The following is a 56,574-nucleotide window of genomic DNA, read 5'->3' as shown; positions in this document are numbered from 1 at the left end:
TCCGCAGTCGGGTGCCCACGTTGCCCGTGCGGCCATGAGCTACCTGCACAGCCAGGCCGAAGCCGGCAGTGGCTGCCCGCTGACCATGACCTTCGCCAGTGTCCCGGCATTGCGCCTGCAACCGGACATCGCCAAACAGTGGCTGCCGAAAATTCTCGCCACCGAGTATGACCCGCGCAATGTCGGCATGGCCCACAAGGCCGGCGTCACCATCGGCATGGCAATGACCGAGAAACAGGGCGGCACCGACGTTCGGGCCAACACCACCAAGGCTTACCCGGTTGGCGCTGCGGGGCCCGGCCGGGCGTATGAGCTGGTGGGACACAAATGGTTCTGCTCGGCGCCAATGTGCGACGCCTTCCTGACCCTGGCGCAAACCGACAAGGGCCTGACCTGTTTCCTGCTGCCACGCCATCGCCCGGATGACACGCGCAACCAGTTCTACATCCAGCGGCTGAAAAACAAACTTGGCAATTGCTCCAATGCCTCCAGCGAAGTCGAGTTTCGCGGGGCGCTGGCGTGGATGATTGGTGAAGAGGGCCGCGGCGTGCCGACCATCATCGAGATGGTGGCCATGACCCGCTTCGATTGCATGGTCGGCTCCAGCGCCCTGATGCGCCAGGCATTGACCCAGGCCAGTCATCACTGCGCGCACCGGATGGTTGGCGGCAAATTGCTCAGTGAACAACCGTTGATGCAAAACGTGCTCGCCGACCTGGCGCTGGAAAGCGAAGCCGCGCTGGCGTTGAGCCTGCGCATGGGGCGGGCGCTGGATCACCTTGATGACACTCAGGAAGCCAAATTCGCCCGACTGGTAACGGCAGTGGGCAAATACTGGATCTGCAAACGTGCGCCGGCCATGATCAACGAAGCCGCCGAATGCATGGGCGGTGCGGGTTATGTCGAAGACAGCATTCTGCCGCGCCTGTACCGTGAGGCACCGGTGAACTCGACGTGGGAAGGTTCTGGCAACGTTCAATGCCTTGACGTGTTGCGAGCGCTGTCGAAAGAGCCGGGTGTGCTCGATGCGCTGTTCAGCGAACTCGGTGACGGTTATGGCGACAAGCGCCTGGCCGCACACATCAGCCAGTTGCAGGCGGCGTTCAAGGACACCGATGACATTCAATACCGCGCCCGACAACTGACCGAAGACATCGCCCTGGGCCTGCAAGCCAAGCTGTTGCTCGAAGCAGGCAACGCCGCCGTCAGCGATGCCTTCATCGCCAGCCGGTTGGGAACGGCCGGCCGGGTTTACGGCACCTTGCCGCGTGGTCTGGATGTGGAAGCGATTGTGGCGCGTTCGACCCCTCAAGGTTTTTAAGCTTTTGTAGGAGCACGGCTTGCCGGCGATGGCGTCCTTGAGGGCGCCATCGCGAGCAAGCTTTGCTCCTACGGATATTCCGGTGTTTCCGTGAGGCGGCGATACAGGCAAGATGAAGGTCTGCAAGTCAGAACACAGGAAGCTGATCGTGACCGAAGCCTTTATTGTCGTTCAAACCGCCGAACAAGCCGTCGATCGGCTTGCCGCTCTGCACGAGCGGGCCACCACGGCGTTGAGTCAGGCGCTCAAGCGTTATCTGAAGGACCGCATCGAACCCGACGCCGAGCAGCGTGCGATGTTTCGTTATCCGGAATTACGCCTGACCTACCTTTGTCAGGGCGAAGTCCCACAGACCACGCGGGCTTACGCCAAAGTCCAGTTGCCGGGGACCTACAGTGTCACCGTCACCCATCCGGCGGCATTCCGTAAGTATTTGCTGGAACAGCTGGTGCCGCTGATGCACGACTTCACCGTGACGGTGGAGGTCGGCGTCAGTGAGCAGAACATCCCGTATCCGTACGTGGTCGAGCAGGGCGATGAACTGGCGGGCTCCGGCGTCACTGCGGCGGTACTGGCGCGAGTGTTCCCGAGCACCGATTTGTCGGCCGCCACCGATGGCATTGCCGATGGTTTGTACGACTGGGAAAACACCGACCCGCTGCCATTGGCATTGTTTGATGCCGCGCGAGTGGATTTCTCTCTGCGCCGTCTGGTGCACTACACCGGCAGCGACTGGCGCCATGTGCAGCCGTGGATCCTGCTGACCAACTACCACCGTTATGTCGACCAGTTCATCACCCATGGCCTGGAGCAACTGCGCACCGATCCGCGTTTCGTGCGCATGGTCTTGCCAGGCAACGTGATCATCGAAAAGAGCATGGATCACGGCGAAGCGTCTTCCATTGCCGCAGGCGTGGTCTGGCACCGTTATCAGATGCCGGCCTATCACCTGCAAGCCTCTGACGGCCACGGCGTAACCCTGGTGAACATTGGTGTGGGCCCGTCCAACGCCAAGAACATCACCGACCATTTGGCTGTATTGCGCCCGCATTGCTGGCTGATGATCGGTCACTGCGGCGGCCTGCGGCAGTCGCAGACCATCGGTGATTACGTGCTGGCCCACGCTTATATGCGTCGTGACGGGATTCTCGACCGGGTGGTGCCGCCGAACATTCCGATTCCGGCCCTGGCCGAAGTGCAGATGGCCTTGCAGCAAGCGGCAGCCAACGTCACCGGCGAAAAGGGCGATGACCTGAAAAAACGCCTGCGCACTGGCACCGTGCTGACCTACGACGACCGTAACTGGGAACTACGCTGGGCTCAGGAGCGACCGTTGATCAACCTGTCGCGCGCGGTTGCAGTGGACATGGAAAGCGGCACCATTGCCGCGCAAGGCTACCGTTTGCGCGTGCCTTACGGCACCTTGCTGTGTGTTTCGGACAAACCGCTGCACAGCGAAATCAAGTTGCCCGGTTCGGCCAACGCCTTCTATGAGCGTGCGGTCAGTCAGCACTTGAAGATCGGCATCGCGGCGGTGGATCTGCTGCGCACCGAGCTCAACTCGTTGCACTCGCGCAAACTGCGCAGCTTCGACGAACCGCCGTTCCGCTGATTGTTGTCATGGTCATTTAGCGGTCGGGGCACTAGCATTGGCAGCCCTGACCGTTAGATGTTGTTTTTGCCATGCCGCGTCCTCCTCGTCCCGCTTCCCGCCGCCCCGGCGTGAAACCTGCGCAATCCTCTTCAGCCCCGCGACGTGTTGCCAAAGCACCGCCGGCCGAGCCGAAGCTGATTTTGTTCAACAAACCCTTCGATGTGCTGACGCAGTTCAGCGACGGTGAAGGGCGGGCGACGCTCAAGGACTATATCGAGATTCCCGGGATCTACCCGGCAGGACGGCTGGACCGTGACAGCGAAGGCTTGCTGCTGCTGACCAACGATGGCCAGCTTCAGGCGCGCATCGCTGATCCGAAACACAAGTTGGCCAAGACCTATTGGGTACAAGTGGAAGGCGAGCCGAGCGCCGAGCAATTGCAGCGCTTGCGCGAGGGCGTCGAGTTGAATGACGGCATGACCTTGCCGGCGCAGGCGCGGCAACTGGAAGAACCTGAGCTATGGCCGCGTAACCCGCCGGTGCGCTTTCGCAAAAGCGTGCCGACCAGTTGGCTGGAATTGGTGATTCGTGAAGGGCGTAACCGTCAGGTGCGGCGCATGACCGCTGCGGTTGGCTTGCCGACTCTGCGTCTGGTGCGGGTGCGAATCGGCGACTGGACCATCGAAGGCCTCGATCAGGGCCAGTGGAAAGAAGTGCCGGCGCGCTTATAAAGCGCCGGATTCGATCAGGCCGATCACCACACTCTTGATGACGAACGCAGCCACGCCCAGACCCAGCACGAAGAACAGGATGAACGAGCCGAAGCGTCCGGCCTTGGATTTTTTCGCCAGATCCCAGACGATGAAACCCATGAAAATAATCAGGATGCTTACCAGGCCGGTCATCATCCACTCTTCAAATACTGCAGGGTCCATCGATTATCTCCAGCGCGGGCGGGGCAAAAAAGGCCGGGGAAGTATACGCCAATGGATATTGGCGGCGCATTGACGTGCGTCGGTCTGCCGCAGGTTTATGTGGCGAGGGGGCTTGCCCCCGTTGGGCTGCAAAGCAGTCCTGAATACTGCAATCGAGTTGTTTCAGGCACAACATATGGACCGCTATACGACCGCTGCGCGGCCGAACGGGGGCAAGCCCCCTCGCCACAAAAGCGGGATTAGCTGCGCAGGTGAGTCAGTGGCAACTCGGTGCTGTTGAGCACCTGGTTCAGTACAAAGCTTGAGCGCACGCTGGTCACGCCTTCGATGCGGGTCAGGTGGCCGAGCAGCAGTTTCTGATAGTGGTCCATGTCTGGCACCACCACCTTGAGTTGATAGTCGGCGTCCATTCCGGTCACCAGGCTGCATTCGAGCACTTGTGGCAAGGTGCGGATGGCGGCTTCGAAGTTTTCGAAGCGCTCGGGCGTGTGCCGATCCATGCCGATCAACACGTAGGCGGTCAGGCTCAGGCCGAGCATCTTGCGGTCGAGCAGGGCGACCTGGCGGGTGATGTAGCCGTCGTCTTCAAGCTGCTTTACCCGTCGCGAACAAGGCGATGGCGACAGGCCGATGCGTTCGGCGAGCTCCTGATTGGAGATGCGCGCGTCGCGTTGCAATTCCGCCAAAATGCTCAAGTCGTATCGGTCGAGTTTGCTCATGAATCAGGCCTTTGTCTTAACTATTGCGGTGGATTATCTATCCGTGATGAAAAATTGCGCAAGTCATGTTTATTTGAGCAATCTTCGCAATCCTCTGTCGCCACCTCAAGCCTATTCTTATCACCAGAATCACTGCCCGGACAAACAGTCCACAGCGGCCCGCCGAATCAGGCCAGCCGCGGCCACCACTCCCACAGGGGTTGAGTTGGCCCCCGGGCTACACACTGTCCAGAAGACGGAGTGAGGTGAGCCGACGTCAAAAGCGTCGAGCACGGACGAAGTTCTCAAGGGGAGGCCGACGGGTCTCCCTTTTTTATTGCCCGCGAAACACCTTTTATGGCCTGCAAAATAAGTCTCGTGACTGATAACCTGTTGCTGAACCGGCCTGTGCTTTACCAGTCTTATGTATAGGTCACCACCGTAGTGAGGAATAGCATGAAGTCGCGCATCTGGCGTATGGCAGGTGTTGGTGTGTTGTGTGCAAGTGTCAGCGCACCATTGCTGGCAGAAGGTCAGGGTGGGGAGGAACTCCTTCGTAGGCAGCAACAGCAGCAACAGCAGCAGCAACACAATAACGGTGGTGGTCAGCACGAGCGTGGCGGTGAAGGTCATCAGGGAGGTAATCAACCGCGTCCCGAAAACAACCCGCCTCGCGTGGAAAACATCCAGCAGCACCCGCAAAACAATCAACCTCGCATCGAGCCCAACCAGCCACGTCCCCAATTCAATCAGCCACGTCCACAGCCTGAAATCATTCGCGGCAACAACAGCCGTCAGTTCGAACACAACGATCAGAATCCGGGAGGCGACTGGCAGAACCGTCAGCGACACGAGCCCAATGGCCAGGTTCAAGTTCGACCCGCGCCTGCGCCGGCGAACAACCTGCCGATCCAGGGCCGTCCGGACACTGTTCGCCAAACCCAGGAGCCACAGCGCGGCTACTATCAGGACGTTCCACGGCGCAACGATTACAACCAGCGTTGGCAGGCCGGTGGTCGCGATGAGCATCGGGATGAGCGTCGCTGGCCGGGACGTCCGGAAGGACATGGCAACGGCTGGGGTGATGGTCCGCGGTATCGGCCAGGTCAAATAATCGACCGCTTCCCTGAGCGCCACGACCGTGTGCCGTACCGTGGGCAGGATTACTTCTACTCCGGTGGCTATTGGTATCGCCCGAACGGGCCGCGTTATGTGGTGGTCCAACCGCCTCGCGGGATCCGTGTGAGGTATCTGCCCGATTACGCTCAGGAGGTGTGGATCGGTGGCGCGCTGATGTTTCTGGCAGCAGGCGCGTACTACGCCTACGAGGAAAGCACTCAAGACTACGTTGTGGTTGAGCCACCGGTAGGCAACCCGGAACCACAACCGGTCAGCAATGGTTATGACGTGGTGGCATACCCGATCAATGGGCAGTCACCCGAGCAGGTTACTCAGGACGGTTACGATTGTTATCGTTGGGCGGTCCAGCAGAGCGGCTTCGATCCACGGACCGTGACCTATCAGCCAGCGCCACAGGTGGTACAGACTTACCGCCAGGCCGAAGGCAATTGCCTTGTCTCACGCGGTTATCAGGTCACTTTCTGATTCCGGACGGCTGTCACCATTTCCTGCGGGTCGGCGTGCACCAACACTTCGGCTCGCGGGTAAACGGCGTGAATGGCGTCCGCTGCTTGATCGCTGATGCCGTGAGCGACTGACAGCGTCAGCTCCCCCGGCAACTCCAGGTGCAATTGCACGAACCAGTGACTGCCGGAGATCCGCGTTCGCAAGTCGTGTGCGCCAAGTACACCGGGCACGCTGCACGCCAGTTCGAGCATGTGCTGGCTGACGTCCGGTGGCAGTTCTTCATCCATCAGCACAGCAAAACTTTCCCGGGCGATTTGTATTGCGCTCCACAAAATGTAGACGGCGATCCCCAGGCCGAACCAGGCATCGACTTGATGCCAGCCAAAACCGGCCAGTACCAACGCGACCAGGATGCTGCCGTTGAGCATCATGTCGGAACGGTAATGCAGTGAGTCGGCACGCACCGCGCTGGAGCCGGTTTCGCGGATCACCCGGTGTTGCAGCATCAGCAGCGCCAGGGTCAGGACCAGGGAAAAGATGATCACGCCAATGCTGATCCACGGCGCGCCCACCGGTTCCGGGTGTTTCAGGCGCTCGAATGCCTGATACGCGATCAATACCGCGCTGCCGCCGATGAACAGTGCCTGAGCCATGCCCGACAAGGATTCCGCCTTGCCGTGCCCGTAGCGGTGATCGTCATCGGCCGGGCGCAACGCGTAATGCACCGCCAACAGATTGAGCAGCGACGTCACGCCGTCGAGTGCCGAGTCCGTCAGCCCGGCGAGCATGCTCACCGATCCGCTCAGCCACCAGGCAATGGCCTTGGCGACAATGAGTGTGCTCGCCACCGCTACAGAGGCGCGGGTGGCGAGGCGTAACAGGCGCGCGTGTTCCGGGCTGCTGGTCATAGGTGGAGCGTTTCCTCGGTGTTGTGTATCAAGCAGCGGGTTGCAGGCCGAGCAAGGCCAGTTGCTGAACGCTGCCCTTGTGCTGGATCAGGCGCGGATCATCCAGCGGGAAGCTGCGGCCCAGTTCGCTTTCGAGAATGGCCTGCAACTTGTGGTTATCGACCTTGCCGTCGGCATCAATGGCCTGCTGGAGTTTCTCCGGCGCCACTTGTGCGGTCTTGCCGGGTTCGAAGTAAATCGCGCCGGTGGTGAAGTCTATGGCAAACGCGACGAGTCCGGGGATGATATAGAACAGCAGGCCCACGGCGTCGAGCGCCGCAATCGCCGGGTCGATCTTGCCATCGATCTGGCCCCGGCGATCCGGGTAGAAAATCGAACCGCATGCGGTCACTTGGGTCAGCAGGGTTGCAACCAATAGACCGCCAATCAGGCGAAATGGAGCACGCATAATAAATCTCCTGAGCAAACTTGAAACGAAACGTCGTCGGTATGAATTAGGACCGTGATTAACGCCAGGCAGTTCGCCGTTATACTCGCCGCGGCAGGGCGTGCCCACAGTAAATTACGGTCGCGCCTCACCCCGGTAAGATTACGTGAGGATTGATGTTTGGTGTTCCCAGATCGACAACGCATGACGGCGGTTAACGTTTTTCGGGGTTCAGCCCTGCGGGTTGAAACTGTGGCCGCGCCATGCTGCGTTGCGGGACTTGGTAAGGAAACGACCCTTACCGGCGTCCCGCGCCTTGCCTGGCACGCCCACAGCTTCAACGCGACTCGCAATTTACTGTGGGCACGCCCTGTGGAGCCAGCATGAACTCTTTGCCAATTGATGAAGTTTTACCCGCGCTGCGTGAAGCCTTGGCGACACGCCACGAAGCCGTGCTCGAAGCACCGCCCGGCGCCGGTAAAACCACCCGCGTACCATTGGCGATGTTGGATGAGCCATGGCTGGCCGGGCAAACCATCCTCATGCTTGAACCGCGTCGGCTGGCCGCGCGGGCGGCGGCCGAACGGCTGGCCAGCGAGCTCGGCGAGAAAGTCGGCGAAACCGTCGGATACCGGATTCGCCTGGACAGCAAGGTTGGGCCGAACACGCGCATCGAAGTGGTCACCGAAGGCATCCTCACGCGTCGCTTGCAGGAGGACCCGGCGCTGGACGGTGTGGGTCTGCTGATTTTCGACGAATACCACGAGCGTAGCCTCGATGCCGACCTCGCGCTGGCCTTGAGCCTGAATGGCCGCGAGTTGTTTCGGGATGAGCAGCCGCTGAAGATCCTGCTGATGTCGGCGACGCTTGAAGGCGAGCGCCTCGCCGGACTGCTGAATGACGCACCAATCCTGCGCAGCGAAGGTCGCATGTACCCGGTGACGATGCGCTGGGGCCGGCCGTTTCAGCCAGGTGAATTCATCGAGCCACGAGTGGTGCAAACCATTCTCGACGCGCTGAACGATGAAGCGGGCAGCTTGTTGGTGTTCCTACCCGGGCAAGCGGAAATCCGTCGCGTGCATCAGCAGTTGGCGGATGCCTTGGGCGAGCGTTCCGAGGTGTTGCTCTGCCCGTTGCATGGCGAGCTCGATCTGGCGGCGCAACGTGCAGCCATCGATCCGGCGCCACCTGGCCAACGCAAAGTGGTGCTGGCCACCAACATCGCCGAAACCAGTTTGACCATTAATGGCGTGCGCGTAGTCATCGACGCCGGGCTGGCGCGAGTGCCGCGTTTCGACCCCGGCAGCGGCATGACCCGCCTCGACACCCAGCGCATCTCCCGCGCCAGCGCCACCCAGCGTGCCGGCCGCGCAGGACGGTTGGAACCGGGCGTGTGTTATCGGCTGTGGTCGCAGGATCAACACGAACAACTGGCAGCCTACGCCAGCCCGGAAATTCTCTCTGCCGACCTTGCCGGGCTGGCCCTGCAGCTCGGGCGTTGGGGCGTGACGCCTGGACAGTTGATCTGGCTCGATGTACCTCCGGCGGCGGCTTATGCACAGGCGCAGGACTTGCTCGAACGCCTTGGCGCGTTGCAGGGTTCGTCCGCTGAAGACTGGAAACTCACTCGCCACGGGCAGGCCATGGCCGAACTGCCGGCGCATCCGCGTATCGCGCATCTGTTACTGCGTGGGCAAGCGTTGGGGCTGGCGAGCATGGCTTGCGACGTCGCTGCATTGCTCGGCGAGCGGGACATTTTGCGCGGTGTCGGTGCGGATCTGCACAGTCGTCTGGTGCTGTTGTCCGGCGAAGAACGGGCGGCGCGTGGTGCTCAGGGTGGTGTGCAGCGGGCGCGGCAATTGGCTCGGCAATATCGTGGTTATCTGCGTGGCAAAGCCGAGTCGCCGGTCAGCGATCCGGAGCATCCGCGCTGGCTCGGTGCCTTGCTGGCGCTGGCCTATCCGGACCGCGTCGCCCAACAGCGCCGCGCCGGTGGTGCGGAATATCGGCTGGCCAACGGTCGTGCGGCGTTGTTCGCCGAGGCCGACAGCTTGATGAAACAACCTTGGCTGGTGATCGCCGACCTGGGGAGCCGTCAGGGGCAGCGCGAAGAACGGATTTATCTGGCGGCGGATTTTGATCCGGCGCTGTTCGATTCGGTGTTGGCGGAGCAGGTGCGTTGCGTCGATCAACTCGATTGGGACGAGCGTGAAGGCGTGCTGCGGGCCGAGCGTCAGCGCAAGGTGGGCGAGTTGGTGCTCAGTCGCGAACCGTTGACCGGTCTTGATGAAACCGCGCGCAGCCAGGCGTTGGTCAATCTGGTGCGCCGTAAGGGGTTGGAGCTATTGCCGTGGACCCCGGAGTTGCGTCAGTGGCAGGCGCGAGTGGCATTGCTGCGTCAGCTGGACTTGAACAAGCAGGGCGAGAGTGAGTGGCCGGACGTCAGTGATGCGGCGTTGCTGGCCAGTCTGGAACACTGGTTGATGCCGTACCTGGGACGGGTTTCACGGCTCAGCCATTTCGCCAGCCTGGATGTGTCGAGCTTTGTGCATAACCTGCTGCCGTGGCCATTGCCGCAACGCCTCGATGAGCAGGCGCCGCATCATCTGAGCGTGCCCTCCGGTTCATCGATTCGTCTGGATTACAGCGAGCAGCCACCGATTCTCGCGGTGCGTTTGCAGGAGCTGTTCGGCCTTGCCGAAACCCCGCGCATTGCCGGTGGCCGGCAGGTGGTCAAGCTGCATTTGCTGTCACCGGCACGGCGGCCGGTGCAGGTCACCCAGGACCTGGCGAACTTCTGGCGCAGCACTTATGCCGAGGTGAAGAAGGACCTCAAGGGCCGTTATCCGAAACATTACTGGCCGGATGACCCGTTGGTGGCCGAGGCCACGGCGCGGGCCAAGCCGCGTAAGTAGACGGGCTTTGTAGTGCGCAGTGGCGGACACTAATCCTGTGGCGAGGGGGCTTGCCCCCGTAGGGTCGCGAAGCGGCCCTGAACCTGTCACTACGTTTTATCAGGTACACCGCATTTGCCGATTTACGACTGCTACGCAGCCAAACGGGGGCAAGCCCCCTCGCCACAGGTTATTTATTTGCTCTAGGGGGCGACGGGGAGTAGAAACCGTGCAATCACCGGCAGGTGATCGGAGATGCGCAGCGTATCGTCCTGCCGTACTTGCGCTTCAATCCGTTTGATCCGCGGGCTGTAGAACAGGTAGTCGACAGTGCGGTCCGGGCCGTTGAGGTCGGGGTCGTTAGGGTAATGGGTCAGCCACTGGTCCCGATCGACACCGCTGGCCTCGTTGTTGGTCGGGATCATCGGGTACTTGTCCCACAACACATGCAGCGCGCTGTCGGCGGAATAGGGCGAGCGCTGTTCGGGCGCGAGGCGTTGATACTGGCCCAGCGGCAACAGGTTGAAGTCGCCACCGATCAGCCATGGCGTGCCGCGACCTTCATACGTGTCGAGTACCTTGGCAACCGCTGTCACCTTCGCCTGCTGGGTCTCATCAGGCTGCACTGCCCGATCGAGGTGAGTGTTGAGCACCGCCATTTGCCCGCCATCGCGCAGCGGCAGGTAACTCACCAACAGGGCGTTTTTCGGCTGGAACTGACGGCTGATGAAATTGATTGGCGCTTCAGGCAACTGCAGGCGTTCGGCGTGTTCGATCTGGTAGCGGCTCAAGGTCGCCAATTGCCGGCCAACGCTGCCGAAAATATGCGGATCGGGAACGAAGTCGGCCTTCCAGTCGAAGGCGTGCGTGCTGCAAGGATAGAGGTCGGCCAGGCGTTCCTGGAGCAACTTGAGCTGGTTCTGATAGCCGCTGGCCTTGGCGTCATCATCCAGTTCCTGCAACAGGACCAGGTCCGGCTGCTCATCGCGGATGACCCGTGCCACTTCATCAAGGCTGAAGGCCATGTCTTCCGGAGTCGGACTTTCGTCAGGGCCGTGAGCCAGGTCATTCCAGAACACATAGCGTTTGCCTGCCAGGTACTGGACGTTCCAGGTCATCACCTTCAACGCCTGCCCCGGCACCAGCACAGGTGCGCTGGTGCTGCAACTGACGGGGAGCGTTTCCTTGGCGTCGGGGCGCCAGGTCAGGCTGTAGAGAAAGGAAAACAGCAGGCTGACGAGTATCAGCAGGCCCAGCAGGGTGTAGCGCAGTAGGCGGGTCATGGCTCGGCTTATGGCGTTACAAAGTTGAGCCCGAGCATAACCGAGGCCGGCCCAGACCCCAAGGGTAGAGCTGTCAGGCGCTGCCTTCGGTTTTGTCGGGGGCCTCGCTGATCAACATGAACAGACGAAACAGCACCACGCTGGTGAACAGTTGCAGAAAGCTGTGGACGCTTTCGATGATCAGCGACAGTGCCGGGTTCTGCGGCTCCGGATAGATGGCCATGCTCGCGCCTTTGAGCATCCACAACGGGCCCATCACGCAGAGAATGCACAGCAGGATGCGCAGGAAATTGCCGCGGGCCAGGCGCATGCTTTCCCGGATGGCCTCCAGTGGCTGCATGTTGCGCAGCACCAGCAGGTATTCGGCAAAGGCGAGCATCACCATCAGCCAGATGCCTGGCAGGAAATACAGCGACAACCCCACCAGAATCAGCAAGGTGTTGACCGCCGTCAGCAGCGCAAAGCGTGGCCACAGGCTGAGCGACGCCGACAACAGGGCCAGGGTGCGCGGCGATTCGCCACGGCTGCGGGCATCGAGAAACAGGATCAGCGCAGCGGTGTACAGCGGATACACCAGCAACCCGACAATCACGCTATAGCCGGGAAAGGCATCTGGCCCCTGGGAGTGGTCGACCAGTTGCTGAAGCAAGGCTTCAAGCACGACCAACGGCAGACACAGCGGCACGATGCGGCCCAGGTTGCGCTGGAAGAAATACAGGGAGTCGCGGAGTACGTCTAACGGATTCATCGGTCGCTTTCGCTGATTACAAAGTATGTCGACACTGTAACCGATGCGACCGGTAGTCGAGCAAACGTAAACGTTCGGTAAAGGCCATTGAAACAATCAGCAACAGCCCCATAACTAGGGGGCACCTTATCCATAAGGGAAAAGGGCAACGATTTTCCGGCAATCTATGAGGTCGCCATGAACAGCGAAGAACAAACCCTGATCGATGGACTGTTTTCACGGCTGCAACAGGCCGAAACGGATTCAGCCCCACGCGATGCTCTGGCCGAGGCGCGGATCAAGGAGCACCTGAGCCGCCAGCCAGCAGCGGGCTATTTCATGACTCAGGCGATTCTGGTGCAAGAGGCGGCGATCAAGAGCCTCGACGAGCAAAACAAACAGCTCACCCAGCAAATTCAGCAACTGCAAGCCGAACTGCAACAAGCCAGGGCCCAGGCCTCCGCACCGGCACCGAGCAGCAGCGGCGGTGGTTTCCTGTCGAGCATCTTCGGCGGCTCCCGTGATCCACAGCCTGCACCGGCCCAGAGCGCTCCAGCGTCGAGCGGCGGCTGGCGTGAACCGGCGCGGCCTTCTGCGCCACTGCCACAAAACTATGGCGCGCCACAGCAGGGTTTTGGTGCCCCACAACAGAACTACGCGGCACCTCCGCAACAGGCGCCGGCAGCTGGCAGCAGCTTTCTCGGCGGGGCCTTGAAAACCGCAGCCGGCGTGGCCGGTGGTGTGATGCTGGCGCAGGGCATCAGCAGCCTGTTCCACAGCAATCAGCAGCAGCCGCAGGAAATCGTTGAAGTCATCAAGGAAGAGCCGGCTCAAGTGAATGACAACGAGCGCCTGGCCAACAATGACTCCTGGAACAACAACGATCAGGGCGGGTTTGCAGACGCCGACGACAGCGACGACAGCTCATTCTTCGGTGGTGATGACGACGATTCCTTCGTCTGATACGCCATTCGTCCGGGGCCTTGTTGCGCCCCGGACTGATTATTCGCGGAACATTCCTTCTGACTGGCATACTGGGCGACTTTTCGGACCTTGAGTCCGATCAATCGCCTGCGCTTGTGTGCGCCATGAGGATTTGCGGTGAAGAAGATCGCGGTGTTCGCCGATGTCCAAAACCTCTATTACACCGTGCGCCAGGCCTACGGTTGTCATTTCAACTACGCCGCCCTCTGGGCTGACGTCAGTCAGCGCGGGCAGATCGTCGAGGCCTATGCCTACGCCATCGATCGCGGCGACAGCAAGCAGCAGCAATTCCAGCAAATCCTGCGCAACCTCGGCTTCATCGTGAAGCTCAAGCCCTATATCCAGCGCAGCGACGGCTCGGCCAAGGGCGACTGGGATGTGGGCATCACCCTCGACATCATGGATGCCGCCGATCACGTCGACGAAGTGGTGCTGGCCTCGGGGGACGGTGATTTCGACATGTTGCTGGAGCGGATCATCGCCAAGCACGGTGTCGAAGCGGTGGCCTATGGCGTGCCGGGGCTCACCGCCAATTCGCTGATTCGCGCGGCCAGCCGTTACGTGCCGATCGAAGGCGCGTTGCTGCTTAAAAACTGATTATTGAACCCAAGGAACAGGTTTGGAACGCATAGCTGTCATCGACTTTGAAACCACCGGAATCTCCCCGAGCAGCAGCTGCCGGGCCACGGAAATTGCCGTGGTGATTCTTGAACAGGGGCGCATTGTCGACCGTTACCAAAGCCTGATGAACGCCGGTGTGCGCATCCCGGCCTTCATCGAGCAACTGACCGGTATCAGCAACGCCATGTTGCGTACTGCACCCTCGGCCGAGCAGGTAATGAATGAGGTCAACGAATTCGTCGGTATCACGCCGCTGCTGGCCCACAACGCCGCCTTCGACCAGAAGTTCTGGGACTTTGAGCTTGGGCGAATCAAACGCACACGCTTGCAGAATTTTGCCTGTTCGCTGTTACTCGCCCGGCGCCTGATGCCGGCCGCGCCGAACCACAAACTCGGCACCCTCACCACCTTCGCCCAATTGCCCCACACCGGTCAGGCTCACCGGGCGATGGCCGACGCCGAAATGGCTGCCAACCTCACCGCGCATCTGGCACAAGAACTGCGGCAGAAACACGGTTTGCGCGAGCTGTCCCATGATCTGCTGTGCAGCTTGCAGAAAGTGCCGGCGGCGAAGATCAACGAACACCTCAAGCACCATCGCGGTTTCTAAGGTTGATCGTTCCCACTCGGAGTGAATGATCGTTCCCACGCTCCTGCGTGGGAACGCCTCACCGAACGCTCCGCGTCCGCTCTTGATGTGACGCGATGATGCTTTGAAAAGTGTACCGGCCTTATAAACAGGTTTTGTAACTTAAGTTCCGTCTGTCGGCTTTCTAAAATAACGCTCTCCTCTGTCCTGCCTTCGAGCATCCCATGCCTGGTCTACGCCGTTTCCCGTTACCGTTGATAGGTGCCTTTTTCGCGCTGTACGTGATCTGGGGATCGACCTATCTGGTGATCCGCATCGGCGTGCAGTACTGGCCGCCGCTGATGCTGGGCGGCATTCGTTTTATTGTTGGCGGGACGCTGATGTACGCCTTCCTGCGCTGGCGCGGTGTGCCAGCACCGACCTGGCCGCAGTGGAAGGCGGCGGGGCTGATCGGGATTTTGTTGCTCAGTTTTGGCAACGGCGCGGTCAGCATGGCCGAGCACACGGGCGTGGCCTCTGGCGTTGCGGCCTTGGCGGTGGCGACAGTGCCGTTGTTTACCTTGCTCTGCGGGTATTTCTGGGGCACGCGTAATACCCGTCTGGAATGGGCTGGGATTGTGCTGGGGCTGATCGGTATCGCCATGCTCAATCTGGGCTCCAATCTGCAATCGAGCCCTTTGGGGGCTGTACTGCTGATTGGTGCGGCGGCAGCCTGGGCGTTTGGTTCGGTGTGGAGCAAACATTTGCCAATGCCTCAGGGGGCGATGTCCAGTGCGGCGCAAATGCTGGTCGGCGGCGTGGTGTTGTTGATCGGCAGCGCGCTGACGGGCGAACACCTGGAAAGCCTGCCGCCGCTTGAGGGGTGGGTCGCAATGATGTACCTGGTGGTGTTCGGCTCGATCGTCGCCTTCAACGCTTATATGTACCTGCTGAAAAACGTCCGCCCGGCGGCGGCCACCAGTTATGCCTACGTCAACCCGGCAGTGGCGGTGTTGCTGGGGATCGTTTTTGCCGGAGAAAGCATCGGTATTGAAGAAACTGTGGCGATGGCAGTGATCATCAGTGCCGTGCTGCTGATCAGTCTGCCGCAGTGGCGACGTGCTCCTGAGCGGCCTGCGGTCCTGGTGCCGACAGAATCCCGTGTGAATTAGGGTAAACTGCGCGCCATTGCACACTCGCGCTGATTTTTCCTACGGTATTCCCATGACTTTCGCCACTCTTGGCCTGATCGAACCCTTGCTGCGCGCCCTTGAGACGCTCGGTTACCAGACCCCGACCCCGGTGCAGACGCAAGCCATTCCAGCGGTGCTGGCCGGTCGCGACCTGATGGCTGCGGCCCAGACCGGCACCGGCAAGACCGCCGGTTTCGCCGTGCCGCTGTTGCAGTTGCTGGCCATGGAAGGGCCGAAAGTCACCAGTAACTCGGTACGTGCGCTGATCCTGGTACCAACCCGCGAGCTGGCCGAGCAGGTTCATGAAAGCGTGCGCCAGTATGCCGAGAACCTGCCGCTGAGCACCTACGCGGTGTACGGCGGCGTCAGCATCAACCCGCAAATGATGAAGCTGCGCAAAGGTGTCGACCTGTTGGTCGCCACGCCTGGTCGCCTGCTGGACCTGTTCCGCCAGAACGCGCTGAAGTTCAACCAGTTGCAAACCCTGGTGCTGGACGAAGCCGACCGCATGCTGGATCTGGGTTTCTCCGAAGAACTGGCAAACATTTACAAGGCGCTGCCGAAAAAGCGGCAGACGCTGCTGTTCTCGGCGACCTTCTCCGATGCGATTCGCGAGTTGGCCGGGAAAATGCTCAATGATCCGCTGAGCATCGAAGTCAGCCCGCGTAACGTTGCCGCCAATACGGTCAAGCAATGGGTGGTCACGGTCGACAAGAAGCGCAAGGCCGAGCTGTTCATCCACTTGCTGCGCAAGAATCGCTGGAAGCAGGTGCTGGTGTTTGCCAAGACCCGTAACGGCGTAGACGCGTTGGTGGAAAAACTCCAGGGCCTGAGCGTGAATGCCGACGGTATCCACGGCGATAAACCACAAGCCACCCGCCAGCGCGCACTGGACCGTTTCAAGGCCAGTGAAGTGCAGATTCTGGTGGCCACCGACGTTGCGGCCCGTGGTCTGGATATCGAAGACTTGCCGCTGGTGGTGAACTTCGACCTGCCGATCGTTGCCGAGGACTACATCCACCGTATCGGTCGTACCGGTCGTGCAGGCGCGACGGGTGAAGCGATTTCACTGGTGTGTGCCGATGAAGTGAATCAGCTGTCGGCCATCGAGATGCTGACGCGTCAGACCTTGACCCGCCATATGGAGCAGGACTTCGAGCCTGAGCACCGTGTGCCGGACACTGACGCCAGCGGCCAGGTGGTCAAGAAACCGAAAAAGCCGAAGAAGCCCAAAGTCTCCGGTGGCGGCAAACGCAACCTCGGCAAGTGGGTGGAAAGCGGTGATGCTTCGGCGCCGGAGCCTTCGGTCAAGCCTGTGCGAAAAGTGCCGGTGTTCAATACCGGGCCGCGTAAGCGTAAGCCTTAAGCCCCCCGACAATGATCGTTCCCACGCGTGGGAACGATCAGCTTCTGTGTTTCAGCCACTCCACCATCCCCAACCCCGCTACTCGCCCACTGGCGAAACACGCGGTCAGTAGATAGCCACCCGTTGGCGCTTCCCAATCGAGCATTTCCCCCGCGCAGAACACGCCAGGCAGCTGCTTGAGCATCAGGTTTTCATTCATTGCCTCGAACATCACGCCACCGGCGCTGCTGATGGCTTCGTCCAATGGGCGGGTGTTGACCAGCGTCAAGGGCAAGGCCTTGATCGCATTGGCCAGTAAAAGTGGGTCAGTGAAGCATTCGGCCGGTGTCAGTTCGCGTAGCAGTGCAGCCTTGACCCCGTCGAGACCGAGCTGGCTGTGCAAGTGTTTGGCCATGGAGCGCGAACCGCGGGGCTTACTGAGCGCCGACTGGATTTTATCCACAGGCCTGCCGGGCAGCAGGTCGAGATGAAGGGTGGCCGAGCCGGTTTGATTGATGGTCTCGCGGATCGGCGCCGACAACGCGTAAATCAAACTGCCTTCGATGCCGGTCGCAGTGATCACGCATTCGCCGAGTCGCGGTACATCATCGTTTAAGCCGATGGCGATATTTTTCAGCGGGGCTCCGGCGAATTTGCTGACCATCAGCTCGCTCCAGGCCTTCACCTCGAAACCACAATTGCTTGGTTGCAGTGGCGCCAGGGCAACTCCGCATTGTTCCAGCGGCAGCATCCAGGCGCCATCCGAACCCAAACGCGACCAACTGCCGCCACCCAGCGCCAATAACAGTGCATCGGCGCTGATCGCCTTTTCACCGTCAGGGCTATCGATACGCAGGCTGCCATCGGCGTTCCAGCCCAGCCAGCGGTGGCGGGTGTGGATAACGACGCCGGCATCACGCAGGCGTTTGAGCCAGGCACGCAGTAGCGGGGCGGCTTTCATATCGGTCGGAAACACACGGCCAGAGCTGCCGATGAAGGTTTCGATACCCAACCCATGAATCCACTGGCACAAGGCTTCAGCGCCGAATTCGCGTAGCAATGGGGCGATGTGCGGAGCGCGCTCGGCATAACGCGCCAGAAATGCCGGGTAGGCTTCGGAATGGGTAATGTTCATGCCGCCGACGCCGGCCAGCAGGAATTTTCGACCTACCGAGGGCATGCCGTCGTACAGATCGACCTTGACCCCGGCCTGGCTCAGTACCTCGGCGGCCATCAGGCCGGCGGGGCCGCCGCCGATGATGGCGACGTGGTGAGGGAGGTTGGCGGAGGGCTGGGTCATGGCGTGAGCTGCGGTTCGGCGGAATAAGCGGCGCATTCTAGCAGGACAACCGAGGTGTACCCATCGCGGGCAAGCCTTGCTCCTACGGAGTGGTGTGTTGCTGGTTAAAAAGTGCTCAACGGCTTGCAGGCTATACGCACTAGGGCCTGTAGGTCCTTTCGCTCAGGTTATCCACAGGCCGTTCCACAGGCATTGTGGGTAAAGCATCCACACCTCAGTGACAACCTGATGACTGCCAGACCCGTTGCGCGCTGTGATGGAGGATGCCGTGGCGTCGCGCCAGGGCCTGGCGGTCCTTGCTGTAGCCGCCGCCGATCACCCCGACCACCGGAATATCGCGCCCCAGGCAATGGCGCAGTACGCTTTCGTCGCGGGCGGCGACGCCTTCATCGGTCAGTTTCAGGTAGCCCAGCGCGTCATCTTTATGCACATCGACACCGGCGTCATACAGCACCAGGTCGGGCTGATAGAGCGGCAGCAGGTAATTCAGCGCGTCATCGACGACTTTCAGGTAATCCTCGTCGCCCATGCCCATGGGCAGCGCAATGTCCCAATCGCTTTTGGCCTTGCGTGCAGGAAAGTTCTTTTCGCAGTGCAGGGAAACCGTCACCGCGTCCGGGGTATGTTCCAGTATGCGTGCGGTCCCATCGCCTTGATGCACGTCGCAATCGAAGATCAGTACCCGACCGACGCGACCGCTTTCCAGCAGGTAATGGCTGATTACTGCCAGGTCATTGAAGATGCAGAAGCCCGCCGGGTGATCGTAATGGGCGTGATGCGTGCCGCCGGCCAGATGGCAGGCCATGCCGTGTTCCAGCGCCTGCTCGGCGGCCAGCAATGAACCGCCGACCGCGCGCACGGTGCGTCGGGCCAGCGCTTCGTTCCACGGCAGGCCGAGCCGCCGCTGGTCCTCGCGGGACAACTCGCCGCTCATATAGCGTTCGATATACACAGGGTCATGGGCGAGGGCGAGAATCTCGGCGGGGCAGATTTCCGGGCGCAATAACTGGTGATCAGCGGTCAGGCCACAGTCCACCAGGTGATCGCGCAGCAGTCGGAACTTGTCCATGGGAAAGCGATGTTCCGCCGGGAACTCGGGGCTGTAGTCTTCGTGGTAAATCAGCGGCAGCGACATGGCGATTTCATGGAGTGAATGAGTGAAGGATCCTACCAGCGATGTAGACTTGTTTGCAGGGGAACGGAGGGGGAACGATGGAGCCGATACTGCAACTCGAGAGCGCGCGGCTGCTGATGCGCCAATGGCGCGATGAGGATTTGCCGGCGTTTGCGGCGATGTGCGCCGACCCACAGGTCATGCGCTACTTTCCGGCGCCCTTGAGCCGCCTGGAAAGTGCGGCATTGATCGGGCGAATCCGTGGGCATTTCGCTGAACATGGTTTCGGTTTGTGGGCGCTGGAGCGCAAGGACACCGGCGCGTTTATAGGTTTTACCGGATTGGCGGTGGTCGGGTTCGAGGCTGCTTTCACCCCGGCGACCGAAATCGGCTGGCGTCTGGCCCGTGAGCATTGGGGGCTGGGTTACGCCAGTGAAGCGGCCTGGACCGCTCTGCGTTGCGGCTTTGACCGTTTGGCGCTGGACGAAATCGTGGCGTTTACCACCGAAGCCAACTTGCCTTCGCAGAAAGTCATGCAAGCCATTGGCATGCATCACGACCCTGCGGCGGATTTCGAGCATCCCAAACTGGCGGTCGATCATCCGCTACGCCGCCATGTGCTGTACCGCATTACCCGCGAACAATGGTTGGAAACCTTGCATGGATAAGCTGGCGGGGATGTTTACAATGGGCTCATGGTTGGCCCTGGCCACTATCTGAATCGACCGCCGCAGCCAAGACTGCGCGGCATTGCTCTGTGTGAGGAGAGTCTGAATGAGCCATGTGTTGGATGATCTGGTCGACTTGCTGACCCTGGAACCGATCGAAGAAAACCTGTTTCGCGGTCGCAGCCAGGACCTGGGTTTTCGTCAGCTGTTCGGCGGACAGGTATTGGGCCAGTCCCTTTCCGCGGCCAGCCAGACGGTCGAAGACGCGCGCCATGTGCATTCGATGCACGGTTATTTCCTGCGTCCGGGCGATGCGGGTATGCCGGTGGTCTATCAGGTGGATCGGGTGCGCGATGGCGGCAGCTTCAGCACTCGCCGCGTGACGGCGATCCAGAAGGGCAACCCGATCTTCACCTGCAGCGCATCGTTCCAGTACGACGAAGAAGGCTTCGAACACCAGACCGCAATGCCGCAAGTGGTCGGCCCGGAAAACCTGCCGTCGGAGCTGGAAATCACCCAGCAACGCGCGCATTTGATTCCCGAGCACATGCGCGAAAAGCTGTTGTGCCCCAAGCCGATCGAAGTCCGCCCGGTCACGGAGAAAGACCCGTACAACCCGCAACCGGCCGACCCGATCAAGTACGTCTGGTTTCGCGCCGACGGTGCGTTGGCCGACTCGCCGGCGCTGCATAAATACCTGTTGGCCTATGCCTCCGATTTCGGTTTGCTGACCACCTCGATGTTGCCGCACGGCAAGTCGGTCTGGCAGAAAGACATGCAAGTCGCCAGTCTCGATCACGCCTTGTGGTTCCACGCCGACCTGCGCGCCGATGACTGGTTGCTGTACGCCATGGACAGCCCATGGGCCGGCAATTCTCGCGGCTTCTCACGCGGCAGTGTGTTCAACCGCGCCGGCAAACTGGTGGCATCGGTGACGCAGGAAGGACTGATTCGTCATCGCAAGGATTGGGCATGAGTCTCTCCGAGGTGCGGCATTGGGTGTTCGACATGGACGGCACGCTGACTGTGGCCGTGCACGATTTCGTGGCGATTCGCCAGGCGCTGGCGATTCCCGCTGAACACGACATCCTCACCCACCTCGCGGCGCTACCGGCTGATGAAGCCGCGACAAAACACGCCTGGTTGCTGGAACATGAACGCGACCTGGCCCTGGGCTCCAAACCGGCACCCGGTGCGGTGGAACTGGTGCGTGAACTGGCAGGGCGCGGCTATCGACTCGGCATTCTCACCCGCAATGCGCGCGAGCTGGCCCATGTCACGCTTGAGGCGATTGGCCTGGCTGACTGCTTTGCGGTGGAGGATGTATTGGGTCGTGATGAAGCACCGCCCAAACCGCATCCGGGTGGCCTGTTGAAACTGGCCAAAGCCTGGGACGTAGCGCCGAGCGAGCTGGTGATGGTCGGCGATTATCGCTTCGACCTGGATTGCGGGCGCGCGGCGGGGGCACGGACGGTGCTGGTAAATATGCCGGAGAATCCATGGCCGGAATTGGCCGACTGGCATGCGCAGGATTGTGTGGCGTTGCGGCAGATGTTGTCGGTTTGAGAGTGCCGTTGTGGCGAGGGAGCTTGCTCCCGTCGTAAACCGGCGAATGGGTTGTACCTGATAATCCGCGGCGACCAGTTTCGGGGTCGCTTTGCCCGAGCGCAGACCGACCCGCGGGAGCAAGCTCCCTTGCCACAGTTGTTCGGCGCTACTGAAACAGGGCCTTCTGCCCCTCGGGCGAAGTGAACATCTTGTCCCCGTTATGCCCGACGCCGGGCACTTCGATCAGATGCTGATTCAACCCTTCGGGATGACGCTGCTGCAGGTAGTCAAAGTAGCGATGTCCACGAACCAGCCGAGACGCGCCCTGCGTCTCGGCAGCGCAGCTTCTGTCGAGTGCCGGATGATGCGGGTTGGTGTCTCGCTGACCGAGCAAATAGGTGATGTTGCGCTGGACGTAGCCTTGCTCCAGTTGCTGCGGCGTTTGCCCGTTGGCGTAGTCCGGCAGTTTCAGCAGCCCGTACTTCCAGTCGTTGAAACCGGGGCAACGCGCGGCATTGAACGGCACCGGCCGCTGCTCATCGAAATACGCATACGAAGACGGGTTGGCGATCACGTAGCGCACGCTGACGCCCGCCGCTTGCAGTGCCGGCTGATCGTGGCCGAGCAGTGCATAACGTTGCACCACTTGTGCGCCACCGGAATGGCCGGCGATGACGACTTCTTTCAGGGTTGGAAACTGCTGGCGATCGCTCAGGCGTTGCAGAATCTTGTCGAGCACCGCATAAGAACTCAGCGGATTCGCTCCGATGGACGGCTCGCCGGCCATCCAGTCATCACCGCGCCAATGCAGCAGACTGTCGGGCAGTTGATGGCGTGCGATGTCGCTTTCATTAAGAAATTGCGGCGCTATCACCAGGGTGGTTGCGCTTTGTCCGGCCTGCTCGGCGGCTCTTTCCGCGCTCTGGCGGTAGGTTTCGGCATTGCGCAAGCGCCCGTGAATCACGATCAGTACACGCTGGATTTGCGGTGACGACTGGCTTATGCCAACCGCCAGTTCGGAGTCGCCCATGTTCAGCCGACCAGGGCTGATGAGCTTGACCGCATGCTCGCTAGCCAGCAGGTTGGCGCTGCCGAATAACAGAGCGAATACCAGCAGCCAGCGCGTGCGCATTTAGAGGCTCTTCGTCGAGAAGGTGTCGCATTGACTGACTTGGCCCTGGGCAAAGCCGGTCTTGAACCAGCGAACCCGTTGCGCCGAGGTACCGTGGGTGAAGGAGTCCGGGACCACGCGGCCCTGACCCTGTTGCTGCAAACGGTCGTCGCCGATGGCATTGGCGGCGTTCAGGGCTTCTTCGACGTCACCCGGCTCCAGCCAGTTCAGGCGTTTTTGCGCGTTGTTGGCCCAGACACCCGCCAGGCAATCGGCTTGCAATTCCTGACGCACCAGCAGACCGCCGTCACCTTCCATGCGCAGACCTTTTTGACGTGCGGCCTGGATCTTGGCGGATACACCGAGCAAGGTTTGCACGTGATGGCCGACTTCGTGAGCAATCACGTAAGCCTGGGCGAAATCGCCGGCGGCACCGAAGCGTTGAGACATTTCCTTGAAGAAACTCATGTCCAGATACACCCGTTGATCTGCCGGGCAGTAGAACGGACCGGTCGCCGAGGAGGCACCACCACAGCCGGAATTCACTCGGCCACTGAACAGCAGCAGCTTCGGCGCCGTGTATTGGCGACCGGCTTGCTGGAAAATCTGGCCCCAGGTGTCTTCGGTGTCGCCGAGGATCCGCGCGACAAACTCGGCCTGTTGATCATTGGCTGGCGGCGCCTTGCGGGTTTGCACGGTTTGCGTGGTAGCCGGGGCTGACTGTTGGTTCATCTGTCCGGCCAACTGCCCGAGAATCTGCATCGGGTCCTGGCCCGTGATCCAGCCGATGCCGACGATCAGCACGATGGCCGTCAGGCTCAGTCCCTTGCCACCGCCAAAGCGCATCCCGCCGCCGTCACCAGCACCGCCAGCATCCTCACCGCGTGCATCGACCACGTTGTCGCTGCGGCGGCCTTTTTTCCATAGCATGTGGGAATCCTCTGTTTACGCGTGGTGATGAGTGTTGCTGGTGGCTGGGATGGGCGCCAGGTTGATGGTCAGACTATGCCGAATAAAAGGCAGTATGGCATTCACCTGCAAAAACGCTGGCGGCAGACCAGCTTCGGCGAACGTCTCAGGCATCACGCTGGCTGTTTGGTTCCCTCGCCGGTAGTCGTTGAGCGCGGCAGCGTGCTCTCCCGTTCGTACGCGGTTACGCCAGCGATATGTCGCGCGGCTATGTAGCCGAAGGTCAAGGCCGGACCAAGATTGATCCCGCCGGCAGGGTAGTGGCCGCCCATGATGCTGGCCATATCGGTGCCCGCGGCGTAGAGCCCGTGGATGGCTTGCCCATCGCCGTCGAGTACTTGCGCGTGTTGATTGACCTTCAGCCCGGCGAATGTGCCGAAGCAGCCAGGCTGAACCTTGACGGCGTAGAAGGGGCCTTTGTCGATCGGCGCGACGCAGGGGTTGGGTTGCTGGAGTGGATCGCCTTGCTTGCGGTTGTAAGGTGTGGAGCCACGACCGAACAGCGGGTCTTCACCTTTTCGCGCATGCTGGTTGTAGTGCGACACGGTGGTTTCCAGCGCGCTGGCGTCGATGCCACAGGCCAGGGCCAGTTCTTCAATCGTGTTGCCGGTTTTCAAGTAGCCGCTGCGAATGAACGGTGTGACGGGTAACGGGAAGGGTCGGGAAATTCCCAGGCCGTAACGACGTTGAAAGTGATGGCTGCAAATCAGCCAGGAGGCGACTTCTTCATCGGCCGGGGCGGCGGCGACCATTGCCGTGACGTAATCGTAGTAGCCGTTGGCTTCGTTGACGAAGCGCTGGCCGTTACGCAGTACGCCGATGATTCCCGGTTTGCCACGCTCGATGATGTGCGGGAAGTGACCGACGCTGCCGTCCTTGTAGGGCACCTGAGAAACCGGTGCCCAGGCCACCGGTGATTCGAGGTCGGTCTTTATCTGGCCGCCGACGCTTTCGCCCAGCCGCAGGCCGTCGCCCGAGGCACCGAGCGGTGGCAGCGCCAGATGCTCAACGCCAGTGGGCGTGCGTGGGAACAGTGTCTTGCGCCGTTCGATGTCGTTGGGAAAACCACCGGCCGCCAGCACCACGGCTTGGCGTGCGCGGATCTGGATAACGCCTTTGGCGCTGTGGATAACCGCGCCGCTGACCCGGTTGCCGTCACGCAGCAGCCCGGTGACAGGCGCTGACTCCCAGAGCAGAACGCCGAGGTCTTCAGCCGATTTTGCCAAACGCGCCACCAGCGCCACGCCATTCACCAGTTGCATCGCGCGACCGTGTAGCGCGAGGTCGAGCAGGTGTCGGCTGAAACGCCGGGTCACGTGCCAGAACGCGGACCAAGAACGGGTCAGATTGAGGAACGCCGACAGATCGGTGCCGGCCATGATCGGCATGCCCATGAACGAGGTTTCACGCATCGTTGTTCGCAGCCGCTTGAGCAACGTGCCGACCTTGCGTGCGTCGTAAGGCGCGGCGATCACCGAGCGTCCGCCGGTTCCGGCGCCCGGTGTGTCGCCGTGAATATCGGCGATGCCGTTGCCGTCGGCAAATTGCAGCGAGGTGTGCTCCTCAAAGAACGCGACCATGCGCGGGCCGGCTTCGAGGAAAGCGTCGATCAGCGCCGGTTGGTAGCGTTCGCCAAGTTCGTGTTTGAGGTAGGTGCGCGGCAGGTCGACGTCTTCAATGATGCCGGCGCGCCGGGCCAGCGGATTGCACGGCACCCACGCCCAGCCACCGGACCAGGCCGTGGCGCCGCCGAACACCGGTTCTTTTTCCACGACGATCACCTTGAGCCCGTGCCAGGCCGCGGTGACGGCGGCGGACAAACCCGCCGCACCGGAGCCGACAATCAGCACATCGCAGTCGACTGCAGGGGGAAAAGTGGATTTGGCAGGCATGCTGGCTGACTCCGACGATCTTGTTATTTTGGAATTTAATTCCAAAAAATATACGGAGCCGGTTTGAAAACGACAAGACCGTCCCGGCGCAAAGCGCTATTTTCGGGCGGTTATCGGACACTGCAGTTCCACATTTCGCATTCACCCGGTTGTCTTCTAGAATCGGCCAAATTTCGTCTGGAATCGCACCATGGCCGGCAGTCAAATCGAACGTGTCTTCAGTGTTCTGGAAAGTCTTACCAGTGATCCGCGAGGCCTGCCGATGCAGGTGCTGGCCGAGCAACTGGAGATCCCGAAAAGTGCGACGCACCGCTTGCTCGCCGAGCTGGTCCGCCTGGGTTACGTGCGGCAGAATCCGGACAACTTGCGTTATCACCTGTCGACCAAACTGGTTGCCATGGGCTTTCGTTACCTGTCGAGCAGCGGCGCGGATATCGTCCAGCCGGTGCTTGATCGGTTGGCCCAGGAAACCGGCGAGCTGGTGCGATTGGGCGTGATCGAGGGCGAGCGTCAGACCTGGATCGCCAAGTCTCAGGGCGCGCGTTCCGGTTTGCGCTATGACCCGGACATGGGCCGCGATGCACCGTTGTTCTACACCGCGTCAGGGCACGCGTGGCTGGCCAGCCTCAGTGATGCCGAGGCTTTGTCACTGGTGGAACGGCAAGCGGCGGATATGCCGCTGGAGTTGGGACCGAATGCACCGCGCTCCAACATCGAACTGCTCGAGCGCCTGCGCCTGGCCCGCGAACATGGCTATGCCTGGGTTCAGGAGAGCTCGGCGGTCGGCACCTCGGCAATCGCCGCAGTGGTGCGCCATCCGGTGGATGGGCGGGTGGTAGGCGTGCTCAGTGTCGCCGGGCCGAGTGCGCGGTTACCCGAGTCACGACTGCATGAACTGGCGCCGTTGTTGCTGCAGTTTGCCCAGGAGCTGTCGGCGGCGAGTCAGGCCTCGGAGCTGTTCAACTGATCGCCATATCCCCATATCCCCCTGTAGGAGCAAAGCTTGCTCGCGATGCAGACACTGCGGTGTTTCAGGAAGACCGCGTCATCGTTTATCGCGAGCAAACGGAACGCCGCCCGGCTGCTCCTACAGAAGCTGTGCGCTGTTCGAACACTATTGGCGTTTCCTTGTGTGAGAAATTGGAATTGAGTTCTAGATTATTGGAATTCGATGTCCTGACAATAATCACAAGAGGATTGCACTGTGAGTTCGCCACTTCGCATTGCGCTGATTGGCGCCGGCAATATGGGCCAGCAGCATTACCAGCATCTCAAGACCCTGAATGAGGCGACCTTGTGCGCAGTGGCCGATCCTGGTCCGCAAGCCGCCGGGATCGCGGCCGAGTGGGGCGTGCCGTATTTCGCCGATCACCGGGCACTGCTGGAACAGCTCAAGCCTGACGCTGTTATCGTTGCCAACCCGAACAACCTGCACGTGAGTACGGCGCTCGATTGCCTGGCCGCAGGCGTGCCGGTGCTGCTGGAGAAACCGGTGGGCGTCCACCTGGATGAAGTGCGCGAACTGGTGGCCGCGTCGACAGCCACTGGCGTGCCGGTTCTGGTCGGTCATCATCGTCGGCATAATCCGCTGATCGCCCGCGCCCATGAGCTGGTGCGCAGCGGGGCACTGGGGCAGCTGACAATAGTCACCGCGCTCTGGCAGGTGCGCAAACCCGACTGTTATTTCGAGATTCCCTGGCGCCGCGAGACCGGTGCCGGGATGTTGCTGACCAACCTGATTCACGACCTCGATCTGCTACGCCACTTGTGCGGTGAAGTGCGCCAGGTACAGGCCATCACCAGCAATGCGGTGCGCAGGTTTGCCAATGAAGATTGCGCGGCGGTACTGCTGCAATTCGACAACGGTGCGCTGGGCAGTCTGACCGGCTCCGACGCGGTGGCGGCGCCCTGGAGCTGGGAGCTGGACTCGGGAGAAAACCCGGTTTACCCACGCCAGTTCGACCAACCGTGCTACCTGCTGGCCGGGACCGCTGGCGCACTGAGTATTCCGCAACTCAAGCGCTGGCATTACGCCGAAGCGGACGCCGGTTGGCATCAACCCTTGCAGGCCGTTCAAGAATGTTTCAACGCGGATGAAGCACTGCGCCTGCAATTGCAGCATTTCGTGAAGGTGGCCCGAGGTGAGGCGAAGCCGCTGGTGAGCGTCGCTGACGCGGCCCGAACGCTGGCGCTGATCGAAGCCATACGCGAGGCCGCTGCCAGCGGTCGCGCCTGTGTTCCGGCACGGATCGAGGAATGAACATGAGCGAGCGTATTTTCTCCCTGGCCAGCCTGACCGTTCTTGAATTGTCGCCGCCGGAGATGGTCGAGGTGGCGGCGCGTGCAGGGTATAGCCATGTCGGGCTGCGACTGGTCCCGGCCACCCCCGAGGAGCATCATTTCCCGCTGATGGCCGATGCACAGTTGTGGCAACAGACGCGGGCGCGGCTGCGTGACACCGGCATTCAAGTGCTGGATGTCGAAATTCTGCGACTGAAAGCCGAAACCCGGGTGGCGGATTTCGAGGCGGTCCTGGCGGCCGGCGCAGAGCTCGGTGCCAGTGAATTACTGGTAGCCGGTAATGATCCTGACGAGCAGCGGCTCACCGAGAATTTTGCCGCACTCTGCGATCTGGCGGCGGGTTACGGTTTGCACACTCATCTGGAGTTCATGCCCTGGACCGATGCGCGCAACCTTGAGCAGGCCGTGCGTATTGTTGAAAACGCTGATCACCAATACGGTGGCGTGCTGGTGGATGCATTCCATTTCGACCGCTCGGCTTCACGTCTGGAAGATCTGGCCAGGGTCGCGCCGTCACGCCTGCGTTATGCACAGCTGTGCGATGTGGCAGGACCCAGGCCTGCAGACATGCAGGAGATTTTGCGTCAGGCACGCAACGAGCGGCGTTTCCCTGGCGAAGGGGATTGCGACCTGCTTGGGTTATTGAGGTGTTTGCCGGTTAATCTGCCATTGAGCCTGGAGGTGCCGGCCGTGCAGTTGCAACGGCAGGGCGTGAGTGCCTTGCAGCGGGCGCAGATGGCGTTGGATAAGACGCGTGCGTTGTTGGCGCTTGTTTGACCGGTGCTGCGCACCTTCGCGGGCAAGCCTTGCTCCTACAGGTTTTCGTTGACCTGTAGGAGCAAGGCTTGCCCGCGATGCTTTTCAGGTCCTTCAACTTTCGGGATTTCCCATGACTGTATCGAGCACTCCGCTTTCCGGTATCAATCAACCCTTCAAAGGCATCCTGCTGATCGTTGTCGCGACCTTCCTGTTTTCCACTCACGACGCTTTGTCCAAATACCTGTCGGGTTTCTATCCGGTGATCATGGTGGTGTGGGCGCGGTATCTGGTTCACACGTTGCTGATGGCCGGGATTTTTCTGCCGCAATCGGGCTTGCGTGTCCTGCGCACCAAGCGCCCGTTGCTGCAATTGCTGCGGGCATTGTGCTTGCTCGGGACCAGCCTGTTGTTCACCACGGGCTTGTTGTTCATTCCTTTGGCGGAAGCCACGGCGGTCAACTTTCTCGCGCCGGTGTTGGTGACTGCGTTGTCGGTGCCCTTGCTCGGTGAGCGGGTGACGCGCGGGCAATGGCTGGCGGTGATTTGCGGGTTTATCGGCGTGTTGATCATCGTCCATCCGGGCGGTGATTTGTTCACTCCAGCGGTGTTGCTGCCGTTTTGCTCGGCGTTGTTCTTCTGCTTTTACCAACTGTTGACGCGCAAACTCAGCGAGATCGACAGCCCGACCACCAGCAACTTCTTTGCCGGGTTATGCAACACCCTGGTCATGAGCGCACTGGTGCCGATGTTCTGGCAAGTGCCAAGTTTGACTCATGGCCTGCTGATGCTGGCGCTGGGTAGCTGCGGGATGACCGCGCATCTGCTGCTGACTCAGGCATTCCGGCATGCGGCGCCAGCACTGCTGGCGCCCTTTGGTTACTGTCAGATCGTGTTTGCCGGATTGCTCGGCTGGCTGTTGTTTTCCCACACGCCAAGCCTGACCACGGTCATTGGCATTGCGATCATTTGCCTCAGCGGGCTGGCGGCGGCGTGGCAACAGCGCAGAAGCTGATTGCGCTCAAAACCTGAAACGCACGACCAGGTTCTGCAAACCGGCCGCCAGTTGTGACAACTCCCGACTGGTGGCGCTGGTCTGGGTCGACGCATCGGCGCTTGCCAGCGACAGGTCGCGGATGTTCAGCAGGTTGCGATCGACCTCCCGGGCCACTTGTGCCTGTTCTTCCGAGGCGCTGGCGATCACCAGGTTGCGCTCGTGGATCTGCTCCATGGCGCAGGTGATTTGCGTCAGGGCCACGCCGGCCTGTTCGGCGATCGACAAGGTCTGGGCCACGCGCTGGCTGTTGCCGTGCATCGACAGCACCACACTGTCGGTGTCGCCCTGAACCCGGGCGATCATCTGCTCGATTTCCCGGGTCGACTGCTGGGTGCGATGGGCCAGGGCTCGCACTTCATCGGCAACCACGGCAAAACCGCGCCCGGCTTCCCCGGCTCTTGCGGCTTCGATGGCGGCGTTGAGGGCCAGCAGGTTGGTCTGTTCGGCAATGGCGCGGATGACATCCAGTACTTTGCCGATTTCCCGAGATTGTTCGGCCAGGGTCTGAACCTGTTGCAGCGCGGTGCCGACTTCGGCACTCATGGCCTGGATCGAATCGAGCGTCTCGATCACTCGCGCCTGACCTTGAGTGGCCTCTATCGTCGACTGGCGCGTGGTGTCTGAGGTCGAGACCGCGTTGCGTGCCACTTCTTCGACGGCGACGGTCATTTCATTGACCGCCGTGGCGGCCTGCTCGATTTCGTTGTGCTGCTGTTGCAAGCGATTGGAGTCCAGCCCGGTGTTCTGGCTCATCTGCTGCGCCGCACCGTTCAGTTGGTTAGACGTATCGCTGATCAACTGCAGGGTATCGCGCAGGCTGTTCTGCATGCTGGCCAGGGCCCTGAGCAGACGGGCGGTTTCATCGGGCCCCTGGCTCTGGATCGGCGCACTCAGGTCACCGTCAGCGACCTGCTCGGCCACACGCACAGCCTGGCGGATGGGCATGACGATGCTGCGGATCAGCAGCCAGGCCAGGCATGAGGTCAGCAGGGCAACAGCGATCAGTGCGCCGATCACGGTCATTTTTACCTGGGCGTAAAGCCCGTCGGCATGGCTGGCCGATTGGCTGACTTCGCTGGCGGTGAGGTTCATCAGCTCGGTGAATTGATCGCCGGTCTGGGTCGAGTAATCCTGGATTTTTCCGTTGAGCAGCGCGCTCATGTCCTCGCTGCGGTTTTGCCGGGACAGTTCTTCGTATTGATCCAGCGCCTGTCGGTAGCTCTTTACAGTGCTGACAAAGGTTTCGTACTGCACGCGGTTGTAGTCGTCGACCAGGGGCGCGAACCTGGTCAGCGTTTGCTCAAGCCAGCCTTCCACCTGGTGCAGGCGAGCGATAGTGGCATCGAGTACTTTGGGCTCGCGGTTGAGCGCCATGCGCAGGCTGAGCACGCGAATGCTCAGAATGTAGTCGCGGATTTCCCCCAGGTAGCGTGTGCTGGGCAGGGAAACGTTTTCGGTGTGCTGGCCGGTGGAGCGTACTTCGGCCACCTGCTTGAGGGCAAACAGTCCTTGCAACAACACCAGCAGGGCGATTAGGCCGAAGCTGATCAGCGCACGTTTGGCGATGCTCAGGTTACCCAGAGACATGGTATGAGCTCCGTGGACGGAAAAAAGAGGGACGAAATCGGCAGCCGTGCGAACAAAAAAACGCAGGCCTGAAACCAGGCCTGCGAAAGAGGAAGCGTCAGTCTTCGAGGTTCGGAATCTTGCGCGGTGCCATGAAGTACAGCCAGATCAGCGCAATGAAGTACATCGCCGGAATCATGGTGAACAGCACGGTGTAGTTGTTATTGGTGATGGTCAGGATGTGCCCGACCAGTTGGGTCATGAACATCCCGCCAATGGCGGCGCACATGCCGCCGAAACCGAACACCGTGCTCATCATGTGCTTGGGCGTGTAGTCCATCACCAGGCTCCAGATGTTCGCAGTCCAGGCCTGGTGCGCGCCGATGGCCAGCGAGATGGCAAACACTGCGACCCACAGGTTGCTGGAGCCGGCGGCCATGATCACGCCGATGATGCAGCAGGCGAACAGCAGCATCGACATCAACCGGGCTTTGATCGGGTTGACCCCGCGGCCGATCAGGAACGAGGACAGAATGCCACCGCCGACACTGCCGAAGTCGGCCGTCATATAGATGATGATCAGCGGAATACCCATTTGGGTCACGTTGATACCCAGGTTGTATTGCTGATTGAGGAACGGCGGCAGCCAGTACAGGTAGAACCAGAACACCGGCGCGGTCATCGAGTAGGCGAGGGCAAAGGCCCATGTGCCACGCATCCGCAGGATCCGCGAGAACGGTACGCGTGCCTGTTCCGGTTCGGCTTCGTTCTGGATGTAGTCCAGTTCCGATTGCTTCACCGACGGGTGATCTTCCGGGTTGAAGTACTTCAAGCCCCAGAACACCAGCCAGATCCCGCCCAGTGCCGACATGCACAGGAACGCGGCTTGCCAGCCCCAGACATGGAGGATCAGCGGCAGCAGCATCGGCGTGAACATCGCGCCGACGTTGGTCCCGGCATTGAAGATGCCAGTGGCCACGGCACGCTCACCGGCAGGGAACCACAGCCGGGTGGTCTTCACGCAGGCCGGGTAGTTGGCAGCTTCGGTCAGCCCGAGAATAAAGCGGCAGACCATAAAGCCCAGGGCCGAAGTCGCCAGGCCATGGGCACCGGTCGCCAGGCTCCAGAGCAACACCGCGCAGAAGAACACGCGCTTCACGCCGATCCGGTCGATCAGTCGGCCTTGCAGCACGAAGCCGACGGCGTAACCGACCTGGAACCAGAAGTTGATGTTGGCGTAGTCCATCGCCGTCCAGCTCATTTCCTTGGCCAGGATCGGCTGCATGACGCCCAGTGCGGCGCGGTCGATGTAGTTCAGGGTGGTGGCGAAAAACACCAGCGCCAGCATGCCCCAGCGGGTTTTGCCGACCGCCATGGCGCCACGAATTTTGTCGCCGATGCCGCCGGTCGCGACGCCCAGGCCTGAGGCCATGCGGGCGCTTTCTGTGTGAGAGCTCTGAGAAGGAATCATCTGTGCCATCCGTTCAATGACTGACAAGCAAGGCTCGTCGGGACTTCATGGGCGCGTGATCAATCGTCGGGGTGCGCAGATGCGCAGGGTGAAAACAATGATTGATCGGCTGAGTGTTTGTGTTGGCTCAGTGTTGGCTGAGGCAACCAAAGCGCGTGTTCAGCATGCGGGCCAGGTTCGGTCGCAGGCGCCAGAAAGGTTCGAAGGCGGTTGGCGGTTGGGCGCCAGGCACGGGGAGTGAAGGAGAGAGCAACGGAGCAAGGCGTTGAATGCAAGCATGAGCGTGTACCCGATTTTTGAATTTTTTATGGTGTGTTCTGGGTCGTTGGTCACTTCGACCGGTGGTTCATGACCGGAATCGATGTGCTGCCGATGGTGCGCAGTGAGCGAAAAATCGTCAATTCGCCAACCGCCATTGTGTTCGATAATCGCACAGTAAACTAACCGGTTGGTACACTTTGAATTGCTCAATGAACAGGCGAGCTCAATAATTCCCCCGAACAAAATCAACAAGATCAACCCATCCCACCGGGAGTCGAAACATGCAGCGTTCCATTGCCACCGTTTCCTTGAGCGGTACCCTGCCGGAAAAACTCGAAGCCATTGCCGCCGCGGGTTTCGATGGGGTGGAGATTTTCGAGAACGACCTGCTGTACTACGACGGCAGCCCGCGTGAAATCAAACAGATGTGCGCTGACCTGGGCATCGCCATCACCCTGTTTCAGCCCTTCCGTGATTTCGAAGGCTGCCGCCGCGACCGCTTGCCGCGCAACCTTGAGCGCGCCGAGCGCAAGTTCGACCTGATGCAGGAGCTGGGCACCGACCTGGTGCTGGTGTGCAGCAACGCTTCGGCCGACAGCGTTGGCGATGAGCAGATTCTGGTCGACGACCTGCGACTGCTGGCCGAGCGCGCCGGGGCTCGTGGCTTGCGGATCGGTTATGAAGCGCTGGCCTGGGGCCAGCATGTGAACACGTATCAACAGGTCTGGAACATTGTCCGCCAGGCGGACCATCCGAATCTGGGCGTGTTGCTGGACAGTTTTCATACCTTGTCGCTCAAGGGTGATCCACGGGCTATCGCGGATATTCCCGGCGAGAAGATTTTCTTTGTGCAAATGGCCGACGCACCGATCCTGGCGATGGACGTGCTGGAGTGGAGCCGACATTTTCGTTGCTTCCCCGGACAGGGCGAATTCGACTTGCCAGGTTTTCTCGCGCCGATTATCCAGAGTGGTTACACCGGGCCGCTGTCACTGGAAGTTTTCAACGACGGATTCCGCGCCGCGCCACCACGCGCCAATGCCGCCGATGGTCTGCGCTCCTTGCTGTATCTGGAAGAGAAGACCCGAGCGCGTTTGCAGCAACAAGCGACGCCCACACCGAACCTCGACATTTTGTTTGCCACGCCGCCGGCCAGTGAGTACGACGGTATCGAGTTTCTCGAGTTCGCGGTGGACGAAAGTCTTGGAGCCAAACTCTCGAATTGGCTGGAGCGACTGGGTTTCGTCAAGGCCGGTGAGCACCGCTCCAAGAACGTCACGCTGCTGCGCCAGGGCGATATCAATCTGATTCTCAACTCTGAACCCTATTCGTTTGCCCACAGCTTTTTCGAAGCGCACGGGCCGTCATTGTGCGCGACCGCAGTGCGGGTCAAGGACAGTGCCAGTGCGCTGGCCCGGGCGGTGGCGTACAAAGGGCAACCCTATCGCGGGCTGGTCGGCCCCAATGAGCTGGAACTGGCGGCGGTGCGTGCGCCGGATGGCAGCCTGATTTATCTGGTGGATGAGCACGCCGATGTCTACGGCACCGACTTCCGGCTGCATCCGACGGCAGCCACCGCTGGTGGACTGAAAAGGATCGACCACATGGCGATGGCGCTGCCGGCGGACAGCCTCGACAGTTGGGTGCTGTTCTACAAGAGCCTGCTGGATTTCGAGGCCGACGATGAAGTGGTGTTGCCTGACCCTTACGGCCTGGTGAAAAGCCGCGCGCTGCGCAGCCGATGCAGTTCGATCCGTTTGCCGCTGAACATTTCCGAAAACCGCAACACCGCCATCTCTCACGCCTTGTCCAGTTATCGTGGCTCCGGTGTGCACCACATTGCCTTTGACTGCGACGATATGTTCGCTGAAGTCAGTCGCGCCAAAGAGGCCGGCGTACCGCTGCTGGACATCCCGCTCAATTATTACGATGACCTCGCTGCACGCTTTGATTTCGATGACGAGTTCCTCAGCAAACTTGCCTATTACAACGTGCTGTATGACCGCGACGCTCAGGGCGGTGAGCTGTTTCATGTGTACACCGAGCCGTTTGAAGGGCGCTTCTTCTTTGAAATCATCCAGCGCAAAAACGGCTATGCCGGATATGGTGCGGCCAACGTCGCGGTGCGCCTGGCGGCGATGGCGAAATCACGCAGCGGAGGTGTGCGTCACGCCAAGTTGTAGGAAATTGGTAAACGCAGGGGTAAACGGTCGTGGCGAAGCTTCCTTCACTGCAGCGTGCGGCCCATAATCGCCAGCTGTGCAGTGAAGGCCATGAGCCCGGAATGAGAATGACCACAGAACTCACCGTCGCGCCCGACGAAACCTTGATCGAGCCGCGCAAGAGTCGCAAGAACAACCCGGAAAAGACCCGCGAGAACATTCTTCAAGAAGCCATTGTCGAGTTCGTTCAGCAGGGCCTGTCCGGTGCTCGTGTCGATGCTATCGCCGAACGCATCCACACCTCGAAACGGATGATCTATTACTACTTCGGAAGTAAGGAGCAGCTCTACGTCGAAGTGCTGGAGAAGCTTTACGGCGATATCCGCAGCACTGAAAGTCGCTTGCACCTGGCTGAGCTGGAACCGCGTGAGGCGATCCGGCGTTTGGTGGAATTCACCTTCGATCACCATGACCGCAACGTCGACTTTGTGCGCATCGTCAGCATCGAGAACATCCACAACGCCGAGTACGTGAAGCAGTCCGAAGCGATCAAGGCGATGAACAATACGATCCTCGATTCACTGGGCGTGATTCTGCGTCGCGGTGCCGAAGAGGGTGTATTCCGCAGCGGGCTGGATCCGCTGGACGTGCATTTACTGATCAGTTCGTTCTGTTTTTACCGGGTGTCGAACCGTCATACCTTTGGTGAGATTTTCCAGATCGACTTGCCGGATGAAGCGATCAAGCAACGTCATCGCCAGATGATCTGCGAGTCAGTACTGCGTTATTTGCAGGCCTGAAGCTCAAGCCAGCAGATTGATGATCGTTCCCATGCGTGGGAACGAACATCAAGAAGACCGTGGTCGTTAACCATTCATGCTTTGAAAATGCGCGAGCATTCGCTGTGCATCCGGCGCCACGCCGCTGAACAACTCAAAGGCCTTTACTGCCTGAAACACCGCCATGTTGCCGCCATCCAGAGTACGGCAACCCAAGGCACGGGCGTTGCGCAGCAGTTCAGTTTCCAGTGGAAAGTAAACGATCTCCGCGACCCACAATTCAGCCCGTAGCAACTCCACCGGCACTGGCATGCCGGGCAATTTGGCCATGCCCATCGGCGTGGTATTCACCAGTCCATCGGCCTGCGCCAACGCACTTGGCAGATCGCTGCCGGCACAGGCCCGGCCGCTGCCGAAATGCTGATTGAGATTATTCGCAAGGCTTTGCGCACGACTGACGTCCACGTCGAAAATACTCAATTGCTGCACGCCTTCGCTCAACAGCGCGTGGGCCACCGCAGCCCCCGCACCACCAGCGCCCATTTGGACGACGCGCTCGCGGGCAGCATCCTTCAAGCCCCGACGAAAACCTTCGGCGAAACCGAGGCAGTCGGTGTTGTGCCCAATGCGTTTCCCGTCCTTGAGCACCACGGTGTTGACGGCACCAATACCTCGGGCTTCAGGCGAGAGTTCGTCGAGCAGCGGGATGATCGCCTGCTTGCACGGAAAGGTGATGTTCAGACCCGTAAAGTTCATCCGTTCCGCTGACATCAGCAGGTCGGGGAGCGCACCGCTGTCGAGTTTCAGTTGATCGAGGTCGATCAACCGATAAAGGTAGCGCAGGCCTTGGGCATCACCCTCGCGCTCATGCAGCGCCGGGGTTCGAGACGCCTGGATACCGGCGCCGATGAGTCCTGCGAGTACCGTGTTGTTCTGCGACATGTGACTTATCCCTTCAAGCGTTGACTGAAATGCTCCAGCGCCAGGCGATAGCCGTGGCTGCCGAATCCGCACAGGACAGCGGTGGCGATGGCCGACACGAACGAGTGGTGACGGAACGGTTCGCGAGCATGCACATTGGACAGGTGTACTTCGATCACCGGTAACTCGCTGGCGATCAGCGCGTCGCGGATCGCTACCGAAGTGTGCGTCCAGGCCGCCGGGTTGATCACGATTCCGGCACAACGACCGCGTGCCGAGTGAATCCAGTCGAGCAATTCGCCCTCGTGGTTGGTCTGGCGAAACTCCACCGCCAGGCCGAATTCTTCGCCAGCGCGACCGCACAAGGCCGAGATGTCGGCCAGGGTTTCGTGGCCATACGTCGCCGGCTCACGGCTGCCGAGCAGGTTCAGGTTCGGGCCGTTGAGCACCAGAACGATAGGGGACATCAGGGCGTTCTCCATTGTTATTGTGGGCGTGGGTCAAAGGTGACCCGCCTGTGGAGATAAATTGTACCAGCTGGTTAATTTGGTCAATTGAAGCTGAGCGGCAAGTCGCGTAAGACGACAATAAGTGTTCGATGATCGGACAGTCGCTGTCGTCAGTGTGATCGCCGCCATGCGGTGCTTTAATTGACCTTGAAGGAAGCCCGAGGCAGAACGCTACCCACTCAAGGATGATTGTGAACACCGATCCCACGCCCCACCAGTCCACCCGCAACGCCCAACTGGTCATCGCTGCGCGACTGGTCTCGGACTTCGGTGCGTTTCTCAATATGGTGGCGCTGGCCACTTACGTTTATATGCTCGGCAACAGCGCCATGAGCGTCGGGATCTTTCTCGCCAGCCGCGTGGCCGGTGGGGTTTTTGCCAGTTTGATCGGCACGATGTTTTATCGCCGTTGGGGCGGACGCTTACCGTTGATAGCCTTCGACCTGCTGCGTGCCGGGCTGTTAGGCCTGTTGCTGGTATTACCGGTGTCGCAGCAAGTGCTGTTATTACCGGTGATCGCTTTCGGTCTGGGGCTCGGTAACTCGATGTTTGCCATCGGCCTCAACAGTCAATTGCCGCACATGATCGCCGGGGAGCAACTGCTCAAGACCAATGCCTGGATCACTTCGGCTTCGTCCGCAGCGATGGTTGGAGGGAGTCTGGTGTCGGGGCTGTTGGTGGCTGGTTTCGGCTTCGAAACGGTGTTTGCACTGAACGTCGTCACTTATCTGTTGGCGGCACTATTCATTGTGCCGTTACGGCTCTCCAAACCGGCACCGAATGCCGAGCCAACCCACAAACGGGACGAATGGAGCGCGCTACGCCAAGGCTTGTGCAGCTCGCCGGTCATCGCTGCGATGCTCGCGTTGGCGATGGCCGACACCCTCGGCAGTGCCGCGCACAATGTGGGTTTCCCGATTATTTCCAAACTGCTGACACCCGAGTCGGCCAGCACCACGCTGGGCTTGATGCTGGCGGTGTGGGCGTGTGGCAAGTTGATCGGAGCACGGGTGGCCAGCCGCTTGCCAGGCTCGGAAAACTCAAACCTGGAGCGGCGGTTCTTTTTCGGCGTGTTGTTGATGTCCAGCGGCTTCATCCTGATGTTCCAGCAACAGAGCCTCTATGGCTTGCTGCTGTTTGCATTGCCGGCGGGCCTGGGGGATGGCTTTTCCGAGGTCGGGCTGATGTCGCGCTTGCAGCGTGAACCGGACAGCCTGCGCCTGCCGATTTTCAGCGTTCTGACCTTGCTGCAAATGACCGGGTTCGGCGTCGGCATGTTGATCGCCGCGCCGTTCTACAACGTGTGGGCACCCGGCGCGGTGGTGCTGCTGTTTCACGGGATCCCCCTCAGCACCTTGCTGGTACTGAGGGTGTTGGCGATCAGGGGCGAGCGGGCTCGGCGCAGCAGCCCGACGCCAGTTCCTTGAGAATCGGGCAGTCCGGGCGGTGATCGCCCTGACAATGCTCCACCAGATCCTGCAAGGTGTCGCGCAACTGGCCGAGTTCGCGGATTTTCTGGTTCAGCTCGTCGATGTGCTGACGGGCCAGTGCCTTGACGTCAGCGCTGGCTCGTTGGCGATCCTGCCAGAGGGTCAGCAGTTTGCCGACCTCTTCCAGGGAAAACCCGAGATCGCGTGAACGCTTGATGAACGCCAGGCTGTGCAGGTCGTCGTCGCCATAGATGCGGTAGCCGCTGTCAGTGCGATGCGCTGCCTTGAGCAGGCCGATCGACTCGTAATAGCGAATCATCTTGGCGCTAAGGCCGCTGTGTCTGGCCGCTTGACCGATGTTCATTCAACGTCCTCCAGGTCTTTCGGTTTCCAGGTCTTGAGCAGTAAAGCATTGCTTACCACGCTGACGCTGGACAAGGCCATCGCCGCACCGGCGATCACCGGGTTGAGCAAGCCGAAGGCTGCCAGCGGAATGCCGATCAGGTTGTAGACGAAAGCCCAGAACAGATTCTGGCGGATCTTCGCGTAGGTCTTGCGGCTGATCTCCAGCGCTGCTGGTACCAGGCGAGGATCGCCGCGCATCAAGGTGATCCCGGCTGCGTGCATCGCCACGTCGGTGCCGCCGCCCATGGCAATGCCGATATCCGCCGCTGCCAGCGCCGGAGCGTCGTTGATGCCGTCGCCGACCATCGCCACGACGCCGGTTTTTTTCAGCTCAGTGACGGTTGAGGCTTTTTCGGCCGGCAGCACTTCGGCGTGAACGTTACTGATGCCCAGTGCTTGTGCAACCACTCGGGCGCTGCCACGGTTGTCACCCGTCAGCAGGTGACTGCCGATGTGTTGCGTGTTCAATTCCTCAATCGCTTGCAGCGCGCCAGGCTTGAGGGTGTCGCCAAAGGCGAACAGGCCGAGCACCCGCGGCTTGGGGCTTTGCTCGATCAGCCATGACAAGGTTCGACCCTCGGCTTCCCAGGCGTTGGCGGAGTCGCTCAAGAGACCGGCGCTCAAGCCGCTTTCTTCCAGCATACGGCGATTACCCAGCGCCAATTGGCGACCGTCCAGCGCGCCGGCAATGCCACGACCGGTCAGTGATTGGCTGGCGCTGACATCGGCCACCGGCAAGTCACGCTCGGTGCAGGCATCCAGCACGGCTTTGGCCAGCGGGTGCTCGCTGCCACGTTGCAGGGCGCCGGCCTGTTGCAGCAGAGTTGCTTCGTTGCCGTCGATGGCACGCAAGTGAGCGATGCGCGGCGTGCCGGACGTCAGTGTGCCGGTCTTGTCGAACACCACCACGCTGACTTCATGGGCGCGCTCCAGCGCTTCGGCGTCCTTGATCAGAATGCCGTGGCGCGCGGCCACACCGGTCCCGGCCATGATCGCGGTCGGCGTGGCCAGGCCGAGGGCGCAAGGGCAGGCGATCACCAGCACCGCGACTGCGTTGATCACCGCGGTTTCCAGCGGTGCGCCGTACAGCCACCAGCCGATCAAGGTTGCCAGCGCTAAAAGCAGCACGACGGGGACGAACACCTGGCTGACTTTATCCACCAGCTTTTGAATCGGTGCCTTGCCGGCCTGGGCGTCTTCGACCAGACGGATAATTCGCGCCAACACGGTTTCTGCGCCAAGCGCTTGAGTCCGAACCAGCAGCCGGCCTTCGCCGTTGATTGCGCCGCCAGTGACTTTGTCGCCGGGATGTTTGGGCACCGGCAGGCTTTCACCGCTGATTAGCGCTTCGTCAGCATGGCTCTGGCCTTCAATCACTTCACCGTCCACCGGGAAACGTTCACCGGGTTTGACCAGCACCAGGTCACCGAGGCGCAACGCGCTGATGGCGACGTCCTGTTCACGGCCGTCGATCACTTGAATTGCCCGTTCAGGACGCAAGGCTTCAAGGGCGCGAATGGCGCTGGCGGTCTGGCGTTTGGCGCGGCTCTCGAGGTATTTGCCGAGCAACACCAGCGCGATCACTACCGCCGAAGCTTCGAAATAAAGATGCGGCATGCTACCGGCACTGGCGGTGGCCCACAGGTAAATGCTCAAGCCATAACCGGCGCTGGTGCCCAGGGCCACCAGCAGGTCCATGTTGCCGGCGCCCGCGCGAACGGCCTTCCACGCGGCGACATAAAAGCGTGCACCGAAGATGAATTGCACTGGGGTCGCCAACGCAAACTGCACCCAGGCCGGGAGCATCCAGCTCAGGCCGAACGGCTGCACCAGCATTGGCAGCACCAGTGGCAAGGCCAGCACGATTGCCAGCAGCAGGCTCCAGCGCTCACGGCGCAGACGCTGCACTTGATCGTTATCGGTGGATTGCTCGGCTTGCCAGACGCTGGCGGTGTAACCGGCCTTGCTTACCGCATCGATCAACACCTGCGGATCGATCTGACCGAGCAGTTCGAGGTGCGCGCGTTCGTTAGCCAGGTTGACGCTGACGCTGTTCACCCCGGCGATTTTATTCAAGGCACGTTCGACCCGACCGACACACGAGGCGCAGGTCATACCGCCAATGCTCAATTCGAGGCTGTGTGCCGGCACGCTGTATCCGGCCTGCTGCACCGCTTCCATGAGTGCCGGCAAACTGTCGCGGGGGGCCTGGACGCGCGCTTGCTCGGTGGCCAGGTTGACGCTGACGGCACTGGCACCGACAACTTTGCTCAACGCACGCTCGACACGTCCGGCACAGCTGGCGCAGGTCATGCCGGATATCGGCAGATCGAAGGTGGTGGAATCGGACATCGGTCTTACTCCCTGTAGAGATGACCTACAGGATCAACCTTGCCATGCGGGCAAGGTCAAGCGCCATGTAGGAGCAAGGCTTGCCCGCGATGCAGGCAACGCGGTCATGCAGGCCAACCGCGTCATCGTTTATCGCGGGCAAGCCTTGCTCCTACGGAACCGTGGGGGGATCAATACCCCAGCGCGGCGGGCTTGAGGTACATCCCTTGCTGATTCATGGCGATGCGGAATTTCAACAGGTCACCCGCCCTCAGCGTGATGTTCTGCGAACCCGGGGCGAGCATCCCGGCACTGCAACCTGGCGCCTGGCCGGGCAGCAGTTTGAGCCGCAAGGAGTAGTTGCCCGGCGGCAAATTGAATGAGGTGCTTTGTTCCTGGAACAACCGCGCCGACAGCTGATCCTGGATGTACACGCCAATCTCGCACGAGGTCGCGACTTCCAGGCGCTCGCGAGAAATGATCAACACACCATAGTCTTCGGCGCTGGCCGAGGGCGCGGCGGCGAAAAGACTGAGCATGCCGAATAGGCTGAAAGCTGACCAGCGCATGGCTGCATCTCCTGCTTTTGAGTCATTGATGGCGAAGCTTGGCCGAGCGCGGCGACGATTGCCAGCCCGGCAGATCACTGCAGAACTTGACCTTGCCATAGTGGCAAGCTCAAGACTGGTTTCAACCTCATCAAAGGAGCTGTCTCATGCAAGTATTCAACGTTCAAGGAATGTCGTGCGGTCACTGTGTTCGGGCCATTACCGAGGCGCTGCAAGCCAAGGATCCGGCGGCCAGTGTCCGGGTTGACCTCGCGGCGAAGGAAGTCGGTGTCGAGAGCGCGTTGTCGGCAGAGCAGGTGATCAGCCTGATCAGCGAAGAAGGCTACGCGGTCACGCTGGCCTGAACCTTTTTAATAGTTAGCGACCTATCGGAATGTTCAAGGCGTCCAGGCGCAGTTAGACTGTCGTGCTGTCGACTGACGTAAAACTGGACGCCTGATGAACCTCCGCACCATTCTGATTCTTGGCGCCTTGAGCGCTTTCGGGCCGCTGGCTATCGATTTCTATTTGCCAGCCTTCCCGGCCATGGCGGCCGCTTTCGGCACGGATGAAAAACACGTTCAGTTGACCCTGGCAGCTTATTTTCTCGGCCTGTCGATTGGTCAGTTGGCTTATGGGCCGGTGGCCGATCGCTTCGGCAGGCGCATGCCATTGCTGGTGGGTGTCGGTCTGTTCACCCTGGCATCGCTGGTGTGCGCGTTTGCGCCGAGCCTTGAGTGGCTGATCGCGGCACGTTTCCTTCAAGCGTTGGGCGGCTGCGCCGGGATGGTGATTTCCCGCGCGGTGGTCAGCGACAAGTGCGACGCAGTGGGTTCGGCGAAAGTCTTTTCCCAACTGATGCTGGTGATGGGCCTGGCACCGATTCTTGCGCCAATGCTCGGCGGTCTGCTGGTCAACCTGTATGGCTGGCAGTCGATCTTTATCGCCTTAACGGTGTTCAGCGCATTGTCCGCCCTGGCGGTTGCCGTGGGCCTGCCGGAAAGTTTACCGGCCAATCAACCGCGTCAGCCGTTGTCGGGTGCTCTGCGTCAATATGGCCGGCTGCTGTCGGACAGGATCTTTCTCGGACATGCCTTGACCGGCGGCATCGCGATCGCCGGGATGTTTGCCTACATTGCAGGTTCGCCTTTCGTCTTCATCAAGCTTTACGGTGTTCCGGCCGAACACTTCGGCTGGTTGTTCGGCACCAACGCCGCGGGCTTCATTCTGGTGGCGCAGGTCAATGCCCGGTTGCTCTCCAAACGCGGCCCGGCCTTTTTGCTGGCGCGCACCGTATGGATTTATCTGGCTGCCGGCCTGAGCTTGCTGGCGGTCAGTTCACTGCATACCGAACATTTGTGGCCGTTGCTGATCCCGCTGTTCATCTGTATCGCAAGCCTGGGTTGCATCATTCCCAATGCATCGGCGTGTGCCATGAGCGGACAGGGCGCGCGCGCAGGCAGCGCTTCGGCGATGCTCGGTTGCTTGCAGTTCAGCGTTGCCGCAGGCGCGGCGGCGTTGGTTGGCGTGCTGCACGACGGCACAGCGATGCCGATGGCGATGGTCATCAGCCTGTGCGCAATATTAGTGGTGAGCGTCGCGATGCTCACCCGTCGGCTGCAAGTTGCCCGGGCAGCGCAAGCCGCGACTTGAGTCAGCCGGTTGCTCGTTGCTGACGTTGGGGGAGTTGATGAGGGGCTTGCAAGCGAGCCTCGAGGGTCGAGGTAAAAGCGCGAGCTTCGGCTTCACTGCGGAAGTTCACCGCGTGGTTGTCCAGGCGGACCTGCCACTGGGATTTTGCCAATTCTTTTATCAGGATCTTCATTGCTGACTTCCTCACCTAAAAGACTGCATTGCGGGAAGCTCGATTGTAGACCTGAATCAAAGCGGATTTGTGACGCGGATCAAATCCTCGGACTGACGGTGTGCGTCGTTTCTGAAACAGCAAGCCGAACACACCGTCATCTAAAACCCTAGAAGCCTTCGAGGACGATCTTGCCCCTGGACGTGCCGCTTTCCAGCAGTTCATGGGCGCGGCGCAGGTTGGCCGCGTTGATCGTGCCGAAGTGTTCGCCGACCGTGGTTTTCAATGTGCCCGCGTCGACCAGCTCGGCCACCCGGTTCAGCAGCTTGTGCTGTTCGAGCATGTCGGCGGTTTCGAACAGCGAGCGGGTGTACATGAATTCCCAGTGCAACGACAGGCTCTTGCGTTTGAGCTTGGTCACGTCGAGTGCCTTCGGATCATCGATCAGCGCAAGCTTGCCTTGAGGCGCGAGGGCTTCGACCAGTTGTTCGAAGTGCTGGTCGGTTTCGGTCAGGCTGGCAACGTGTGTCACCTGAGGGTGGCCGGCGCGCTTGAGCTCTTCGCTCAGCGGTTGGCTGTGATCGATCACCAGGTCTGCGCCCAGTTCGCGTACCCAGCTTTGGGTCTGCGGGCGTGAGGCAGTGCCGATGACCTTCAGTGCGGTGAGCTGGCTGGCCAGTTGAGTCAGGATCGAGCCCACGCCACCCGCAGCACCGACGATCAGCAGGCTTTGGCCTTGAGCGGTTTTGCCTTCGCGCACTTGCAGGCGTTCGAACAACAGCTCCCACGCGGTGATCGCGGTCAGCGGTAGCGCGGCGGCCTCGGCGAAACTCAGTGACGTTGGCATATGGCCGACAATGCGCTCGTCCACCACATGCAGTTCGCTGTTGCCACCTGCGCGCGCGATGGAGCCCGCGTAGTAAACCTTGTCACCGTGCTTGAACAGGCTGACGTCGCTGCCGACCGCCTTGACCACGCCGGCCACATCCCAGCCCAGCACTTTTGCCGCGCCATCTTCGGGCGCGACATTCTGGCGAACCTTGGTGTCCACCGGATTGACCGAGATGGCTTTGACTTCAACCAGCAAATCCCGTGGGCCTGCAACCGGCTCGGGCAGTTCGATGTCCTGCAGCGATTCTGGATCGTTGATGGGCAGCGAACGGTAGTAGGCGATGGCTTTCATGGGGGACTTCTCACGGGTTATTTGATGGCATGGATGATTGGTGATTTCTCTTGAAGATAAAACCGGCTAAAAGAACAGTATCTTTCAATATTTTTTTGATAATGCAGGTGAGTTGATGCTGCGTTTCGATGACTTGCAGTTGTTCGTCCGGGCTGCGGACCTCGGCAGTCTGTCTGCAGCGGCGCGGGTCATGGACCTGTCGCCGGCAGTGGCCAGCGCCGCGTTGAAACGGATCGAACAGCAATTGTGCGCGCGGTTGCTGGCGCGTTCGACTCGCAGTCTGCGTCTGACCGCAGAGGGCGAAGGCTTCCTGGAATATGCCCGCGCGGCGCTGAGCAATCTGGATGAAGGACGTCGTTTGCTGGCCAGCGGACAGGATCAGGTCAGCGGCGTATTGCAACTGTCGGCACCTTCGGACTTCGGTCGCAATTTGCTGCTGCCGTGGCTGGACGAGTTCCAGCGCGAGCATCCAAAACTGACGGTACGCCTGCTGTTGGGCGACCGGATTGCCGACCTGTTCCGCCAACCGGTGGACATTGCCCTGCGCTATGGGGAGCCGGAAGACTCAAGCCTGGTGGCGCTACCGATCGCCCCGGACAACCGTCGCGTGCTGTGTGCCTCCCCGGAGTATCTCGCACGGCATGGTGAACCGCGCCAGCTGGAGCAACTGGCCCAGCACAATTGCCTGTTGTACATGCTGGGCAGCCGGGTTCACGAGCACTGGAGCTTTCATGATGGCAAACGGGAGATGAGCCTGACCGTCAGCGGTGATCGCTTCAGTGATGATGCGGACGTAGTGCGTCTGTGGGCAGTGGCCGGTGCCGGAATTGCCTACAAGTCCTGGCTGGATGTAGCCGGCGATGTATTGGCCGGGCGCTTGAAAGTGCTGATGCCGGCGCTGGTCTGCGAGCGCGCACCGCTGAATTTACTGTGCGCCCATCGCGCTCAATTAAGTAAGCCGGTGAACCTGCTGAGTGAAATGCTCAAGTCACGATGTGCCCAATTGTCGGCTCAATCGCCAGCAATGATCGGTGCGGGCGAGTAGTCGCACGCAAATAGGGAAAATTCTGGCAGGAACTATCACCTCCGAAAGCTTCCGGCCGGCAGGAACCGAAGATCATCGCGCATATACTAGTGCCTGCCTGGAGTCGCACCGTTGTCGGCGACGTTGCGATGTCTTGCTCAAAGCGGTTGGACGCTGTGCTGATCGTTGTTGAGCCCGGTCGGGGTTTTCGAAGAGGTTCGTCGCATCCGTTGGTTATACCGCCCGGCTTTTGGCGGTTTTCACGCCTTGGCCGGCAGCACATTACTGGTCAAGATGTCCCAGAGCAGCAGACAAATGATTCAACAGGGAGTGAATACATGGAACATGCACCTTGCATCAGCCAGATAGCCACGTTGCTGGCAGACCCAAAGCGTAGCGCGATGATGTGGGCCTTGATGGACGGTACTGCACGGCAATCCGAGGAGTTGGCATTGCTGGCAGGCTTGTCGCCGTCATCGGCCAATGCGCACCTGGGGCGCTTGTCCAGCGGTGGACTGTTGAAAGTCGAGGAGCGTGGGCGCAAGCGGTTTTTCCGGCTTGCGGCTCCCGAAATCGGTGCAGCAGTTGAAGCGCTGGCCAGCGCCACTCTGGCCAGTCTGCCAGGCAAGGTTCCAGAGTTGCTCAAGCGCACCAGTCCATCGACGAAAGCGCGTACGGCGCCTTCGTCATTGCTTCGGGCCAGGCTCTGTGAAGACCATCTGGGGGGAAGCCTGGCAGCCGATCTGTATCAGCGAATGCTCGATGCCGGCTGGATCGAACAGCTGGACAAGCGTGTCATCGTGACCCACAAAGGCGCCAATCGGCTGGCAACCCACGGCGTGTTCATTCAGGCCCTGGCCCACAGCACTTCCCGAGTAGTCCGTGCCTGCCCTGACTGGAGCGAGCGCCGACCGCATCTGGGCGGCACTCTGGGGGCGGCGGTATTGCAGCTGTTCATGCAGTCCGGCTGGTTGAATCTACCCAGCGACACGCGTGTTCTGCAGATCACCGCGGCCGGTCAGCGTGAAATCGATCAGTTCGCCAAAGAGGCCGAGTTGGAAATGGCGCTCTAGCAACAGTTGAAATCGACGTCTGTGGCCAGAGGCTTCAGACGTCGCTCAGAGCTGTGGCCAGGTCGTATCCAGCAATAGTGACCCCAGGCGATCCCGCACACTCGATTCGGGGATTATCGAATGGGGGATACGGCATGGAAACGCAAGGCTATAGCGCGGCAGAACGTCTGGAACGACTGCCCATCAGCGGTTATCACCGGATCATTTTCATCATCATTGCCCTGGCGTTTTTCTTCGACTCCATGGACCTGGCAATGATGACGTTCCTCTTGGGGTCGATCAAAGCCGAGTTCGCTCTGAGCACGGCGCAAGCCGGGCTGCTGGCCAGTTCGAGCTTCTTCGGCATGGTGCTTGGCGCGTCTTTGTCCGGGATGCTTGCCGACCGCTTCGGGCGCAAACCGGTGTTTCAGTGGAGCATCGTGTTGTGGGGCATCGCCAGTTACCTCTGTTCTACGGCACAAAGCGTCGAGACGCTGACACTGTTTCGAGTGCTTCTGGGAATCGGCATGGGTATGGAGTTTCCGATTGCCCAATCGATGTTGTCCGAGTTGATCCCGGCCAAACGGCGCGGGCGCTACATCGCGTTGATGGATGGCTTCTGGCCGCTGGGTTTTGTCGCAGCGGGCGTGCTGTCTTACTTTCTGTTACCGCTGGTTGGCTGGCGCGACATCTTCCTGGTACTGGCGGTGCCGGCGGTGTTTGTCCTGGCGATTCGCTTCTTCATTCCCGAGTCACCACGCTGGCTGGAACAGGCCGGGCATCACGCGGCAGCGGACAAGGTTTTGCTGCGCATTGAAGACAAGGTGCGGACCTCGCTGGGGAGCGCCGATCTGCCGGAGCCGATTCGTTTGCCCAGAATCGAGAGTCGTCCGGGGCACTTTCTTTCGGCCTTGAATGAAATTTGGTCACCTTTGTACCGCCAACGCACGATGATGATCTGGAGCGTCTGGTTTTTTGCCTTGCTTGGCTTCTATGGCCTGACTTCCTGGCTCAGCGCATTGCTGCAGCAGTCGGGGTTTGCGGTGACTCAGTCGGTGTATTACACCGTGCTGATTTCCCTTGGAGGGATTCCCGGTTTTCTCATGGCTGCCTGGCTGGTGGAGCGTTGGGGACGCAAGCCGGTGTGCATCATCACCTTGCTCGGTGGTGGGGTGATGGCGTTTCTGTATGGGCAGAGCGCGGTGTTTGGCGGCAACGTCAGCCTGTTGATCAGTTCGGGCCTGCTGATGCAGTTTTTCCTGTTCGGCATGTGGGCCGTGCTCTACACCTACACCCCGGAGCTCTATCCTACTTCGGCGCGAGCCACCGGTTCCGGGTTTGCTTCGGCGATTGGCCGGGTCGGCTCGTTGCTCGGGCCATTGGTCACCGGGCTGGTGTTCCCGATAACGGGGCAGGGCGGGGTGTTCGCTTTGGGTGCGATGTGTTTCGCCATTGCCGCGGGCGTGGTCTGGCTGTTCGGAATGGAAACGCAGGGCAAGACGCTGGAAGAGTTGAGCGAAGTGGTCGCGGGGTAGTTCGACCGCGTTATCGTTCATCGCGGGCAAGCCTTGCTCCTACAATATTTGTGTCTATCGCGGAATTTGGATACGACACATCTCCTGTAGGAGCAGGGGGGGCGCCTAGCTCTTGCCCGCGATGGCGGTCTTATGGTTTGACCAACCGTGCATCCAGGCTGTTCTGCGCCAGGCGCTTGGCCTGATCCTGGGTCATGCCCAAATGGGTATACAGCGCATGGAAGTTTTCGGTGACATAACCACCGAAGTACGCCGGGTCATCCGAGTTCACCGTAACCTTCACCCCACGCTCAAGCATGTCGAGAATGTTGTGCTGGGACATGTCATCGAACACGCGCAGCTTGGTGTTGGACAGCGGGCAAACGGTCAACGGGATCTGCTCGTCGATGATCCGCTGCATCAGGCGCTCGTCTTCGATGGCGCGCACGCCATGGTCGATACGCTGGATTTTCAGCAGGTCAATGGCTTCCCAGATGTACTCCGGCGGGCCTTCTTCACCAGCGTGAGCAACGGTCAGGAAACCTTCATGACGAGCGCGATCGAACACGCGCTGGAACTTGCTCGGCGGGTGGCCCATCTCCGAACTGTCCAGGCCGACGGCGACAAACGCATCACGGAACGGCAGCGCCTGGTCGAGGGTTTTCTGGGCTTCTTCTTCGCTCAAGTGGCGCAGGAAACTGAGGATCAAGCCGCTGGTGATGCCCAGTTGCTGTTCACCGTCTTTCAACGCGCTGGCGATGCCGTTAAGCACCACTTCGAACGGCACGCCACGGTCGGTATGGGTTTGCGGATCGAAGAACGGTTCGGTGTGAATCACGTTCTGCGCCTTGCAACGCAACAGGTAGGCCCAGGTCAGGTCGTAGAAATCCTGAGAGGTGCGCAACACATCGGCGCCCCGGTAATACAGGTCCAGGAACTCTTGCAGATTGTTGAAGGCATACGCCTTGCGCAGGGTTTCGACGTCGCTCCACGGCAGGGCGATCTTGTTGCGTTCGGCCAGGGCGAACAGCAACTCAGGCTCCAGCGAGCCTTCCAGGTGCAGGTGCAATTCTGCCTTGGGCAGGGCGTTCAGCCAGTCGTACATATTCTTTTCTCATCAGGTACAGATAGTGAGCATTCTACAGATGCCTGTAGAAACAATTAGCAAAACCTGACCGGTCGGTTCATCCAGCCACCCCATAAGCCTGGGTGTCGGCAACGTAGGCAAGGGCCAGCCCTTGCCTACAATGGAGTCCGGTCAGATGCCGGCGATCAACTGCCGTGCCGCCTGGCTGTGATCGGCGATCAAGCCTTTCAGGTCCAGCCCTTCGACTTGCCCGTCGATCACTCGCCATTTGCCGCCGATCATCACCCGGTCTGCACGATCCGCGCCACACAACAGCAATGCCGAGATCGGGTCATGGCTGCCGGAGAAGCGCAGCTCATCGAGTTTGAACAACGCGAGATCCGCTTGCTTGCCCACCGCGAGTTCGCCGATGTCGCTGCGACCGAGCAGCTTCGCCGAACCCTGGGTGGCCCAGCCCAGCACCAGCTCCGGGGTGATTTTCTCTGCGCCATAACGCAGCCGTTGCAGGTACAGCGCCTGACGGGTTTCGAGGATCATGTTCGAGGCATCGTTGGATGCCGAACCGTCGACACCCAAGCCCAGCGGTGCGCCGGCAGCCGTTAATTCCAGGGTTGGGCAAATGCCTGATGCCAGGCGCATGTTCGAACTCGGGCAATGGCAAATGCCGGTACCCGCCGCGCCGAGTCGGGCGATTTCGTCGGGGTTGAAGTGAATGCCGTGCGCCAGCCAGGTGCGTGGGCCGAGCCAGCCAACGCTGTCCAGGTAATCCACGGTGCGCAGGCCGAAGCGTTGCAGGCAGAAGTCTTCTTCGTCGAGGGTTTCAGCAAGGTGGGTGTGCAGGCGCACATCGAGCGTGTTCGCCAGTTCGGCGCTGGCCGACATGATTTGCGGCGTGACCGAGAACGGCGAGCAGGGTGCCAGGGCGATCTGGATTTGCGCGCCTTCGCCACGTTCGTGGTACTCGGCGATCAGGCGTTGGCTGTCGGCGAGAATCACTTCGCCTTGCTGCACGGTTTGCTGGGGCGGCAGGCCTCCATCCTTTTCACCGAGGCTCATCGAGCCACGGGTCAGCATGGCGCGCATACCGAGTTCACGGACGCTTTCGACTTGCACGTCGATGGCGTTTTCCAACCCCTCGGGAAACAGGTAATGGTGGTCGGCGGCAGTGGTGCAACCCGACAGCAGCAATTCAGCCAGGGCCACCTTGGTCGCCAGTGCGAGTTTTTCAGGGGTCAGTCGGGCCCACACCGGGTAAAGCGTTTTCAGCCAGGGGAACAGCGGCTGATTGACCACCGGTGCCCAGGCGCGGGTCAGGGTTTGATAGAAGTGATGGTGGGTGTTGATCAGTCCCGGCAGGATCACATGCTCGCGGGCATCAAAGACTTGTCCACAGGGCGTCGCGGGTTGTTGGCCTTGCTTGAGTATTTCGACGATCAGACCGTCTTGCAGCACCAGGCCACCACGGGCATCGAGGTCGTTGGCCGTGAAGATCGCGAGGGGATTTTTTAACCAGATACGGGTCGCAGGCATTTGCCGGCTCCTCTGAAAGTTGGGTTCAGGTTCGCCAGCTCAGTGTTGCCCTGTCTGCTGATCCAGGGTCGCCGTGGGGGGCGAAGTTCAGAGTTTACGTGGAGACCGCTTCGCGGTCTATCGCGGGCAAGCCTTGCTCCTACAGGTCATGTGTCGTATCCCGGCTCCGGGATTAATACAAATCGTGTGGGAGCAAGGCTTGCCCGCGATGACGTCCTGTCAGGCAAGCATTACCAGGGAATCGTTTCACCCCGGTAATTCACAAAATGATGCCCACCCTTGCCGGCATAGGCGTTCACTTGATCGACCAGCCCGCGAGTGCTGGTGTCGACATCGATGTCCGCGCCTTCGCCGCCCATGTCGGTTTTCACCCAGCCTGGATGCAGCGACAAAACGGTCAGTTTCTGTTCGCCCAACTGTGTGACGAAACTGTTGGTCATCGAGTTCAGCGCCGCTTTGCTGGCCTTGTACAGTGCCAGTTCTGGTGCATCAGGCATGGTCACGCTACCGAGTACCGAACTCATGAACGCCAGTACACCGCTGCCTTCGCGGATCTGCCCGACGAAGCGCTGGGCCAGATTGATGGGCGCCACGGCGTTGGTGAAGAACAATTGACCCACTTCGGCCAGCGTCGCGCCACCGGGTGTCTGCACCTCCGGGCCTTTGACGCCGGCGTTGACGAACAACAGGTCGAACACCTGGCCTTTGAGTTGTTGGCTGAGGGCGATCACCGCTTGCTGATCGTCCATGTCGAGTTTTTCAATCCGTACCTTTCCCAGTGCCTGCAACGCTTCGGCGTTCTGTGGGTTACGCACCGTGGCGGTGACTTGCCAGCCGTCGGCCAGCAGGGTTTTCACCAGTCCCAGGCCGAGGCCTCGTGAGGCGCCGATGATCAGTGCGGTTTTTACCGTAGACATGAGTGGCTTCCTTGATAAAAGAGGGTCATGGATTCAATGGACAATGCTGTCCTAGCCGTTGTTGCAGTTCCTGGCGTAACTCACCGATCTCACCAAGCGTAAAGCCCAGACGTTGGACGATCAAATGCAGAAGTTAGATTCGGGGTCAGGCACTACTTAAGGGCGAGTTGCAGGATCGGGTGCAAATTTTGCTCGGGGTAATCTGATTAAAAAATGACCATGCGGCTGCAGGCTATGCCGGCTATGCGACTGAGCCAGCCATGAACGGGTTATCCACAGGTTGCTCCACAGTATTTGTGCGCAAGCCAGAAACCCGGGAATAAGCACTGTAAGGCTTTCTTCTAATGGTGATATACCGCTCTAACTGTTTGTTTTGCGGTGGAATTGAACCCGTGGATGGCCAATTGAGCGAAAAGTGATCAATGGCCGCAAAGCCACGTGGCGGAAGGGTTACAGCGCTGTGTGCTCAGGTTATCCACAGTCGGGTGCACAGCGGTTGTGGGCAAGTGTCGGAAATGTTGGCATGGCGCCAATGCCCTAAAAGATCGCAGCGCTACGGGCGAAACAGGATCGCTTGCAGGAGCTGTCGCAGGCTGCGATCTTTTGATCTGTTTTCAACGTTGCAACAAAATTCGCCCACGGCTCAAATCCGCCAGTTGACGCTGCAAGGTATCGATCTGCGTCTCACCGATGGCCAGTTGCAGTTCCACACCATTGGCGGTGAAGGTTTCTTCCACCACCAACCCGCCCAGCTCCGCGACGCGCAGTTTGACCAGCGCCAATTCGCTAAAGCCGCAGGCACAACGAATCGGCACCCGGCTGATCAGGGCAATCCGCTCGGCGCCTTGCAGGCATTTATTGGCGCTGCCGCCGTAGGCCCGTGCGAGACCGCCAGTGCCCAGTTGAATGCCGCCGTACCAGCGAATCACCACGACCGCGACCTGATCGCAATCCTGCGCTTCAATCGCCGCGAGTATCGGCCGGCCAGCAGTGCCGCCCGGTTCGCCATCGTCACTGCTGCGGTACTGATCGGCGAGTTTCCAGGCCCAGCAATTGTGTGAAGCGTTCAGGTCGCTGTGCTGTTCGATGAACGCCTGCGCCTCGGCAGCGCTGGTGATCGGTGCCGCGAGGGCGATGAAGCGGCTTTTGCGAATCTCTTCACGGTATTCGCAAACGCCTGCGAGGGTAAAAGGCATGGCTGAAGGTCTTAAATGGCTGGGGTGAGGCCGCAGCCTTTAAGAATGATACGGATCAGGTTATTGCTGGCATCTTCCATGTCCTGCCTGGTCAGTTTGGTACGACCGGTGACGCGGCAAATTTGCGTGGCGAAATCGGCGTAATGCTGGGTGCTGCCCCATAACAGGAAGATCAGGTTCACCGGGTCTACAGGGTCCATCTTGCCGGCATCGATCCAGGCCTGAAACACGTCCGCGCGGCCCTGGAACCAGGCGCGGTAATCCTGATTGAAGTACTCGGTCAGGCATTCACCACCGCTGATGACTTCCATGGCGAACACCCGTGAGGCTTGCGGCTGGCGGCGGGAGAATTCCATCTTGGCGCGAATGTAGCGGGTCAGCGCTTCAGCGGGATCGTCTTCGGCAGTAAGGGTGTTAAAGGTGCTGTCCCACAACTGAATGATGTTGCTCAACACCCCGATGTACAGCCCAAGCTTGTTGGTGAAGTAGTAGTGCAGATTGGCCTTGGGCAGCCCGGCATTCTGCGCGATGGTGTTCATGCTGGTGCCCTTGAAGCCGTGACGAGCGAATTCGATTTCGGCGGCTTTGAGGATCGCCTCTTCGTTCTTCTGACGAATGCGGCTGGCAGGCTTACCTGCGTGGGCTGGGACTTCAAAGGTCATGGGCGGTTCCGAGCGGGTCAGTGGGTGCACCGTGCGTTGATAGCGCACCCACAGGAATCCGACAAGCCTTGTTGCGATAAAAGCGTCAAAGCTGGGCCTTTCATGCGGTTTATCGAGTCGCCGCAAGGCTTTCCAGGAAGCTTTCCAGTACCAAATGCGGGCGCCGCCCCTTGCGTGTGACCGAAGCCAGGCTCAGGTCATAAAAACGGGTGTCGGGTTTGAGCGCGCGCAAGCGACCTTGCTGCACCCACAGGCTGGCGTAGTGGTCTGGCAGGTAACCGATGTAGCGCCCGGTCAGAATCAGAAACGCCATGCCCTCGCGGTCCGATGCGCTGGCGGTGCAGTTGAGCGCCTGATAATGCGCCTGGATCTCGGCCGGTAGACGGAAGGTCGGAGCGATCGCGTCCTGACTATTCAGGCGTTCATCGTCCAGCTGTTTATCGTCGACATAAAACAATGGATGGCCGACCGCGCAGTAGAGTAGCGAACGCTCGCTGTACAGCGGCTGATACTCAAGCCCCGACAAGGCGCTGGCCTGCGGTACCACGCCGACATGCAAGCGTCCATCGAGCACGCCCTGTTCGACTTCATTGGGCGCGATCATGCGGATCTGAATCTGCACGTCCGGCCCACGCTCTTTCAACTGCGCCAGTGCGTGGGTGATGCGCATGTGGGGCAGGGTGACGAGGTTGTCGGTCAGGCCGATGGTCAATTCACCGCGCAAGTGTTGATGCAGTCCGTTGACCTCGGTGCGAAAACTTTCCAGCGCACTTAATAGCTGCAACGCCGATTGATAGACCTCGCGGCCCTCTTCGGTCAGCGAGAACCCGGCTCGACCACGCTGACACAGGCGCAGACCCAGTCGTTGTTCAAGATCGCTCATTTGCTGGCTGATGGCTGAGCGTCCAATCCCGAGCACACTTTCCGCTGCGGAGAAGCCGCCGCACTCGACCACGCTGCGAAAGATCCGCAGCAGGCGGATATCAAAGTCACTGACTTGCGCCAGTGGATCGGGTCGGCGGCTGCTCATGCTTTTTACTCAAAAGTTTAGTGATTGGCTGACTGAAGGTTAGAAAAGTTGGATTTCACCGACTTTATCGTCGTGGCAACTTAGCTGCAAGAACGCTTTTAATCCCTACGCCGCTTATTGCCCTGCGAGGTTTTGCTCATGAACGTGCCTGAAAACGCCCCGGTCTCCCTGGCCAGCCAACTCAAGCTCGATGCCCACTGGATGCCGTACACCGCCAACCGCAATTTCCAGCGCGATCCGCGTCTGATCGTTGCCGCTGAAGGCAGCTACCTGATCGACGACAAGGGCCGTAAAGTCTATGACTCGCTGTCAGGTCTGTGGACCTGCGGCGCAGGGCATACCCGCAAGGAAATCCAGGAAGCGGTGGCCAAACAGTTGGGCACCCTCGATTACTCGCCGGGCTTCCAGTACGGTCACCCGCTGTCGTTCCAGCTCGCCGAGAAAATCACCGAGCTGACCCCGGGCAATCTGAATCACGTGTTCTTCACTGACTCCGGTTCCGAATGCGCTGATACAGCCGTGAAGATGGTCCGCGCTTACTGGCGTCTGAAAGGTCAGTCGACCAAGACCAAAATGATTGGTCGTGCCCGTGGCTACCACGGCGTGAACATCGCCGGCACCAGCCTGGGTGGCGTGAACGGCAACCGTAAGCTGTTTGGTCAGGCGATGATGGACGTCGACCACCTGCCGCACACTCTGCTGGCGAGCAACGCCTATTCCCGTGGCATGCCGAAAGAGGGCGGTATCGTCTTGGCCGAAGAGCTGCTCAAACTGATCGAACTGCACGACGCCTCGAACATCGCTGCGGTGTTCGTCGAGCCACTGGCCGGTTCTGCCGGTGTACTGGTTCCGCCTCAGGGTTATCTGAAGCGGCTGCGCGAAATCTGCGACCAGCACAACATCCTGCTGGTATTCGACGAAGTCATCACCGGCTTCGGTCGTACCGGTTCGATGTTCGGTGCTGACAGCTTCGGCGTGACCCCGGACCTGATGTGCATTGCCAAGCAAGTTACCAACGGCGCGATCCCGATGGGCGCGGTGATCGCCAGTTCGGAGATCTACCAGACCTTCATGAACCAGGCGACGCCGGAATACGCAGTGGAATTCCCGCACGGTTACACCTATTCCGCGCACCCGGTGGCTTGCGCTGCCGGCCTCGCGGCACTCGACCTGCTGCAAAAGGAAAACCTGGTGCAGAGCGTGGCCGAAGTCGCGCCACATTTCGAGAATGCGCTGCACGGTCTGAAAGGCTCGAAGAACGTCATCGACATCCGTAACTACGGCTTGGCCGGTGCGATCCAGATCGCTGCGCGCGATGGCGACGCTATCGTGCGTCCATTCGAGGCGGGCATGGCGCTGTGGAAGGCGGGTTTCTATGTGCGCTTCGGCGG

The 56,574-nt window shown here is 60.4% G+C and carries 52 protein-coding genes (2 of these 52 cut by a window edge); 26 read left to right on the top strand and 26 right to left on the bottom strand.

The features are described 5' to 3' along the window. The 3 genes from AO353_RS06340 to AO353_RS06330 all read left to right on the top strand — a co-directional run. On the top strand, window positions 1–1,321 hold the 3' portion of the coding sequence (locus tag AO353_RS06340; RefSeq protein ID WP_054594189.1) for an acyl-CoA dehydrogenase family protein. Its footprint begins 329 nt before the window's first position; 1,321 of the gene's 1,650 nt are visible here — the last part of the coding sequence; the start codon falls outside the window, past its left edge; the stop codon is at window positions 1,319–1,321. Between the two features lie 112 nt (window positions 1,322–1,433). Further along, entirely contained in the window at window positions 1,434–2,933 is a 1,500-nt protein-coding gene (gene amn / locus AO353_RS06335) for an AMP nucleosidase (RefSeq protein ID WP_162491269.1), read from the top strand. Window positions 2,934–3,004: 71 nt separating this feature from the next. After that, window positions 3,005–3,646 (top strand): pseudouridine synthase, encoded by a 642-nt coding sequence (locus tag AO353_RS06330; RefSeq protein ID WP_054594187.1) that lies wholly within the window; start codon window positions 3,005–3,007, stop codon window positions 3,644–3,646. On the opposite strand, the gene AO353_RS06325 is transcribed toward AO353_RS06330, so the two are convergent. Continuing rightward, entirely contained in the window at window positions 3,641–3,850 is a 210-nt protein-coding gene (locus AO353_RS06325) for a DUF2788 domain-containing protein (RefSeq protein WP_003185724.1), read from the bottom strand. The two genes, AO353_RS06330 and AO353_RS06325, sit on opposite strands and share 6 nt — an antisense overlap. A 239-nt stretch (window positions 3,851–4,089) precedes the next feature. Then, the gene (locus AO353_RS06320) at window positions 4,090–4,569 is read right to left on the bottom strand and encodes an Lrp/AsnC family transcriptional regulator (protein WP_007894448.1); all 480 of its coding nucleotides are present in this window, start codon (window positions 4,567–4,569) and stop codon (window positions 4,090–4,092) included. A gap of 435 nt (window positions 4,570–5,004) precedes the next feature. Here AO353_RS06320 and AO353_RS06315 point away from each other — a divergent pair, with 435 nt between their 5' ends. Next, window positions 5,005–6,153, top strand: coding sequence for a DUF6515 family protein (locus AO353_RS06315; protein ID WP_054594186.1), 1,149 nt, complete (start codon window positions 5,005–5,007; stop codon window positions 6,151–6,153). Here the strand turns inward: AO353_RS06315 and AO353_RS06310 are convergent. Both AO353_RS06310 and AO353_RS06305 read right to left on the bottom strand, forming a co-directional pair. Continuing rightward, window positions 6,138–7,043: a cation diffusion facilitator family transporter gene (locus AO353_RS06310; protein ID WP_054594185.1), complete on the bottom strand. Its 906-nt coding sequence runs from the start codon at window positions 7,041–7,043 to the stop codon at window positions 6,138–6,140. The genes AO353_RS06315 and AO353_RS06310 overlap by 16 nt on opposite strands. A gap of 28 nt (window positions 7,044–7,071) precedes the next feature. Beyond that, window positions 7,072–7,491 carry a hypothetical protein gene (locus tag AO353_RS06305; protein ID WP_054594184.1) on the bottom strand — a complete coding sequence of 140 codons (420 nt, stop codon included), beginning with the start codon at window positions 7,489–7,491 and terminating at the stop codon, window positions 7,072–7,074. Between the two features lie 362 nt (window positions 7,492–7,853). Here AO353_RS06305 and hrpB point away from each other — a divergent pair, with 362 nt between their 5' ends. Beyond that, the gene (gene hrpB, locus AO353_RS06300) at window positions 7,854–10,385 is read left to right on the top strand and encodes an ATP-dependent helicase HrpB (protein ID WP_054594183.1); all 2,532 of its coding nucleotides are present in this window, start codon (window positions 7,854–7,856) and stop codon (window positions 10,383–10,385) included. 182 nt (window positions 10,386–10,567) lie between these two features. Here the strand turns inward: hrpB and AO353_RS06295 are convergent, their stop codons facing one another. Next, entirely contained in the window at window positions 10,568–11,647 is a 1,080-nt protein-coding gene (locus tag AO353_RS06295) for an endonuclease/exonuclease/phosphatase family protein (protein WP_054594182.1), read from the bottom strand. A 73-nt stretch (window positions 11,648–11,720) separates the two neighbouring features. Then, the gene (locus AO353_RS06290) at window positions 11,721–12,395 is read right to left on the bottom strand and encodes a YciC family protein (protein ID WP_054594181.1); all 675 of its coding nucleotides are present in this window, start codon (window positions 12,393–12,395) and stop codon (window positions 11,721–11,723) included. Between the two features lie 177 nt (window positions 12,396–12,572). Between AO353_RS06290 and AO353_RS06285 the strand changes: the two genes are divergently transcribed. The 5 genes from AO353_RS06285 to AO353_RS06265 all read left to right on the top strand — a co-directional run bounded on the left by AO353_RS06285 (window position 12,573) and on the right by AO353_RS06265 (window position 17,106). Continuing rightward, the gene (locus AO353_RS06285) at window positions 12,573–13,337 is read left to right on the top strand and encodes a DUF2076 domain-containing protein (protein WP_054594180.1); all 765 of its coding nucleotides are present in this window, start codon (window positions 12,573–12,575) and stop codon (window positions 13,335–13,337) included. A gap of 138 nt (window positions 13,338–13,475) precedes the next feature. After that, complete coding sequence (locus AO353_RS06280) at window positions 13,476–13,955, top strand: NYN domain-containing protein (RefSeq protein WP_019691557.1); 480 nt, start codon at window positions 13,476–13,478, stop codon at window positions 13,953–13,955. Between the two features lie 22 nt (window positions 13,956–13,977). Continuing rightward, the gene (locus AO353_RS06275; protein WP_054594179.1) at window positions 13,978–14,589 is read left to right on the top strand and encodes a PolC-type DNA polymerase III; all 612 of its coding nucleotides are present in this window, start codon (window positions 13,978–13,980) and stop codon (window positions 14,587–14,589) included. A gap of 203 nt (window positions 14,590–14,792) precedes the next feature. Further along, on the top strand, window positions 14,793–15,719 hold the full coding sequence (yedA, locus tag AO353_RS06270) for a drug/metabolite exporter YedA (RefSeq protein WP_054594178.1): 927 nt from the start codon (window positions 14,793–14,795) through the stop codon (window positions 15,717–15,719). Between the two features lie 52 nt (window positions 15,720–15,771). Then, window positions 15,772–17,106, top strand: coding sequence for a DEAD/DEAH box helicase (locus AO353_RS06265; protein ID WP_054594177.1), 1,335 nt, complete (start codon window positions 15,772–15,774; stop codon window positions 17,104–17,106). Between the two features lie 37 nt (window positions 17,107–17,143). Here the strand turns inward: AO353_RS06265 and AO353_RS06260 are convergent, their stop codons facing one another. Further along, the gene (locus AO353_RS06260) at window positions 17,144–18,385 is read right to left on the bottom strand and encodes a TIGR03862 family flavoprotein (RefSeq protein WP_178082275.1); all 1,242 of its coding nucleotides are present in this window, start codon (window positions 18,383–18,385) and stop codon (window positions 17,144–17,146) included. Between the two features lie 214 nt (window positions 18,386–18,599). Beyond that, window positions 18,600–19,520, bottom strand: a complete 921-nt coding sequence (locus tag AO353_RS06255) for a histone deacetylase (RefSeq protein ID WP_054594175.1) — start codon at window positions 19,518–19,520, stop codon at window positions 18,600–18,602. A gap of 77 nt (window positions 19,521–19,597) precedes the next feature. Between AO353_RS06255 and AO353_RS06250 the strand changes: the two genes are divergently transcribed. The 3 genes from AO353_RS06250 to AO353_RS06240 all read left to right on the top strand — a co-directional run bounded on the left by AO353_RS06250 (window position 19,598) and on the right by AO353_RS06240 (window position 21,733). Further along, the gene (locus tag AO353_RS06250; RefSeq protein ID WP_054594174.1) at window positions 19,598–20,167 is read left to right on the top strand and encodes a GNAT family N-acetyltransferase; all 570 of its coding nucleotides are present in this window, start codon (window positions 19,598–19,600) and stop codon (window positions 20,165–20,167) included. A 106-nt stretch (window positions 20,168–20,273) separates the two neighbouring features. Further along, window positions 20,274–21,143, top strand: a complete 870-nt coding sequence (gene tesB / locus AO353_RS06245) for an acyl-CoA thioesterase II (RefSeq protein ID WP_054594173.1) — start codon at window positions 20,274–20,276, stop codon at window positions 21,141–21,143. Further along, entirely contained in the window at window positions 21,140–21,733 is a 594-nt protein-coding gene (locus AO353_RS06240; protein ID WP_054594172.1) for an HAD family hydrolase, read from the top strand. Before tesB ends, AO353_RS06240 begins: the two co-directional genes overlap by 4 nt. Window positions 21,734–21,881: 148 nt before the next feature. On the opposite strand, the gene AO353_RS06235 is transcribed toward AO353_RS06240, so the two are convergent. From AO353_RS06235 to AO353_RS06225, 3 genes are all read right to left on the bottom strand, one after another. Next, window positions 21,882–22,847, bottom strand: a complete 966-nt coding sequence (locus tag AO353_RS06235; RefSeq protein ID WP_054594171.1) for a hypothetical protein — start codon at window positions 22,845–22,847, stop codon at window positions 21,882–21,884. Further along, the gene (locus AO353_RS06230; protein WP_054594170.1) at window positions 22,848–23,756 is read right to left on the bottom strand and encodes a neutral zinc metallopeptidase; all 909 of its coding nucleotides are present in this window, start codon (window positions 23,754–23,756) and stop codon (window positions 22,848–22,850) included. It lies immediately after the preceding gene. A 152-nt stretch (window positions 23,757–23,908) separates the two neighbouring features. Beyond that, entirely contained in the window at window positions 23,909–25,687 is a 1,779-nt protein-coding gene (locus AO353_RS06225) for an FAD-dependent oxidoreductase (RefSeq protein WP_054594169.1), read from the bottom strand. Between the two features lie 190 nt (window positions 25,688–25,877). Between AO353_RS06225 and AO353_RS06220 the strand changes: the two genes are divergently transcribed. The 4 genes from AO353_RS06220 (at window position 25,878) to AO353_RS06205 (ending at window position 29,759) form a co-directional block, all read left to right on the top strand. After that, entirely contained in the window at window positions 25,878–26,654 is a 777-nt protein-coding gene (locus AO353_RS06220; RefSeq protein WP_054594168.1) for an IclR family transcriptional regulator, read from the top strand. A gap of 237 nt (window positions 26,655–26,891) precedes the next feature. Further along, window positions 26,892–27,947, top strand: a complete 1,056-nt coding sequence (locus tag AO353_RS06215; RefSeq protein ID WP_054594167.1) for a Gfo/Idh/MocA family protein — start codon at window positions 26,892–26,894, stop codon at window positions 27,945–27,947. A gap of 2 nt (window positions 27,948–27,949) precedes the next feature. Further along, the gene (locus AO353_RS06210) at window positions 27,950–28,765 is read left to right on the top strand and encodes a sugar phosphate isomerase/epimerase family protein (protein WP_054598185.1); all 816 of its coding nucleotides are present in this window, start codon (window positions 27,950–27,952) and stop codon (window positions 28,763–28,765) included. A gap of 112 nt (window positions 28,766–28,877) precedes the next feature. Next, window positions 28,878–29,759 carry a DMT family transporter gene (locus AO353_RS06205; protein WP_054594166.1) on the top strand — a complete coding sequence of 294 codons (882 nt, stop codon included), beginning with the start codon at window positions 28,878–28,880 and terminating at the stop codon, window positions 29,757–29,759. Between the two features lie 6 nt (window positions 29,760–29,765). On the opposite strand, the gene AO353_RS06200 is transcribed toward AO353_RS06205, so the two are convergent. Together AO353_RS06200 and AO353_RS06195 are read right to left on the bottom strand one after the other, a co-directional pair. Then, window positions 29,766–31,388, bottom strand: a complete 1,623-nt coding sequence (locus AO353_RS06200; RefSeq protein WP_054594165.1) for a methyl-accepting chemotaxis protein — start codon at window positions 31,386–31,388, stop codon at window positions 29,766–29,768. A 97-nt stretch (window positions 31,389–31,485) separates the two neighbouring features. After that, on the bottom strand, window positions 31,486–32,799 hold the full coding sequence (locus tag AO353_RS06195) for an MFS transporter (RefSeq protein WP_237142965.1): 1,314 nt from the start codon (window positions 32,797–32,799) through the stop codon (window positions 31,486–31,488). A 581-nt stretch (window positions 32,800–33,380) separates the two neighbouring features. On the opposite strand from AO353_RS06195, the gene quiC reads away from it, so the two are divergent. Together quiC and AO353_RS06180 are read left to right on the top strand one after the other, a co-directional pair. After that, window positions 33,381–35,282 carry a 3-dehydroshikimate dehydratase QuiC gene (gene quiC / locus AO353_RS06185; protein WP_054594162.1) on the top strand — a complete coding sequence of 634 codons (1,902 nt, stop codon included), beginning with the start codon at window positions 33,381–33,383 and terminating at the stop codon, window positions 35,280–35,282. 101 nt (window positions 35,283–35,383) lie between these two features. After that, window positions 35,384–36,061 (top strand): TetR/AcrR family transcriptional regulator, encoded by a 678-nt coding sequence (locus AO353_RS06180; protein ID WP_054594161.1) that lies wholly within the window; start codon window positions 35,384–35,386, stop codon window positions 36,059–36,061. Between the two features lie 66 nt (window positions 36,062–36,127). On the opposite strand, the gene AO353_RS06175 is transcribed toward AO353_RS06180, so the two are convergent. Both AO353_RS06175 and aroQ read right to left on the bottom strand, forming a co-directional pair. Continuing rightward, the gene (locus AO353_RS06175; protein WP_054594160.1) at window positions 36,128–36,982 is read right to left on the bottom strand and encodes a shikimate dehydrogenase; all 855 of its coding nucleotides are present in this window, start codon (window positions 36,980–36,982) and stop codon (window positions 36,128–36,130) included. A gap of 5 nt (window positions 36,983–36,987) precedes the next feature. Further along, window positions 36,988–37,428, bottom strand: coding sequence for a type II 3-dehydroquinate dehydratase (aroQ, locus tag AO353_RS06170; protein ID WP_054594159.1), 441 nt, complete (start codon window positions 37,426–37,428; stop codon window positions 36,988–36,990). A gap of 233 nt (window positions 37,429–37,661) precedes the next feature. On the opposite strand from aroQ, the gene AO353_RS06165 reads away from it, so the two are divergent. Continuing rightward, window positions 37,662–38,897: an MFS transporter gene (locus AO353_RS06165; protein WP_237142964.1), complete on the top strand. Its 1,236-nt coding sequence runs from the start codon at window positions 37,662–37,664 to the stop codon at window positions 38,895–38,897. On the opposite strand, the gene cueR is transcribed toward AO353_RS06165, so the two are convergent. The 3 genes from cueR to AO353_RS06150 all read right to left on the bottom strand — a co-directional run bounded on the left by cueR (window position 38,851) and on the right by AO353_RS06150 (window position 42,205). Next, entirely contained in the window at window positions 38,851–39,264 is a 414-nt protein-coding gene (cueR, locus tag AO353_RS06160; protein ID WP_054594157.1) for a Cu(I)-responsive transcriptional regulator, read from the bottom strand. The two genes, AO353_RS06165 and cueR, sit on opposite strands and share 47 nt — an antisense overlap. Further along, the gene (locus AO353_RS06155) at window positions 39,261–41,657 is read right to left on the bottom strand and encodes a heavy metal translocating P-type ATPase (protein WP_054594156.1); all 2,397 of its coding nucleotides are present in this window, start codon (window positions 41,655–41,657) and stop codon (window positions 39,261–39,263) included. The genes cueR and AO353_RS06155 overlap by 4 nt, the downstream gene beginning before the upstream one ends. A 170-nt stretch (window positions 41,658–41,827) precedes the next feature. Further along, entirely contained in the window at window positions 41,828–42,205 is a 378-nt protein-coding gene (locus tag AO353_RS06150) for a hypothetical protein (RefSeq protein ID WP_054594155.1), read from the bottom strand. Window positions 42,206–42,351: 146 nt separating this feature from the next. On the opposite strand from AO353_RS06150, the gene AO353_RS06145 reads away from it, so the two are divergent. Beyond that, window positions 42,352–42,549, top strand: coding sequence for a heavy-metal-associated domain-containing protein (locus tag AO353_RS06145; RefSeq protein WP_054594154.1), 198 nt, complete (start codon window positions 42,352–42,354; stop codon window positions 42,547–42,549). A 94-nt stretch (window positions 42,550–42,643) separates the two neighbouring features. Further along, window positions 42,644–43,837: a multidrug effflux MFS transporter gene (locus AO353_RS06140; protein WP_054594153.1), complete on the top strand. Its 1,194-nt coding sequence runs from the start codon at window positions 42,644–42,646 to the stop codon at window positions 43,835–43,837. Window position 43,838: 1 nt separating this feature from the next. Here the strand turns inward: AO353_RS06140 and AO353_RS31315 are convergent, their stop codons facing one another. Both AO353_RS31315 and AO353_RS06135 read right to left on the bottom strand, forming a co-directional pair. Then, window positions 43,839–44,009 carry a hypothetical protein gene (locus AO353_RS31315; RefSeq protein WP_173859962.1) on the bottom strand — a complete coding sequence of 57 codons (171 nt, stop codon included), beginning with the start codon at window positions 44,007–44,009 and terminating at the stop codon, window positions 43,839–43,841. A 148-nt stretch (window positions 44,010–44,157) separates the two neighbouring features. Continuing rightward, window positions 44,158–45,171, bottom strand: coding sequence for a zinc-binding alcohol dehydrogenase family protein (locus tag AO353_RS06135; protein ID WP_054594152.1), 1,014 nt, complete (start codon window positions 45,169–45,171; stop codon window positions 44,158–44,160). Between the two features lie 115 nt (window positions 45,172–45,286). On the opposite strand from AO353_RS06135, the gene AO353_RS06130 reads away from it, so the two are divergent. The 3 genes from AO353_RS06130 to AO353_RS06120 all read left to right on the top strand — a co-directional run bounded on the left by AO353_RS06130 (window position 45,287) and on the right by AO353_RS06120 (window position 48,782). Beyond that, complete coding sequence (locus AO353_RS06130; RefSeq protein ID WP_054594151.1) at window positions 45,287–46,216, top strand: LysR family transcriptional regulator; 930 nt, start codon at window positions 45,287–45,289, stop codon at window positions 46,214–46,216. Window positions 46,217–46,533: 317 nt separating this feature from the next. Continuing rightward, window positions 46,534–47,268 (top strand): ArsR/SmtB family transcription factor, encoded by a 735-nt coding sequence (locus AO353_RS06125; protein ID WP_054594150.1) that lies wholly within the window; start codon window positions 46,534–46,536, stop codon window positions 47,266–47,268. A 134-nt stretch (window positions 47,269–47,402) separates the two neighbouring features. Beyond that, window positions 47,403–48,782 (top strand): MFS transporter, encoded by a 1,380-nt coding sequence (locus AO353_RS06120; RefSeq protein WP_054594149.1) that lies wholly within the window; start codon window positions 47,403–47,405, stop codon window positions 48,780–48,782. Between the two features lie 130 nt (window positions 48,783–48,912). Here the strand turns inward: AO353_RS06120 and AO353_RS06115 are convergent, their stop codons facing one another. From AO353_RS06115 to AO353_RS06090, 6 genes are all read right to left on the bottom strand, one after another. Next, window positions 48,913–49,866 (bottom strand): adenosine deaminase, encoded by a 954-nt coding sequence (locus AO353_RS06115; protein ID WP_054594148.1) that lies wholly within the window; start codon window positions 49,864–49,866, stop codon window positions 48,913–48,915. A 153-nt stretch (window positions 49,867–50,019) separates the two neighbouring features. Then, window positions 50,020–51,378 carry an 8-oxoguanine deaminase gene (locus AO353_RS06110; protein WP_054594147.1) on the bottom strand — a complete coding sequence of 453 codons (1,359 nt, stop codon included), beginning with the start codon at window positions 51,376–51,378 and terminating at the stop codon, window positions 50,020–50,022. A 230-nt stretch (window positions 51,379–51,608) separates the two neighbouring features. Then, window positions 51,609–52,295: an SDR family oxidoreductase gene (locus AO353_RS06105; RefSeq protein WP_054594146.1), complete on the bottom strand. Its 687-nt coding sequence runs from the start codon at window positions 52,293–52,295 to the stop codon at window positions 51,609–51,611. A gap of 614 nt (window positions 52,296–52,909) precedes the next feature. Next, window positions 52,910–53,491 carry an IMPACT family protein gene (locus AO353_RS06100; RefSeq protein ID WP_054594145.1) on the bottom strand — a complete coding sequence of 194 codons (582 nt, stop codon included), beginning with the start codon at window positions 53,489–53,491 and terminating at the stop codon, window positions 52,910–52,912. An 11-nt stretch (window positions 53,492–53,502) separates the two neighbouring features. Beyond that, window positions 53,503–54,153 (bottom strand): TetR/AcrR family transcriptional regulator, encoded by a 651-nt coding sequence (locus AO353_RS06095; RefSeq protein ID WP_054594144.1) that lies wholly within the window; start codon window positions 54,151–54,153, stop codon window positions 53,503–53,505. 109 nt (window positions 54,154–54,262) lie between these two features. Continuing rightward, window positions 54,263–55,183: a LysR family transcriptional regulator gene (locus AO353_RS06090; protein ID WP_054594143.1), complete on the bottom strand. Its 921-nt coding sequence runs from the start codon at window positions 55,181–55,183 to the stop codon at window positions 54,263–54,265. 138 nt (window positions 55,184–55,321) lie between these two features. On the opposite strand from AO353_RS06090, the gene AO353_RS06085 reads away from it, so the two are divergent. Then, window positions 55,322–56,574, top strand: partial view of an aspartate aminotransferase family protein gene (locus AO353_RS06085; protein WP_054594142.1) — the 5' portion only. Its footprint extends 97 nt past the window's final position; only the first 1,253 of its 1,350 coding nucleotides appear in the window; it begins with the start codon at window positions 55,322–55,324; its stop codon lies beyond the right edge, outside the window.

The sequence above is a fragment of the Pseudomonas fluorescens genome (genome assembly GCF_001307155.1).
Classification (GTDB): Bacteria; Pseudomonadota; Gammaproteobacteria; order Pseudomonadales; family Pseudomonadaceae; genus Aquipseudomonas; species Aquipseudomonas helvetica.
This window is presented reverse-complemented; position numbering and strand designations above follow the sequence as displayed.

Bases quoted from the DNA above. Each gene is read 5' to 3' on its own strand.
- amn (WP_162491269.1), top strand. From the start codon at position 1,434: ATGAAGGTCTGCAAGTCAGAACACAGGAAGCTGATCGTGACCGAAGCC.
- AO353_RS06330 (WP_054594187.1), top strand. From the start codon at position 3,005: ATGCCGCGTCCTCCTCGTCCCGCTTCCCGCCGCCCCGGCGTGAAACCT.
- AO353_RS06325 (WP_003185724.1), bottom strand. From the start codon at position 3,850: ATGGACCCTGCAGTATTTGAAGAGTGGATGATGACCGGCCTGGTAAGC.
- AO353_RS06320 (WP_007894448.1), bottom strand. From the start codon at position 4,569: ATGAGCAAACTCGACCGATACGACTTGAGCATTTTGGCGGAATTGCAA.
- AO353_RS06315 (WP_054594186.1), top strand. From the start codon at position 5,005: ATGAAGTCGCGCATCTGGCGTATGGCAGGTGTTGGTGTGTTGTGTGCA.
- AO353_RS06310 (WP_054594185.1), bottom strand. From the start codon at position 7,043: ATGACCAGCAGCCCGGAACACGCGCGCCTGTTACGCCTCGCCACCCGC.
- AO353_RS06305 (WP_054594184.1), bottom strand. From the start codon at position 7,491: ATGCGTGCTCCATTTCGCCTGATTGGCGGTCTATTGGTTGCAACCCTG.
- hrpB (WP_054594183.1), top strand. From the start codon at position 7,854: ATGAACTCTTTGCCAATTGATGAAGTTTTACCCGCGCTGCGTGAAGCC.
- AO353_RS06295 (WP_054594182.1), bottom strand. From the start codon at position 11,647: ATGACCCGCCTACTGCGCTACACCCTGCTGGGCCTGCTGATACTCGTC.
- AO353_RS06290 (WP_054594181.1), bottom strand. From the start codon at position 12,395: ATGAATCCGTTAGACGTACTCCGCGACTCCCTGTATTTCTTCCAGCGC.
- AO353_RS06285 (WP_054594180.1), top strand. From the start codon at position 12,573: ATGAACAGCGAAGAACAAACCCTGATCGATGGACTGTTTTCACGGCTG.
- yedA (WP_054594178.1), top strand. From the start codon at position 14,793: ATGCCTGGTCTACGCCGTTTCCCGTTACCGTTGATAGGTGCCTTTTTC.
- AO353_RS06265 (WP_054594177.1), top strand. From the start codon at position 15,772: ATGACTTTCGCCACTCTTGGCCTGATCGAACCCTTGCTGCGCGCCCTT.
- AO353_RS06260 (WP_178082275.1), bottom strand. From the start codon at position 18,385: ATGACCCAGCCCTCCGCCAACCTCCCTCACCACGTCGCCATCATCGGC.
- AO353_RS06255 (WP_054594175.1), bottom strand. From the start codon at position 19,520: ATGTCGCTGCCGCTGATTTACCACGAAGACTACAGCCCCGAGTTCCCG.
- AO353_RS06250 (WP_054594174.1), top strand. From the start codon at position 19,598: ATGGAGCCGATACTGCAACTCGAGAGCGCGCGGCTGCTGATGCGCCAA.
- tesB (WP_054594173.1), top strand. From the start codon at position 20,274: ATGAGCCATGTGTTGGATGATCTGGTCGACTTGCTGACCCTGGAACCG.
- AO353_RS06240 (WP_054594172.1), top strand. From the start codon at position 21,140: ATGAGTCTCTCCGAGGTGCGGCATTGGGTGTTCGACATGGACGGCACG.
- AO353_RS06235 (WP_054594171.1), bottom strand. From the start codon at position 22,847: ATGCGCACGCGCTGGCTGCTGGTATTCGCTCTGTTATTCGGCAGCGCC.
- AO353_RS06230 (WP_054594170.1), bottom strand. From the start codon at position 23,756: ATGCTATGGAAAAAAGGCCGCCGCAGCGACAACGTGGTCGATGCACGC.
- AO353_RS06225 (WP_054594169.1), bottom strand. From the start codon at position 25,687: ATGCCTGCCAAATCCACTTTTCCCCCTGCAGTCGACTGCGATGTGCTG.
- AO353_RS06220 (WP_054594168.1), top strand. From the start codon at position 25,878: ATGGCCGGCAGTCAAATCGAACGTGTCTTCAGTGTTCTGGAAAGTCTT.
- AO353_RS06210 (WP_054598185.1), top strand. From the start codon at position 27,950: ATGAGCGAGCGTATTTTCTCCCTGGCCAGCCTGACCGTTCTTGAATTG.
- AO353_RS06205 (WP_054594166.1), top strand. From the start codon at position 28,878: ATGACTGTATCGAGCACTCCGCTTTCCGGTATCAATCAACCCTTCAAA.
- AO353_RS06200 (WP_054594165.1), bottom strand. From the start codon at position 31,388: ATGTCTCTGGGTAACCTGAGCATCGCCAAACGTGCGCTGATCAGCTTC.
- AO353_RS06195 (WP_237142965.1), bottom strand. From the start codon at position 32,799: ATGGCCTCAGGCCTGGGCGTCGCGACCGGCGGCATCGGCGACAAAATT.
- quiC (WP_054594162.1), top strand. From the start codon at position 33,381: ATGCAGCGTTCCATTGCCACCGTTTCCTTGAGCGGTACCCTGCCGGAA.
- AO353_RS06180 (WP_054594161.1), top strand. From the start codon at position 35,384: ATGAGAATGACCACAGAACTCACCGTCGCGCCCGACGAAACCTTGATC.
- AO353_RS06175 (WP_054594160.1), bottom strand. From the start codon at position 36,982: ATGTCGCAGAACAACACGGTACTCGCAGGACTCATCGGCGCCGGTATC.
- aroQ (WP_054594159.1), bottom strand. From the start codon at position 37,428: ATGTCCCCTATCGTTCTGGTGCTCAACGGCCCGAACCTGAACCTGCTC.
- cueR (WP_054594157.1), bottom strand. From the start codon at position 39,264: ATGAACATCGGTCAAGCGGCCAGACACAGCGGCCTTAGCGCCAAGATG.
- AO353_RS06155 (WP_054594156.1), bottom strand. From the start codon at position 41,657: ATGTCCGATTCCACCACCTTCGATCTGCCGATATCCGGCATGACCTGC.
- AO353_RS06150 (WP_054594155.1), bottom strand. From the start codon at position 42,205: ATGCGCTGGTCAGCTTTCAGCCTATTCGGCATGCTCAGTCTTTTCGCC.
- AO353_RS06145 (WP_054594154.1), top strand. From the start codon at position 42,352: ATGCAAGTATTCAACGTTCAAGGAATGTCGTGCGGTCACTGTGTTCGG.
- AO353_RS06140 (WP_054594153.1), top strand. From the start codon at position 42,644: ATGAACCTCCGCACCATTCTGATTCTTGGCGCCTTGAGCGCTTTCGGG.
- AO353_RS31315 (WP_173859962.1), bottom strand. From the start codon at position 44,009: ATGAAGATCCTGATAAAAGAATTGGCAAAATCCCAGTGGCAGGTCCGC.
- AO353_RS06135 (WP_054594152.1), bottom strand. From the start codon at position 45,171: ATGAAAGCCATCGCCTACTACCGTTCGCTGCCCATCAACGATCCAGAA.
- AO353_RS06130 (WP_054594151.1), top strand. From the start codon at position 45,287: ATGCTGCGTTTCGATGACTTGCAGTTGTTCGTCCGGGCTGCGGACCTC.
- AO353_RS06125 (WP_054594150.1), top strand. From the start codon at position 46,534: ATGGAACATGCACCTTGCATCAGCCAGATAGCCACGTTGCTGGCAGAC.
- AO353_RS06120 (WP_054594149.1), top strand. From the start codon at position 47,403: ATGGAAACGCAAGGCTATAGCGCGGCAGAACGTCTGGAACGACTGCCC.
- AO353_RS06115 (WP_054594148.1), bottom strand. From the start codon at position 49,866: ATGTACGACTGGCTGAACGCCCTGCCCAAGGCAGAATTGCACCTGCAC.
- AO353_RS06110 (WP_054594147.1), bottom strand. From the start codon at position 51,378: ATGCCTGCGACCCGTATCTGGTTAAAAAATCCCCTCGCGATCTTCACG.
- AO353_RS06105 (WP_054594146.1), bottom strand. From the start codon at position 52,295: ATGTCTACGGTAAAAACCGCACTGATCATCGGCGCCTCACGAGGCCTC.
- AO353_RS06100 (WP_054594145.1), bottom strand. From the start codon at position 53,491: ATGCCTTTTACCCTCGCAGGCGTTTGCGAATACCGTGAAGAGATTCGC.
- AO353_RS06095 (WP_054594144.1), bottom strand. From the start codon at position 54,153: ATGACCTTTGAAGTCCCAGCCCACGCAGGTAAGCCTGCCAGCCGCATT.
- AO353_RS06090 (WP_054594143.1), bottom strand. From the start codon at position 55,183: ATGAGCAGCCGCCGACCCGATCCACTGGCGCAAGTCAGTGACTTTGAT.